Annotated in this window: 48 protein-coding genes and 1 tRNA gene (1 of these 49 only partly in view); 32 read left to right on the top strand and 17 right to left on the bottom strand. The window is 71.4% G+C overall.

Going from position 1 to position 55944, the window contains the following annotated elements; translation table 11 throughout:
* From AX018_RS15230 to AX018_RS15215, 4 genes are all read right to left on the bottom strand, one after another.
* Positions 1–61 (bottom strand) — tRNA-Gly (locus AX018_RS15230); it reaches 13 nt to the left of the window's first position.
* A 143-nt stretch (positions 62–204) separates the two neighbouring features.
* Positions 205–1857: a rhodanese-like domain-containing protein gene (locus AX018_RS15225; protein ID WP_111878689.1), complete on the bottom strand. Its 1653-nt coding sequence runs from the start codon at positions 1855–1857 to the stop codon at positions 205–207.
* 49 nt (positions 1858–1906) lie between these two features.
* Positions 1907–2521 carry a cysteine dioxygenase family protein gene (locus AX018_RS15220; RefSeq protein ID WP_111878687.1) on the bottom strand — a complete coding sequence of 205 codons (615 nt, stop codon included), beginning with the start codon at positions 2519–2521 and terminating at the stop codon, positions 1907–1909.
* Positions 2522–2619: 98 nt separating this feature from the next.
* Entirely contained in the window at positions 2620–3186 is a 567-nt protein-coding gene (locus AX018_RS15215) for a low molecular weight protein-tyrosine-phosphatase (protein WP_491895550.1), read from the bottom strand.
* Positions 3187–3391: 205 nt separating this feature from the next.
* On the opposite strand from AX018_RS15215, the gene AX018_RS15210 reads away from it, so the two are divergent.
* Complete coding sequence (locus AX018_RS15210; RefSeq protein ID WP_111878684.1) at positions 3392–4498, top strand: LLM class flavin-dependent oxidoreductase; 1107 nt, start codon at positions 3392–3394, stop codon at positions 4496–4498.
* 23 nt (positions 4499–4521) lie between these two features.
* Here the strand turns inward: AX018_RS15210 and AX018_RS15205 are convergent, their stop codons facing one another.
* The 3 genes from AX018_RS15205 to AX018_RS15195 are packed head-to-tail and all read right to left on the bottom strand — an operon-like array spanning position 4522 to position 6377.
* Complete coding sequence (locus tag AX018_RS15205) at positions 4522–5355, bottom strand: alpha/beta fold hydrolase (protein WP_111878682.1); 834 nt, start codon at positions 5353–5355, stop codon at positions 4522–4524.
* Positions 5352–5651, bottom strand: a complete 300-nt coding sequence (locus AX018_RS15200; protein WP_111878677.1) for an AzlD family protein — start codon at positions 5649–5651, stop codon at positions 5352–5354. The genes AX018_RS15205 and AX018_RS15200 overlap by 4 nt, the downstream gene beginning before the upstream one ends.
* Positions 5652–5654: 3 nt before the next feature.
* Entirely contained in the window at positions 5655–6377 is a 723-nt protein-coding gene (locus AX018_RS15195) for an AzlC family ABC transporter permease (protein WP_245951568.1), read from the bottom strand.
* A gap of 120 nt (positions 6378–6497) precedes the next feature.
* Here AX018_RS15195 and AX018_RS15190 point away from each other — a divergent pair, with 120 nt between their 5' ends.
* Positions 6498–6956 (top strand): Lrp/AsnC family transcriptional regulator, encoded by a 459-nt coding sequence (locus AX018_RS15190; protein ID WP_111878709.1) that lies wholly within the window; start codon positions 6498–6500, stop codon positions 6954–6956.
* Positions 6957–6993: 37 nt separating this feature from the next.
* Here the strand turns inward: AX018_RS15190 and AX018_RS15185 are convergent, their stop codons facing one another.
* On the bottom strand, positions 6994–7971 hold the full coding sequence (locus tag AX018_RS15185) for a LysR family transcriptional regulator (protein WP_111878671.1): 978 nt from the start codon (positions 7969–7971) through the stop codon (positions 6994–6996).
* A gap of 97 nt (positions 7972–8068) precedes the next feature.
* Here AX018_RS15185 and AX018_RS15180 point away from each other — a divergent pair, with 97 nt between their 5' ends.
* Positions 8069–9301, top strand: a complete 1233-nt coding sequence (locus AX018_RS15180) for an MFS transporter (RefSeq protein WP_111878669.1) — start codon at positions 8069–8071, stop codon at positions 9299–9301.
* Between the two features lie 21 nt (positions 9302–9322).
* On the opposite strand, the gene AX018_RS15175 is transcribed toward AX018_RS15180, so the two are convergent.
* Positions 9323–10387 (bottom strand): ABC transporter substrate-binding protein, encoded by a 1065-nt coding sequence (locus tag AX018_RS15175; RefSeq protein ID WP_111878666.1) that lies wholly within the window; start codon positions 10385–10387, stop codon positions 9323–9325.
* Positions 10388–10587: 200 nt separating this feature from the next.
* Here AX018_RS15175 and AX018_RS15170 point away from each other — a divergent pair, with 200 nt between their 5' ends.
* The 6 genes from AX018_RS15170 to AX018_RS15145 all read left to right on the top strand — a co-directional run bounded on the left by AX018_RS15170 (position 10588) and on the right by AX018_RS15145 (position 18046).
* Positions 10588–11421 carry a class II aldolase/adducin family protein gene (locus AX018_RS15170; protein WP_111878705.1) on the top strand — a complete coding sequence of 278 codons (834 nt, stop codon included), beginning with the start codon at positions 10588–10590 and terminating at the stop codon, positions 11419–11421.
* A complete protein-coding gene (locus tag AX018_RS15165) occupies positions 11418–12557 on the top strand; it encodes an acyl-CoA dehydrogenase family protein (RefSeq protein WP_111878664.1) in 1140 nt (379 codons plus the stop codon). Before AX018_RS15170 ends, AX018_RS15165 begins: the two co-directional genes overlap by 4 nt.
* A 32-nt stretch (positions 12558–12589) precedes the next feature.
* The gene (locus AX018_RS15160; protein ID WP_111878661.1) at positions 12590–13567 is read left to right on the top strand and encodes an ABC transporter substrate-binding protein; all 978 of its coding nucleotides are present in this window, start codon (positions 12590–12592) and stop codon (positions 13565–13567) included.
* Positions 13568–13903: 336 nt separating this feature from the next.
* Positions 13904–15994, top strand: a complete 2091-nt coding sequence (locus AX018_RS15155; protein WP_111878658.1) for a hybrid sensor histidine kinase/response regulator — start codon at positions 13904–13906, stop codon at positions 15992–15994.
* Between the two features lie 320 nt (positions 15995–16314).
* Positions 16315–17376: a methionine ABC transporter ATP-binding protein gene (locus tag AX018_RS15150; protein ID WP_111878656.1), complete on the top strand. Its 1062-nt coding sequence runs from the start codon at positions 16315–16317 to the stop codon at positions 17374–17376.
* 4 nt (positions 17377–17380) lie between these two features.
* Entirely contained in the window at positions 17381–18046 is a 666-nt protein-coding gene (locus AX018_RS15145; protein ID WP_111878654.1) for a methionine ABC transporter permease, read from the top strand.
* Between the two features lie 53 nt (positions 18047–18099).
* Here the strand turns inward: AX018_RS15145 and AX018_RS15140 are convergent, their stop codons facing one another.
* Positions 18100–18960: a helix-turn-helix transcriptional regulator gene (locus AX018_RS15140; RefSeq protein WP_111878651.1), complete on the bottom strand. Its 861-nt coding sequence runs from the start codon at positions 18958–18960 to the stop codon at positions 18100–18102.
* 180 nt (positions 18961–19140) lie between these two features.
* Here AX018_RS15140 and AX018_RS15135 point away from each other — a divergent pair, with 180 nt between their 5' ends.
* A complete protein-coding gene (locus tag AX018_RS15135; RefSeq protein ID WP_111878648.1) occupies positions 19141–20430 on the top strand; it encodes an SGNH/GDSL hydrolase family protein in 1290 nt (429 codons plus the stop codon).
* A 96-nt stretch (positions 20431–20526) separates the two neighbouring features.
* Here the strand turns inward: AX018_RS15135 and AX018_RS15130 are convergent, their stop codons facing one another.
* Positions 20527–21420, bottom strand: coding sequence for a tetratricopeptide repeat protein (locus tag AX018_RS15130; RefSeq protein WP_170146275.1), 894 nt, complete (start codon positions 21418–21420; stop codon positions 20527–20529).
* 86 nt (positions 21421–21506) lie between these two features.
* Positions 21507–23834: an MBL fold metallo-hydrolase gene (locus AX018_RS15125; protein ID WP_111878643.1), complete on the bottom strand. Its 2328-nt coding sequence runs from the start codon at positions 23832–23834 to the stop codon at positions 21507–21509.
* Positions 23835–24327: 493 nt separating this feature from the next.
* On the opposite strand from AX018_RS15125, the gene AX018_RS15120 reads away from it, so the two are divergent.
* The 13 genes from AX018_RS15120 to AX018_RS15060 all read left to right on the top strand — a co-directional run bounded on the left by AX018_RS15120 (position 24328) and on the right by AX018_RS15060 (position 38345).
* Positions 24328–25125: a MetQ/NlpA family ABC transporter substrate-binding protein gene (locus AX018_RS15120; protein ID WP_111878702.1), complete on the top strand. Its 798-nt coding sequence runs from the start codon at positions 24328–24330 to the stop codon at positions 25123–25125.
* Between the two features lie 252 nt (positions 25126–25377).
* Positions 25378–25860, top strand: a complete 483-nt coding sequence (locus tag AX018_RS15115; protein ID WP_111878640.1) for a rhodanese-like domain-containing protein — start codon at positions 25378–25380, stop codon at positions 25858–25860.
* Between the two features lie 23 nt (positions 25861–25883).
* Positions 25884–26852 (top strand): serine O-acetyltransferase EpsC, encoded by a 969-nt coding sequence (gene epsC, locus AX018_RS15110; protein ID WP_111878637.1) that lies wholly within the window; start codon positions 25884–25886, stop codon positions 26850–26852.
* Positions 26849–27118 carry a helix-turn-helix domain-containing protein gene (locus tag AX018_RS15105; protein WP_111878635.1) on the top strand — a complete coding sequence of 90 codons (270 nt, stop codon included), beginning with the start codon at positions 26849–26851 and terminating at the stop codon, positions 27116–27118. The genes epsC and AX018_RS15105 overlap by 4 nt, the downstream gene beginning before the upstream one ends.
* Before the next feature lie 74 nt (positions 27119–27192).
* On the top strand, positions 27193–28125 hold the full coding sequence (locus AX018_RS15100) for a family 2A encapsulin nanocompartment shell protein (RefSeq protein ID WP_111878632.1): 933 nt from the start codon (positions 27193–27195) through the stop codon (positions 28123–28125).
* A gap of 16 nt (positions 28126–28141) precedes the next feature.
* A complete protein-coding gene (locus AX018_RS15095) occupies positions 28142–30094 on the top strand; it encodes a family 2A encapsulin nanocompartment cargo protein cysteine desulfurase (protein WP_111878630.1) in 1953 nt (650 codons plus the stop codon).
* A gap of 159 nt (positions 30095–30253) precedes the next feature.
* Positions 30254–30808, top strand: a complete 555-nt coding sequence (locus AX018_RS15090) for an NADPH-dependent FMN reductase (RefSeq protein ID WP_111878628.1) — start codon at positions 30254–30256, stop codon at positions 30806–30808.
* Positions 30809–31021: 213 nt separating this feature from the next.
* Positions 31022–31369: a cation efflux protein, CzcI family gene (gene czcI, locus AX018_RS15085; RefSeq protein WP_111878624.1), complete on the top strand. Its 348-nt coding sequence runs from the start codon at positions 31022–31024 to the stop codon at positions 31367–31369.
* Positions 31370–31614: 245 nt separating this feature from the next.
* Positions 31615–32898 carry a TolC family protein gene (locus AX018_RS15080; protein WP_245951566.1) on the top strand — a complete coding sequence of 428 codons (1284 nt, stop codon included), beginning with the start codon at positions 31615–31617 and terminating at the stop codon, positions 32896–32898.
* A 33-nt stretch (positions 32899–32931) separates the two neighbouring features.
* The gene (locus AX018_RS15075) at positions 32932–33495 is read left to right on the top strand and encodes a hypothetical protein (protein ID WP_111878700.1); all 564 of its coding nucleotides are present in this window, start codon (positions 32932–32934) and stop codon (positions 33493–33495) included.
* A complete protein-coding gene (locus AX018_RS15070; protein ID WP_111878616.1) occupies positions 33492–34649 on the top strand; it encodes an efflux RND transporter periplasmic adaptor subunit in 1158 nt (385 codons plus the stop codon). The genes AX018_RS15075 and AX018_RS15070 overlap by 4 nt, the downstream gene beginning before the upstream one ends.
* Positions 34650–34667: 18 nt before the next feature.
* Positions 34668–37820: an efflux RND transporter permease subunit gene (locus tag AX018_RS15065; RefSeq protein ID WP_111878612.1), complete on the top strand. Its 3153-nt coding sequence runs from the start codon at positions 34668–34670 to the stop codon at positions 37818–37820.
* Between the two features lie 123 nt (positions 37821–37943).
* Positions 37944–38345, top strand: a complete 402-nt coding sequence (locus AX018_RS15060) for a hypothetical protein (RefSeq protein ID WP_170146274.1) — start codon at positions 37944–37946, stop codon at positions 38343–38345.
* 19 nt (positions 38346–38364) lie between these two features.
* On the opposite strand, the gene AX018_RS15055 is transcribed toward AX018_RS15060, so the two are convergent.
* Positions 38365–39006 (bottom strand): FMN-dependent NADH-azoreductase, encoded by a 642-nt coding sequence (locus AX018_RS15055; protein ID WP_111878605.1) that lies wholly within the window; start codon positions 39004–39006, stop codon positions 38365–38367.
* A gap of 160 nt (positions 39007–39166) precedes the next feature.
* Here AX018_RS15055 and AX018_RS15050 point away from each other — a divergent pair, with 160 nt between their 5' ends.
* The 7 genes from AX018_RS15050 to AX018_RS15020 all read left to right on the top strand — a co-directional run bounded on the left by AX018_RS15050 (position 39167) and on the right by AX018_RS15020 (position 45818).
* Positions 39167–40105, top strand: a complete 939-nt coding sequence (locus AX018_RS15050; protein ID WP_111878698.1) for a LysR family transcriptional regulator — start codon at positions 39167–39169, stop codon at positions 40103–40105.
* Between the two features lie 201 nt (positions 40106–40306).
* Positions 40307–40930, top strand: a complete 624-nt coding sequence (locus tag AX018_RS15045) for an RBBP9/YdeN family alpha/beta hydrolase (RefSeq protein WP_111878600.1) — start codon at positions 40307–40309, stop codon at positions 40928–40930.
* 209 nt (positions 40931–41139) lie between these two features.
* Positions 41140–42150 carry a sulfate ABC transporter substrate-binding protein gene (locus AX018_RS15040; protein WP_111878598.1) on the top strand — a complete coding sequence of 337 codons (1011 nt, stop codon included), beginning with the start codon at positions 41140–41142 and terminating at the stop codon, positions 42148–42150.
* Positions 42151–42153: 3 nt separating this feature from the next.
* Complete coding sequence (gene cysT / locus AX018_RS15035; RefSeq protein WP_111878594.1) at positions 42154–43029, top strand: sulfate ABC transporter permease subunit CysT; 876 nt, start codon at positions 42154–42156, stop codon at positions 43027–43029.
* A gap of 130 nt (positions 43030–43159) precedes the next feature.
* The gene (gene cysW, locus AX018_RS15030; RefSeq protein WP_111878592.1) at positions 43160–44077 is read left to right on the top strand and encodes a sulfate ABC transporter permease subunit CysW; all 918 of its coding nucleotides are present in this window, start codon (positions 43160–43162) and stop codon (positions 44075–44077) included.
* A gap of 19 nt (positions 44078–44096) precedes the next feature.
* On the top strand, positions 44097–45221 hold the full coding sequence (locus tag AX018_RS15025) for a sulfate/molybdate ABC transporter ATP-binding protein (protein ID WP_111878587.1): 1125 nt from the start codon (positions 44097–44099) through the stop codon (positions 45219–45221).
* A gap of 60 nt (positions 45222–45281) precedes the next feature.
* Positions 45282–45818, top strand: a complete 537-nt coding sequence (locus AX018_RS15020; protein ID WP_111878584.1) for a disulfide bond formation protein B — start codon at positions 45282–45284, stop codon at positions 45816–45818.
* Between the two features lie 70 nt (positions 45819–45888).
* On the opposite strand, the gene trhO is transcribed toward AX018_RS15020, so the two are convergent.
* Together trhO and AX018_RS15010 are read right to left on the bottom strand one after the other, a co-directional pair.
* On the bottom strand, positions 45889–47526 hold the full coding sequence (gene trhO, locus AX018_RS26010) for an oxygen-dependent tRNA uridine(34) hydroxylase TrhO (protein WP_111878582.1): 1638 nt from the start codon (positions 47524–47526) through the stop codon (positions 45889–45891).
* 29 nt (positions 47527–47555) lie between these two features.
* Positions 47556–48434, bottom strand: a complete 879-nt coding sequence (locus tag AX018_RS15010) for a LysR family transcriptional regulator (RefSeq protein ID WP_111878581.1) — start codon at positions 48432–48434, stop codon at positions 47556–47558.
* Positions 48435–48555: 121 nt separating this feature from the next.
* Between AX018_RS15010 and bla the strand changes: the two genes are divergently transcribed.
* A complete protein-coding gene (gene bla, locus AX018_RS15005; protein ID WP_281269558.1) occupies positions 48556–49458 on the top strand; it encodes a class A beta-lactamase in 903 nt (300 codons plus the stop codon).
* Here bla and argA read toward each other — a convergent pair.
* Positions 49445–50791, bottom strand: a complete 1347-nt coding sequence (gene argA / locus AX018_RS15000) for an amino-acid N-acetyltransferase (protein ID WP_111878575.1) — start codon at positions 50789–50791, stop codon at positions 49445–49447. The two genes, bla and argA, sit on opposite strands and share 14 nt — an antisense overlap.
* Before the next feature lie 284 nt (positions 50792–51075).
* Entirely contained in the window at positions 51076–51318 is a 243-nt protein-coding gene (locus AX018_RS14995; protein WP_111878572.1) for a hypothetical protein, read from the bottom strand.
* 344 nt (positions 51319–51662) lie between these two features.
* On the opposite strand from AX018_RS14995, the gene hrpA reads away from it, so the two are divergent.
* Entirely contained in the window at positions 51663–55775 is a 4113-nt protein-coding gene (gene hrpA, locus AX018_RS14990) for an ATP-dependent RNA helicase HrpA (protein ID WP_211322448.1), read from the top strand.
* Positions 55776–55944 lie beyond the last annotated feature (169 nt).

Here is a 55944-nt window from a genome sequence, read left to right as displayed (position 1 = left end):
GGGAATCGAACCCTCGTATGAAGCTTGGGAAGCTGCCGTTCTACCATTGAACTACACCCGCGCAAGCCACCGTTGCAGTGGCTTCAGCCGGCGGATTCTATCTCCACTTTGGGCCGTTCCGGCACCGGCCTGGCCAGGGGCGGATGGTGGCTTGCCGGCTGGGGGCCGCGCCCCTGTGCTTTCGGCGCGGCTCCGCCCGGGGGCTCAGAGGGCGGAGAAGCCGTGCGTGCCGTCGCGGGCGAGCTGCTCCACCAGGCCGAATTCCCAGTCCAGGTAGGCCTGCATGGCTTCGCGGGGGGCGTCGGTGCCTTCGTAGGGGCGGCGGTAGCGGTCGATGCGGGGCGAGGCGAGGCGGGCCTCGCCATGTTCCAGGGGCAGCCCGGCGGCGATCCAGGCTTCGGTGCCGCCCTCCAGCACGGAGACGGCGGCGCCGGTGGCGCGGGCCACGTCCTGCGCGGCGTAGCGGGCCAGGAAGCCGGTGCCGCAGGTGAGCACGTAGCGGCCGGCGCGGGGGAGGGCGGCCAGGGCCTCGGGCAGGTGGGAGCGCAGGGCGAACCACGCGCCCGGGATGTGGCGCTGCACATGGCGCGCGCTGGCCGTGAAGTCGATCACCACCACGTCCGCCGCATCCGCCGCGGCCTGCCCGTCGGCGCGGTCCACGCTGCCGGCGGACAGGCCCAGCCAGCCGGCCAGTTGCCGGGGCGATACCCAGTTGAGCGGGCCGGCGGGTTCCGGCGCCAATGCCGGCGGGGTACCGGCCTCGGTGCGGGCGGCGTCGGCGGCGTCCCACACCCAGGCCTCCCAGCCCATCTGCGCGAGCCAGGAGGCGGTCATGTTCGCGCGCGTGGTGTCCTCGCCGTCCAGCAGCACGATGCGCGCGCCGCGCACGGGCGCGGTGTGGTCGGTTTCCTGCACCAGTTGCCCGCCGGGCACGTTGCGCCAGCCCGGTACGTGGCCGGCCGCGTATTCCTCGGGGGGGCGCACGTCGATGCGGTAGGTGGTGCGGCGCGCGGATTCTTCCGCGAAGCGCCGCAGATCGGCGGCGGTGGCGCGGCGCACGCCCGCGCGGTCGGCCACGGCGCGGGCCCGGATGGCCGCGTCGGCGCGCGCGGGGCCGTCCACCGGCCCGAAGCGCCGGGCGGCGCCATGCTCCAGCGCCTGTCCGGCCAGCAGCCAGCCGATGGTGCCGTTGCGCAGCGCGGCCGCGGGGTTGGACAGGCCCGCGTTCACCAGCGACTGCGTGCCGATGATGCTGCGCGTGCGGCCCGCGCAGTTGACGATGATGCGCGTGGCCGGGTCGGGCGCCAGCGTGCGCGCGCGCAGCACCAGTTCGGCGCCGGGGACGCTGAGGCTGCCGGGGATGTTCATCGTCTGGTATTCGTCGAAGCGGCGCGCGTCCAGCACCACCACGTCCGCTTTCGCGTCGAGCAGGGCCTTCACTTCCGTGGCGGAGAGCGAGGGGGTGTGCCGCTGCGCTTCCAGCCATTCGCCGAAGGCCTTGCTGGGCACGTTCACGTCGATGAACAGCTCGCCGCCCGCGTCGCTCCAGCCCCGCAGGCCGCCTTCCAGCGCCGAGACGTCGGTGTAGCCCAGCTCCCGCAGCACCCGCGCTGCCTGCGCGGCGAGGCCCTCGCCGTCGTCATAGACCACGATGGGCGTGGAGCGCCGGGGCAAGCGGGCCCAGGCCTCGATCTCGATGCGCCCCAGCGGCAGGTTGGCCGCGAAGAGCGGATGGCCCTGCGCGAAGAGCGCTTCCTCGCGCACGTCGAGGAGGGCGATTTCCGCGCGCTGGCGCAGGGCCTGCAGCACGGCGTGGACGGGGGTGGTGGCGATGGCGGGGGAGAGCAGGGCGGGCATGGCGTGCGGAGAAGGCGGAGCGGATGTGCGTGCGGATGGGGTGCGTCGGTCACGCGGAGGGCGGGCCGGCCCCCCACAGGTTGGGCAGCGTGGCGTTGCCGTAGCCCGAGACGAAGGGCTTGCGCCCGCCCTCGGGCGGGTACACCGAGCGGCGCACGCTGCCGATGTCGGCGCCGTACACGTGGATGCTGACCGACACGGCATCGGCCTGGGCGTTGCTGACGCGGTGCACGTCGCCCAGCGTGGGCGAGACGGCCTCCACGTCGCCGGGCCGCAGGCGGTGGGCGGGGCCGTGCGGCTGCCAGCGGCCGGCCGCGTCCTGCGAATAGGCCTGCGAATCCTCGCTGCCGCGCAGCATGCCGATGAGGCCCCACACCGTGTGGTCGTGGATGGGCGTGGACTGGCCCGGGCCCCACACGAAGCTGACCACCGAGAAGCGGTCCAGCGCGTCGGCGTGCAGCAGGTATTGCTGGTAGCGCGTGGCGTCCGGGCGGGCATAGTCCGCCGGCAGCCAGCCGTCGCGGGCGACCAGTTCGCGCAGCAGGGCGCCGCCGCGCTCGATCACCTCGGGCTCGGCCGGGCGCTGGTCGATGAGCTGGGTGAAGCGCCGCACGAAATGCCGCAGGGGCGCGAGGTCGGTGGGTTCGGTGGCGGAGCGGGGCATGTGCCGATTGCAGCAGCGGGCCGCGCGGCCGGGTACTGATGGTTTCGCATATGGATCGGCGGTTTGGTCGCTTGCCTGCTCGCCGGCCGGCGCTCCGCTCAGGCGGTTGCGCCGGGCCCGCTGGCGGAGGGCGCGGGCTCCAGGGCCGCCAGCAGGCCCGCGCAGGCGTCTTCCACCACGTCCAGCACGTGCTCGAAGCCGTCCGCGCCGCCGTAGTAGGGATCGGGCACCTCGTGGGCCGTGGCGTGCCGGCAGAAGTCGGTCAGGCGGCGCAGCCGCTCCCGTTGGGCGGGCGGGCAGAGGCCCCGGGCCGCGGATTCGTTGCGGTCGTCCATCACCAGCACGAGGTCGAAATCCGCGAAGTCGCGGCGTTCCAGATGGCGCGCACGCTGGGCGGAGAGGTTGTAGCCCCGGCGCAGCGCGTGCGCCTGCGCGCGGCGGTCCGGCGGCTCGCCCACGTGGTAGTCGTGCGTGCCGGCGGAATCGACCTGGATGCGGTGCGCCAGGCCCGCGTCGGCCACCATTTTTTCCAGCACGCCGTGGGCCGTGGGGCTGCGGCAGATGTTGCCCATGCAGACCATGAGCACCCGCAGGGGCTCGCCGGCCGGCCGGGCGCCAAGGTGGGGGAGCGTGGGCGGAGGGGTGTCGGGGCGCGGCGGGGTCATGGGTGTCGGGGCGGGGCGCGGGGCCGGGGGAGACGATGGCTGGAATTGGACCATGGACGCGCACGAACGCACACACGAATGCACATGGGCGCGCACGGACCGCAGTTGCTCAGACGTTTTCCTTCGTTGGCCGGCCCGCGCGCCGGGGCGGATCATGCCGGCGTTCTTTTCCCATGCCCCGCCCCGGGGCCGCAAAGGAGTTCGCATGTCCGTCCAGTTCATCGGAATGATCCAGCCGCACGAGGTGTCCGAAACCATCGCCCGCCAGGGCCCGGCCGTGAATCCCGCCTATGTGCGGGCCTTCGCCCAGGCGCACGAGCACGCGGGCTTCGACCGCATCCTGGTGCCCGCCAGCGCCACCAGCCCGGACACGGTGCTGACCGTGGCCTACGCGGCGGCGGCCACCGACCGCATCGGGTTCCTGCTGGCGCACCGGCCGGGCTTCGTCGCGCCCACGCTGGCGGCGCGCCAGTTCGCCACGCTGGACCATTACAGCGGCGGCCGGCTCGCGGTGCACACCATCACGGGCGGCTCCGACGAGGACCAGCGCCGCGACGGCGATTTCCTGGGCCATGACGAGCGCTATGCGCGCACCGACGAATACCTGGGCCTGCTGCGCCGCGTGTGGACCGAGGATCAGCCCTTCGACCACGAGGGCGCGCACTACCGCGTGCAGGGCGCGTGGTCGGAAGTCAAGCCGCTGCAGGCCGGCGGGGTGCCGCTCTACTTCGGGGGCGCCTCGGAGCCCGCGCTGCGCGTGGCCGGCCGGCATGCGGACGTGTACGCGCTCTGGGGCGAATCGCTGGCGCAGGCGGGCGACCTGGTGCGCCGCGTGCGGGCCGAGGCCGCCGGCCATGGGCGCGGCATCGGGTTCAGCATCTCCTTCCGCCCGATCCTGGGCCGCACCGAGGACGAGGCCTGGGCCCGCGCCGAGGAGATCCTGGAGACCACGCGGCGCCTGAAGGTGGCGCAGGGCTACACCCGGGGCCCTGGCCCGCAGCAGAGCGAGGGCGCGCGCCGCCTGCTCTCCGACGCCGCGCATGGCGACCGCGTGGACGAGCGCCTGTGGACGGCCATCGCGCGCGAGAACGGCGGGCGCTCCAATTCCACCTCGCTCGTGGGCACGCCCGACCAGGTGGCCGACGCGCTGCTGAAGTACTACGACCTGGGCATCACCACCTTCCTGGTGCGCGGCTTCGACCCGCTGGTGGACGCGATCGAATACGGCCGCGAGCTGCTGCCGCGCGTGCGGGCGCGGGTGGCCGAGAGGGAGCGGGTGGCCGCGGGGCTGGCGGCGCTGAAGGTGGCCTGAGCCGGCACGCAGTAAGGGTGCGCTCAGCGCGCGGCCGGCCCCGCGGTGCCGGCCAGGAAGCGCGCGGCGAGGGCGAGGAGGCCGGGCTCGTCCTCCCGGTGCGGCACGTGGCCGGCGCCGGGCAGGATCGTGACCTCGGCCGCGCCGGCGGCCAGCTCGCCGATGCGCCGTGGATGCCGGGTGGAGCCGTATTCGTCCTGCCCGCCATGGATCGCCAGCACCGGGCAGGCCACTCCCGGCAGCACGCCGGCGAGCGACCAGGGCGCGAATGCCGGGTCCAGCCAGCGTTCGATCCAGGCATCCAGCACCCAGGGCGCCTTGTCCCCGTGGTATTTCATCAGCCGCTGCACCTGCGCGGGGTCGCGGAACTGCTCCCGGGCCCGGCGGATGCCCGCCAGGGTGCGGTCCTCCGGGAAGACCTGGGCCGCGATCGTGACGAGGGCTTCGCAGTCGCGGGCGAAGCGGGCGGCGCACTCGATCGCCATGCCGCCACCCACGCTGTGCCCCAGCGCCACGAACCGCCCGATGCCGAGTTGCCCGCGCAACGCCGGGAAAAACTCCCGGGCCTCTTCGGCGATGAAATCCAGCGGCGGCCGGCCCTCGCGGGCCTCGGACCGGCCGAACCCCAGCCGGTCGTAGGCGATGACGGGGCGGGCCGTGGCCTCGCACAGCCGGGCGGGCAGGCCGCGCCACAGGTCCACGCAGCCCAGCGAGTCGTGGAACAGCACGATGGGCGCCAGGGCGCGCGGGGCCTGCGCCGGGCTCCAGCGCCGCGCGAAGAGGCGGCCCCGCGGGTGGTCGATCCACAGATCGCGTGGCGGGGAAGGGCTTTCGTCGTCGGGGGGCGGGGTGTTCATGCGGGAAGCAGTTGTCGCAGCAGTCCGGCCGACACGATACCGATCAGCACCGTGGGCAGGAGGGACAACCGCGTGGCCGCAGCCAGGGTGAGGGCCAGCGCCAGCAGGTCGGCGGGCCGCTCGGACACGAAGGCGGGCGCGATGACGGAGACCAGGACGCAGCCGGGCAGGCTCTCCATCACGTACTGCAGGCGCGGGCCGAGCGTTCGCCCCCTGAGCAGCAGATAGCCGATCACCCGCGTGAAATACGTGCTGGCCGCCATGAGCACCAGCGTGACGACGGTGGTGGTGTCCATGGTTCAGTTCCGGGGCGCCAGCAGCGCGGCGCCGGCCAGCCCGCCGAGCGCGCCCGCGGCGACATACCAGGCGCCGGGCACGAGCCGGTGGACGAGGGCCGCGGCGGCAAGGCTGACGAGCCAGGGGCGGCTGCGCCGGGCCCCTTTCCACATGCCCCGCAGGAGCACCAGGAAGACGGCCGTGAACGCCATGTCGAAGCCATACCGCTCCACGTCGCCGATTGCGGGCCCGAAGACCGCGCCCACCGTGGTGAAGGCCACCCAGGTGGCGTACAGGCCGGACGACACGCCCAGGTAGTACGGCAGGCTGATGCGCCGGGCCGCGCGGCGCTGCGCGTCCGACAGGGCCATCGCCCAGCTTTCGTCGCACATGAAGAACAGCGCGGGCAGCGCGCGGCGCCGGGGCAGGTGCTCCAGGTAGGGGGCGAGCGCCGCGCCCATGAGGATGTGGCGGCAGTTCACCAGGAACGACATCGCCACGATGAGCAGCACGTGCGGAGGCGACGTCCACAGGCGGATGGCGGCGAACTCCGAGCCGCCCCCGAAGTTCAGCCCGGTCATGAGGGTTACTTCCAGCGCGCCCAGGCCCTTACGGGCCGCCTGCGCGCCCAGGACGAGGGCGAAGGGAATGAAGCCGAGCATCACCGGCAGCGAGGCCCGCAGGCCGCGAAGGGCCTCCTGGCGGCGGGTCGGGGCCGGCGGGGGATGGAAGGGGGGAGGCGGAATGCATGGCAGCCAGGAATTCTCTGCCTGCCTCCCTGGAATTGGGTGCTGTTCATTCCTTGTTTTTTTGGATTTTTGGCGCTGGATGCCAATTTGGCATCAAAGTGTGGAATGATCTTCCGCATGGAATTCGATGCACTCGACCGCCGCATCCTGCGCGCGCTCCAACGCAATGGCCGGCTGCAGAACGTCGATCTGGCGCGGGAGGTCGGCCTGTCCCCGTCCCCCTGCCTGCGGCGGGTGAAGCTGCTGGAGGATGCGGGCGTGATCCAGCGCTACGTGGCGGTGCTCGACCCGGGCCGCATCGGCCAGGGGTTGACGGTCTTCGCGCGGATCTGGCTCAAGGGCCAGGACGCGGCGACCGTGGACGGGTTCACCGCCGCGGTCCGTGATTTGCCGCAGGTGGTGGAGTGCCACCTGATGGCCGGGGACTGCGATTTCCTGCTGCGCATCGTGGCCGCGGACCTGGATGCGTACCGGCAGTTCCAGATCAGCCACCTCACCCGCATTCCCGGCGTGCAGAGCGTGAAGACGGAGATCCCCATGCAGCGCGTGAAGTCCACGTCCGAGCTGCCGGTGTGACGCGGACGGCGGCGGCCGCGATGCCGGGCCGCCCCGGTCACGTGCCCCGCACCTGCATGCCCGCGATCGAGGGGATCGCCTCCCGCATGGCCTCCAGGAAGGCCCGCAGCCGCGCCGGCTGGTGGCGCGCCGGCGGGTACACCAGGTGCACCGGCAGCGGCGCCGCGTGCCATGCGGGCACGAGGTGCGCGAGGCGCCCCGCGCGCAGGTCGTCCTGGGCGATCCAGGCGGAGAGCAGGGCCGCGCCCAGGCCGGCCAGGGCCGCGTTGCGCAGGGCGTAGAGGCTGTCGGTGCCCATGCGCGGGTGGATGGCGATGGTTTCGGCGCCCGCCGCCGCGCTCGCGCCGCTGCCGCCGCTGGCGCGCACCGGGTGCAGCACGATCTCGCGCTGGTAGTAGGTGCGCAGGGCCAGCCAGGGCAGGGCCTGCAGGTCGCGCGGGTGCCGGGGCCGGCCGCCGTGGCGCTCCAGCAGCGCGGGCGCGGCGACGGCGATGCGCGGCACCTCGGCCACGCGCACGGCGATGACCGAGGGGTCCCGCACGGGGCCGACCTGCACGGCGCAGTCGATGCCCTCGGCGATGAAGTCCGGCTGCCGGTCGTGCAGCAGCCATTCCACCGACACGCCGGGGTAGCGGCGCAGGTACTCCACCAGCGGGGCGATGAGCTGGTCCTGGCCGAAGGCGTGGGGCGCCTGCACGCGCAGCGTGCCCCGGGGCGTGTCGTGCGCGCCGCGCAGGTCCGATTCCATGGCCTGCCAGTTCGCCAGCAGCTCCTTGGCATGGGCGAAGCAGCGCCGGCCGTCCTCGGTGAGCTTCATGCCGTGGGTGGAGCGCTGCAGCAGGCGCAGGCCCAGGCTGCGCTCCAGGGCCTGCAGGCGGCGGCTCACGGTGGGCTGGCTGGTGGCCAGCTGCTGCGCGGCGGCCGAGAGGCTGCCGCTTTCCACGATGCGCACGAAGGTCTGCAGCAGCTCGATGCGGTCGGCGCCGGACGGCGGGGTGGGGTCCATCTTGGTCATGCGCAGAGCGTATGACAGATCTGCACGCCGGGCCACTACCGCGCGGCGCCCATGAACGACACACTGCGGGCCATGGTGTTTCCGCAAGAGGTGATCGATGTCTTCCATTCATGATGCGCATATCCGGTCCGGGGCGGCACGGGCCATGGCGCCCGCGCTGCCCGCCGCCGAGGTGCCCGCGCCGCTGGTGCTGCTGCTGGCGGCCACGGCCGGGGTGAGCGTGGCGTCGCTCTACTACAGCCAGCCCATGCTGGGCGTGCTGGGCTCCGACATCCGGGCGGCCGAGCGCACGGTGGGCTTCGTGCCCACGCTTACACAACTGGGCTATGCGCTGGGCATCCTGCTGCTGGCGCCGCTGGGCGACCGCTACGACCGGCGGCGCATCATCCTCGCCAAGGCCGTCGCGCTGGCGGCGGCGCTGCTGGCCAGCGGGCTGGCGCCCGGCATCGGCGCGCTGCTGGCGGCCAGCCTGGCCGTGGGGCTGGCCGCCACGCTGGCGCAGGACGTGGTGCCGGCCGCCGCCACGCTGGCGCCGGAGCACCGGCGCGGCAAGGTGGTGGGCACGGTGATGACGGGGCTGCTGCTGGGCATCCTGCTGTCGCGGGTGGTGAGCGGGCTGGGCGCGGAGCACTTCGGCTGGCGCGCGGTGTACCTCGCGGCGGCGGTGGCCGTGGCCCTGCTCGGGGTGGCGGTGTGGCGCGGGCTGCCCGGCTTCGCGCCGACGACGCGCCTGGGCTACGGCGCGCTGCTGGCGTCGATGGCCTCGCTCTGGCGCGCCCATCGGCCGCTGCGCCGCGCGGCGCTGGCGCAGGGCCTGCTCGCGGTGGCGTTCAGCGCGTTCTGGTCCACGCTGGCGGTGATGCTGCACAGCCGGTTCCACTGGGGCAGTGCGGCGGCGGGGGCGTTCGGCCTGGCCGGGGCGGCGGGCGCGCTGGCCGCGCCGCTGGCAGGGCGGCTGGCCGACCGCGCGGGGCCGCAGCGGGTGGCCTGCCTGGGCGCGGGGCTGGCGCTGGCCTCGTTCGCGGTGCTGGCCCTGGCGCAGTGGCTGCCGGCCTGGGCGCAGCTGGCGCTGCTGGTGGCGAGCGCCGTGGGGTTCGACTTCGGCATCCAGGCCGCGCTGGTGGCGCACCAGACGCTGGTCTACGGCCTGGAGCCCGCGGCGCGCAGCCGGCTGAATGCGCTGCTGGTCACGGGCGTTTTCGTGGGCATGGCGGCGGGCTCGGCGCTGGGCGCGGTGGCCCTGGCGCGCTGGGGCTGGACGGGCGTGGTGGCGCTGGCCACGCTGGCATCGGCCGGCGCGCTGGCGGTGCGCCTGGCGGACCGGCGCTGACCGCGCCGAGCGGGGGGGCCGTCAGGCAGGTACGCCGTTCGGCGCGAGCGCGGCGGCGAAGCTGCGGTCCCACAGGGGGGCCACCTGGGCCGGGCCGTCGAGCACGCCCAGTTGCAGGAAGGTGTCGGCCACGCGCTGGTGGCCGGCCACCACGCCGTCGTCCACGGGGCGCAGCGCGTAGTCGGTGCTGCGGTTGTTCCAGAGTTCGATGAGGTCGCCCACCGGCACCCGCGTCTCGGCCGATTGGGCGCGCGCGTAGTCCAGGTAGTGGGCATTGGCCCACTGGTAGGAGCGGCGCAGGCGCTGCAGCAGGTCGGCGATGGCCGCGTGGCGTTGCGGGTCGGCCACGGCGCGGGCGTTGGCGTAGATGGGGAAGTTGCCCGACAGGTAGTCCGCGCCGGTCTTGAGCACGCGCGCGCCGTAGCGCAGCCGGGCGATCTGGCCGTTGTAGCCGTAGATGGCCCAGGCGTCGAGGTCGCCCCGGTCGAAGGCCGAGAGGCCGTCGGCGGGCGTGAGGCCCACGGCCGTGATGTCGGAGAAGGAGAGGCCCGCCTCGGCGAGCTGGCGGCTCAGGAAATAGTGGGCCGTGGTGGCGCGCACGTAGCCCACGCGCTTGCCTTTCAGGTCCGCGATGGAGTGGATGGGCGCGTCCTTGCGGGCCAGGGTCACCTGGTTGTGCAGGTCCTCGCGGGTGACGGCGATGAAGCGCACCTGCGCCTTCTGGCGCGCGGCGAAGAGGGCCGGGATCTCGCTGCCCGAGCCCAGGTCGAGCGCGTCGCCGTTGAGGGCCTCGATGTGCAGCACGCCGTTGTTGAGTTCGCGCCATTCGATGCGGTAGGGCGTGCCGGCCTGGCCCGCCGCGCCGAGCAGCGGCCGCCACAGTCCCTTGTAGGTGCCCACGCGCAGGGTCACGCCGGACAGGTCCTGCGCGGACGCCGGCGCGGGCGCGGCGAGGGCCGTGCCCAGGAGCCCGGGCGCGGCGGCGCCCACCGCGAGGCCGCGCAGCAGCGCGCGCCGACCGGGGTCGTGGGTGATGGCGGAGGGGGCGGAGGGCGCGGGAAGGCGGGTGGAGCGGGGCGGTGTCATGGGTTCGTGGCAGCGGGTGGACGATCCCGCGAGATTGCGGCGCCGGGGCGGGCGCGCCAACGACGGATGCGTCGCATGGTTATGCGCAAAACGCCGCCCCGGCGCGCCGCGCGCCCGTTGCCCGGCCCTGCGCGCCAGCGCATGTGCTCAGACGCTTTTCTTCGTTGGGCGCGGGGCCGGGCGTGCCTATGGTGAGGGCCATGTCCACCGCCATCGCCACGCCACCCTTCGCTATCCCCGCTGCCACTTCGCCGGGGCGCCATGCCCAGCCCCGGCGCCGGGACTGGTTCGATCCGCCCGCCGCGCGCCCCACCGTGCAGGCCGAGCGCCGCTACCGCCAGGAGCGGCTCGCGGTGGCGTTCCGGCTGTTCGCGCGCCACGGGTTCGACCACGGCATGGCGGGGCACATCACGGCGCGCGATCCCGAGTGGCCGGACCACTTCTGGGTGAACCCGCTGGGGCTGCATTTCTCGCGCATCCGCGTCTCGGACCTGCTGCTGGTCAACGCGCAGGGCGAGATCGCCATCGGCGAGGGGCCGCTCAACCGCGCGGCCTTCGCGATCCACGCGGCGCTGCACGAGGCGCGGCCTGACGTCGTCGCCGCCGCGCACACGCATTCCACCTACGGCAAGGCCTGGTCGGCGCTGGGGCGCCTGCTGGACCCGCTGTCGCAGGATGCCTGCATCTTCCACGGGGACCATGCGCTGTATGCCGACTATGGCGGCGTGGTGCTGGAGACGGACGAGGGCCACCGCATCGCCCGTGCGCTGGGCCACCGCAAGGCCGTGATCCTGCAGAACCACGGCATCCTCACGGCCGGCCCCAGCGTGGAGGCCGCCGCGTGGTGGTACATCGCGCTGGAGAACGCCTGCCACGCGCAACTGCTGGCCGAGGCGGCGGGCACGCCCCGGCCCATTCCCGAGGCGGTGGCCCGCCACACGCACGGCCAGATCGGTGGGCCGGGCGGGGCGCATTTCGCGTTCCGCAGCCTGTTCGAGGTGCTGGTGCGCCAGGAGCCCGAGGTGCTCGAATGAACGCGCCGCCGACGCCCGGCGGGCTGGCGCGCGCGCTGGCGGCGGAGTTCGTGCGGCGCGCGCCGCTGCACGACCGCGACGGGAGCTTTCCCCACCGCAATTTCGAGGATCTGCGGCGCGCCGGCCTGCTGGCGCTGGCCGCCCCGCGCGCATTGGGCGGCGGGGCGGCCTCGGCGGCGCAACTGGCGGAGGTGGTCGGCGCCATCGGCCACGCCTGCCCGTCCACCGCCCTGGTGCTGGCCATGCAGTACATCCAGCACCGGGGCATGGGGCGCCCCGGATCGCCCTGGCCGGAGCCATTGGCGCGCCGGCTGGTGGGCGAGGCGCTGGAGCGCGTGTCGCTGGTGAACGCGCTGCGCGTGGAGCCCGAACTGGGCTCGCCCGCGCGCGGCGGCCTGCCGGACACGGTGGCGCAGGCCACGCCGCAGGGCTGGCTGCTGACGGGGCACAAGGTCTATTCCACGGGCGCGCCGGCATTGCGCTGGTACGTGGTCTGGGCCCGCACCGACGAGACGCCGCCGCGCGTGGGCAGCTTCCTGGTGGCGGCCGACGCGCCGGGCGTGCGCATCGACGCCACCTGGGACCACCTGGGCCTGCGCGCGAGCGGCAGCCACGACGTGCTGCTGCGCGAGACGCCCGCCGTCCGGGCGCTGGACCTGCGCGCCCCGCAGGACTGGCACGGCGCCGAGCCCGCGATGCTGGCGGAGATGGCGGTGCTGCTGGGCGCGCTCTATACCGGCGTGGCCCGCGCGGCGCGCGACTGGCTGGCGGACTTCCTGCGCGAGCGCGCGCCCGCCAGCCTGGGCGCGCCCCTGGCCACCCTGCCGCGCGCCCAGGAGGCGCTGGGGCGCATCGAGGGCCTGCTGTGGGCCAACGACCGCCTCATCGCCGGCATGGCCGAGGCGCTGGATGCGGGCCGCATCCCCGGCCCGGCGGACAGCGGCCTGCTCAAGGCCACCGCCACGCACCAGGCCATCGAGGCCGTGCAGGCCGCCGTGGCGCTGGCCGGCAACCACGGCCTCTCGCGCCGCAACCCGCTGGAGCGGCACCTGCGCGACGTGCTCTGCGGCCGCGTGCACACGCCGCAGGACGACAGCGTGCACCTTGCGGCCGGGCGCCGCGCGCTGGGCCTTTGACGATTCCCCCCATCCACCAGGAGAGCTTCCCGATGACCCTGCACCGCCGCCAGTTCCAGCGCCTCTGGCTGACCAGCGCCTGCGCCGCCGCCGCGGCCTCGTTCCTCTCGCCCGCGCTCTCGCATGCCCAGCCGGCGGCGCGCACCACGCTGCGCGCCGGCGACCAGAAGGGCGGATTGCGCGCCCTGCTGGAAGCGGCCGGCGAACTGCGCCAGCCCTTGCCCTACGACCTGCAGTGGAGCGAGTTCCCAGCCGCCGCGCCGCTGGCCGAGGCGCTCAACGCCGACGCCGTGGATTTCGGGCCCATCGGCGATGCGCCGCTGCTCTTCACGCTGGCCGCCGGCAGCGCGGTGAAGGCCTTCGCCGCCAACCGCTCCGACCCCTACGGCACGGCCGTGCTGGTGCGGCCCGATGCGCCGTACCGCTCGGCGGCAGACCTCAAGGGCCTGCGCATCGCCACCAACCGGGGCTCCATCGGGCACTACGTGGCCCTGAAGGCCCTGGAGTCGGCGGGCCTGCGGCCGCAGGACGCGCAGATCCGCTTCATCCCGCCGGCCGAGGCCAAGCTCGCGCTCACGCAGGGCGCGGTGGACGCCTGGGCCACCTGGGAGCCCTACACGGCCCTGGCGGAGACCAGCGGCCACGCGCGCGTACTGGTCAGCGGCCGGGGGCTGTCGAGCGGGCTGAGCTTCCTGGCCGCCACCGACAAGGCGCTGGCCACCAGGCGCGAGGCGCTGCGCGACTTCAAGGCGCGGGTGGAGCGGGCCCAGCAGTGGTCCTACCGCAACGCCGGGCCGTTCGGCGACACGCTGGCGCGCATCATCGGCATCCCGGCCGAGGCGGCGCGCCTGCAGTTCGAGCGGCGCGCCACGCGTTGGCTGCCCATCGACGGCGCGGTGCTGGCCGACCAGCAGCGCACGGCCGACTTCTACCTGGCCGCCGGCCTGCTGCGCCGGCGCCTGGACGTGCGGGAGACCTTCGACACGGGCTTTGCCGTTCCCGAGGCGTAGACGGCGAGGCCTGCGCCCGTGCGGGGCCTTCCGGGTGCCGGCAGGGGGCTCTTGAGGGGTTTTTGAAGCCGGATCGGCTCCATGTCGTCGTCCACGCTGATATGTTTGCTATGAAAATAGAAGCATTCGATGGCGCCATGCTCCTGGCCGGGCGCGTGGCGTGACGGCGCCAGTTCCATTCATTGGAACGGCAGCGTGGGGCATGGCCGGCGGGGCCCGTGCCGCCCGCCGGTGCGAATAGACTGGAGCGTGCCGGCGGGTCGCCCGCGCCGCGGCCATGCCGGACCTGCGGGCCCGGGCGGTCGGCCTGCCGGACACACCACCGTTTCTTCCTCCATGGCCGACCCTTTCCTCCCGCCTCCTGCTCCCTTTCCCTCCATCGCCGGCGAGATGAGCGAGCGCGTGCGCCGGCACGACTGGGCCGCCACGCCGCTGGGCCCCATCGACACCTGGCCCGAGGCCCTGCGCGTGGCCGCGCAGATGGTGCTGGCTTCGAAGTTCGCCAAGTGCCTGGTGTGGGGCCCGCGGATGGCCGTGATCCACAACGACGCGTTCCGCGTGATCCTCGGCGCCAAGCCCGACGCGCTGGGCCGGCCGTTCTCCGAGGTCTGGGCCGAGGCCTGGGACACCATCGGCCCGATCGCCGCACGCGCGCTGGCCGGCGAGTCGGTGTTCTTCGAGGATTTTCCGCTGCGGGTGAACCGCCACGGCTACGACGAGCAGGCCTATTTCACCTTCTGCTACAGCCCGGTCCGCGACGGCTCGGGCGCCGTGGCCGGCTTCATGGACACCGTGGTCGAGACCACCGGCAAGTTCGTGGCGCAGCGGCGGCTGCAGGAGCTGGCGGTATCGCTGGAGCAGCAGGTGGCCGACCGCACGGCCGACCGCAACCGGCTCTGGCTGCTGTCGGATGCCATGCTGGTGGTGGCGCGGCTCGACGGCACCATCGCCGCCGTCAATCCCGCCTGGCAGGCCACGCTCGGCTATTGCGAGGAAGAGACCCTCAGCCGCAGCGTGCTCTCGTTCCTGCACGCGGACGAGGCCGCGCGCGTGCCCCAGGAGGTGCAGCGGCTGGCCGAGTCCCGCCAGCGCCAGCAGGCCACGCTGCGCTTTCGCCACAAGGGCGGCGCCGACCGCTGGATCGACTGGACGGCCGTGCCGGGCGACGGCTTCGTGCAGGCCGTGGGCCGCGACGTGACCGACGAGCGCGCGCGCACCGAGGCGCTGCTGCAGTCGCAGGACCGCCTGCGGCACGGCCAGAAGATGGAGGCCATCGGCCAGCTCACCGGCGGCATCGCGCACGACTTCAACAACATGCTGCAGGGCGTGGTGCTGCCGCTGCAGCTCATCGGCCAGCGCCACGCGCGCGGGCAGATGGACGACATCCCGCGCTACGTGGAGGCGGGCCTGGCCTCGGCCCGGCGCGCCGCCGCGCTCACGCAGCGGCTGCTGGCGTTCTCGCGGCGCCAGCCGCTGGACGTGCGGCCCCTGGACGTGGCGGCCTCCATCCGCAGCCTGGAGCCGATGCTGCGCAACACCTGCGGCGAGAACATCCGCCTGGACCTCGACCTGCCCGCCGACCTCTGGCCCGTGCTCACCGACGCGCACCAGTTCGAGAGCGCGGTGCTCAATCTCGCCATCAACGCGCGCGACGCCATGCCGGAGGGCGGCGGGCTGCGCATCGCCGCCGACAACCAGCCCGAGGGCGCCGCCGGCCTGCCGGCGCAGGAGCGCGAGGCGCTGGGCCTGCCGGCCGGCGAGCTGGTGCGCGTGCGGGTCTGCGACACGGGGCACGGCATGTCCCGCGAGGTCATGGACCTGGCCTTCGACCCGTTCTTCACCACCAAGCCGCTGGGGCAGGGCACGGGCCTGGGGCTGTCGATGATCTACGGCTACCTGCGCCAGTCCGGCGGCGCGGTGGCCCTGGACAGCGTGGTGGGGCAGGGCACCTGCGTGTCGCTGTACTTCCCGCGCTCGCGGCAGCAGGCGCAGGCCGAGTCCCCGGCGGCGCTGGACGCCGCCGCCTCGGCCCGGCGCGCCGACTCGATCCTCGTCGTGGAGGACGACGCCACCGTGCGCGGGTTCGTCTGCGAGCTGCTGCGCGACCTGGGCTTCCAGGTGATGTCGGCCACCACGGGCGCGGAGGGCATGGCGCTGCTCTCCGGCGCGATCCACTTCGACCTGCTGGTCTCCGACGTGGGCCTGCCGGGCCCCAACGGCCGGCAGGTGGCCGACTACGCGCGCGAGCGCCTGCCGGGCATCCAGGTGCTGCTCATGACCGGCTACGCCGAGCGGGCCGCCATGGACCCGGACTTCTTCGGCAGCCACCGGATGGAGCTCATCGTGAAGCCCTTCGATGCCCAGGCCTTCGTGCGCAAGGTGCTGGACATGGTGGGTCCGCGCCCGGGGGGCGATGCGGGCAAGTAAAGGCGGTTTTGGGGCCTTTTGATGACCATGTCGGCGTGTCCGCTATCTTGTTTGCTATTGAAGATGTAGCAAAATGCGGCCCGCTCGGCGGCGGGGGCTCGGGGCTCATAACCCTGGCGTCTTTGCATTCAATGTATGGATCGTTGGCAGCGGCCGGGCCAGCCCGTACAGTCGCGCTCGCGCGGCCCTGCGCCTGGTGCGCCGCGGCCTCGCGCTCCGCGCCCCTGTCTTGCGCCGCTTTTTTCGACGTCTCCTTTTTTCTCTGAACCGTTCCCGTCTTCGCGTGGCGCTGCCGCCGGGCGCGCCGGGAGTGCATTGCCATGATCGATTTACGGGGTATCACCCAGATTTACCAGGGCCCGACCGGGCCCGTGGAAGCGCTGCAGGGCATCGACCTGCACATCCAGCCGGGCGAGGTGTTCGGCATCATCGGGCGCAGCGGCGCGGGCAAGAGCTCGCTGGTGCGCGTCATCAACCTGCTCAACCGCCCCACGGCGGGCCAGGTGATCGTCGCGGGCCGCGACCTCACCCGCATGAACGACGCGCAGCTGCGCGAGGCCCGCCGCGACATCGGCATGGTGTTCCAGCATTTCAACCTGCTTTCTTCGCGCACCGTGTTCGGCAACGCCGCGCTGCCGCTGGAGCTGGCGGGCATGGAGCCGGCCGCCATCCGCGAGCGCGTGAACCCGCTGCTCGAACTCGTGGGCCTGTCGCACCTCGCGGACCGCTATCCGGCGCAGATCAGCGGCGGCCAGAAGCAGCGCGTGGGCATCGCCCGGGCGCTGGCGAGCCGGCCCAAGGTGCTGCTCTCGGACGAGGCCACCTCCGCGCTCGACCCCGAGACCACGCGCTCCATCCTCGCGCTGCTGCGCCAGGTGAACCGCGAGCTGGGCCTCACCGTGGTGCTCATCACCCACCAGATGCAGGTCATCAAGCAGGTGGCCGACCGCGTGGCCGTGATCGACGCCGGCCGCATCGTGGAGAAGGGGCTGGTGCTGGACGTGTTCACCCGCCCCCGGCAGTCCATCACGAAAAGCCTCGTGGACGAGATCGTGCCGCAGGATCTGCCCGAGAGCGTGCTCGACCACGTGCGCCACCTCGCGGCCCAGCTGGCGGCGTCGGGGCAGGGCGGCGTGGGGCGGCTGCTGCGCCTCGCGTACGCGGGCGAGCGGGCCTACCAGCCCATCCTCTCGCGCCTGATCCGCGAGCACGGGCTGGACCTGTCCATCCTGCACGGGCAGATCGACGAGATCCAGAACCAGACCTTCGGCTCGCTCGCCGTCTATGCGAGCGGCGAGGGCGCGCGGCTGGACCAGGCCGTGGCGCAGCTGCGCACCGAGGGCGTGGTGGTGGAAGAAGTGAACGTGGACGTGGAGGGCTGAGGCGATGTTCGAGAACTTTTCGGAAATGATGCTGGAGTTGTTCGCCACCTCGCTGTGGGAGACGCTCGTCATGGTGGGCATCTCGGGCTTTGTGGGCGGGCTCATCGGCATCCCGCTGGGCGTGTTCCTGCGCCTCACCGACCGGGGCGGCGTACTGGAGAACGGCGCCCTCAACAAGACCATGGGCTGGGTGGTGAACGCCGTGCGCTCCACGCCCTTCATCATCCTGCTGGTGGCGATCATCCCGCTCACGCGCTTCATCACCGGCTCGTCCATCGGCACGGCGGCGGCCGTGGTGCCGCTCACCATCGCCGCCGCGCCCTTCGTCGCGCGGCTGGTGGAAACCTCGCTGCGCGAGGTGGACCACGGCCTCGTCGAGGCCGCCCAGGCCATGGGCGCCACCACCTGGCAGATCGTCTGGAAAGTGCTGCTGCCCGAGGCGCTGCCCGGCATCGTGGCGGGCCTGACCATCACCTTCGTGAGCCTCACGGGCTATTCCGCCATGGCCGGCGCGATCGGCGGCGGCGGCCTGGGCGACCTGGGCATCCGCTACGGCTACCAGCGCTTCCTGCCCGACATCATGCTGGCCGTGGTGGTGGTGCTGATCTTCTTCGTGCAGGCCGTGCAGAGCCTGGGCGACTGGGCGGTGCGCCGGCTGAGCCACCGCTGAAGCCACTGTGTCCGGGGCAGCCCTTCGCGCGCGCAGCCCGCAGGGGCCGCCGTTCAGTTCCTGCCCGCGCGGAACTCGCCGGGCGTGAGGCCCAGGCGGCGCCTGAAGGCGCTGCTCAGGTGGGCCTGCGTGGCGAACCCGCATTCGGCCGCGATCTCCGCGATGGGGCGGTCGGGGTCGAGCAACAGATGCCGCGCCCGCTCGATGCGCCGGTCGATCACGTACTGGTGCGGCGACTTCTGGAAGGACCGCCGGAACAGCCGCGCGAAGTGGTTGGTGCTGTAGCCGATCGTGCGCGCCATCTCGGCCACGGAGACGGTCTGCCCGATGTGCTCGTCGATGTAGGCGCGCAGGCGCTCCCACTGTACGCGCGGCTCGGCGCCGTGCCAGCCGCAGCGCGGGCCTTCCGCATAGCGGCCGCGCAGGTAGGTGGCGAGCGTGAGCGCAAGGGCCTGCACGTAGGCCGCGCCCAGCGGCATGGCCGCCAGTGCCTGGGCTTCCAGGCGCTGGAGCAGGTCCGTGATGTGCGGGTCCTGCACGCCGGTGCGCGCCGGCACGCCCGGCATGCCCGGCATGCCCTCGTGGCGCGGAGTGAGCGCGCCATGCAGATGGAGCCACGTGCAGTGCATCGCGTCGCCGCTCCAGCGCACGTCGCTCACCACCGTGCCCGCGGGCAGCAGGTCCACCATGCCGCTCGTGCGGCGCCAGCCGTGCCGCAGGCCGTCGCAGCGCATCTCGACCTCGCAGGCGCCGCCGGTCCAGAGCGTGAGCGTGTCCACCGCCACCGGTCCGAGTTGCGTGGCGCCCGAAGGCGCAAGCCGGAAGCGGCCCATCGGCGGGCCGGGCCAGGCGGGGGGCGTGAGCTGCGCCGTGTTCGCGCAGGGCGCGGCGGCGCAGGAGGCGGGGGCATCCATGCGCGCAAGGTAGTCGGCCAGGCTTGCCGAAAGCTGACAGCGGCGCCGCTCCCGGATCAGGGTGATCCCTGGGTTGATTTTTGAACGTGCGCGTACGTTCTTGAAAGACCGGGCCGTGGCCGCGCGCTACCGTGCCTGCCACCCGGATGCCGGTGACACCATTCCAAGGAGACAGAGCCCATGGCGATACCCCAGCCCCCTTCTTCCTCTTCTTTCCCAATGCGCCGCCGCACCCTCCTGGGGGCGCTTTGCGCGGGCGCGGTCCTGCAGGGCTGCGGCGGTGGTGGCGGCGGCGGCTCCGCCACCCTGCAGGCCGCCTGGACCGCGCCGGTGTCGGACTACAACGCCGTCTCGCCCATCGGCGCCCTGGCGCCCGCCTTCGCCGAGAACCGGACGATCCGCCAGGTGATGCGCATCGCCGCTGGAGGGGACGGGGTGCGCGTTCGCGTCTCCAACCTGTTCGGGCCCGCGGCGCTGCCGGTCGGCCAATTGCGCATCGCGCGCAGCGCCGGCGGCACGCGCACCCAGCCGGGGACCGATGTGGCGCTGACCTTCGGCGGCCAGGCGTCCGTCACCGTTCCTGCCGGCCAGGAGATCTGGAGCGACGTGGCGGCGATGCCCCTGGAGGGCCTGTCCGACGTGGCCGTCTCGCTGTACGTGGGCCCGCGCACGGCCCTGGGTACCTACCACCAGCTCGGCATGCGCAACACGTACATGGCCGCGGGCAACGTGACCCAGGCCACGGACGTGGCGCCGGCCGACCCGCCGACCACCTCGTACTACTGGATCAGCGGCATCGACGTCCGGAACACCTCGACCCGGGGCACGATCGTCACGTTCGGCGATTCGATCACCGACGGCTTCGCCTCCACCGTCGATGGATCGCGGCGCTATCCCGACGCGCTCGCGCGCCGCGTGGCGGCCGATCCGTCGCTGCCGGGATTCAGCGTGGCGAATGCCGGCATCTCGGGCAACCGCATCCTGCACGACGGCGCCGGCCCGCGCGGCGCGGGCCGGTTCGACCGCGACGTGCTGCAGGTGTCCGGGGCCACGCACGTGATCGTGCTGATCGGCATCAACGACATCGGCTTTTCCAACCTCGTGCCCTCCGAGGCGGTCAGCGCCGACGAGGTCATCGCCGGGCTCGCGGGCCTCGTGCAGCGCGCGCGGGCCGCCCGGCTCAAGGTGTATCTCGGCACGCTGCTGCCGTTCGACCACGCGCTGGGGCCCGACGGGCAGCCCTCGCCCTACTACGACCCGGCAGGCGATGCCAAGCGCGCCCGCGTGAATGCCTGGGTCCGCTCGGGTGCATCGCAGGCCGACGGCGTCATCGATTTCGATGCTGCCCTGCGCGACCCGAACGCGCCCTCCAGGCTGCGCGCGGCCTATGACAGCGGCGACCACCTGCACCCCAACGACACCGGCTACCAGGCCATGGCGGATGCCATCGACCTGTCGCTGTTCCGCTAAGCACGTGTTCACGATCTCAGGCGTGCCGTCCAATGCGCCAGGCCACAGGCGCAGCCAGATGGATGGCCCCGGGAAAGCGGCCGTCTGGTCGTGGCTTCAGTGAGCGTGTGGGTGTGCGCTGCGATGCTTTGGGGCATTCGCGGCGCTTTCCTCCGGATCATCGTGTTCGTGGTCATCATGAGGCGCCACTCCCTCCCGGGATTTCAGCAACCATTTCTTCGCGAGCGCCGGGTCCGCGGGAACCCCCGCGCCACGCTGGTAGGCCTGGCCGAGTGCCTTCTGCGCTTGCGGGTTGCCCGCATTCGCCGAGCGCTTCAACCATGCGATAGCCGTCGCCGGGTCTTTGTTGACGCCCAGTCCTGCGGCATAGCTGACGTAGAGTTCGTATTGAGATTTGGGAGCGCAGCGATCACGGGTCATGGCCGTCTTCCGGTACCAGCGAACCGCCGCGGCATGGTCCTGCCGGACCCCGCCCAGACCACCTCGATAGAAGTCGCCCAGCATGCACTGTGCGAGGACCACATGGTTCATGGCCGCAGCATCGAACCACTTGAATGCAAGCGCCAAATCCTTGGGAGCCCCCGCGCCGTTGAGATAGGCAAACCCGAGTTCCGCCTGCGCTGGTCCATGGCCCAGCTCTGCCGCTTTCAGAAGGTGCATGCGGCTGCGCGCCATGTCGATCTGGTTGCCGGATCCTCCATTGAAGAATTTGCTGAGTTCGTAGTGGCTATCGGCCACCCCCTTGTCCGCCGCCGACGTGTACAGCTCGAAAGCCTTCTGCCTGTCGATGGGCACTCCCGTTCCGTCTCTGTAGCGATTGGCCAGGTCATGCGTTGCACGCGCATTGCCCGGATCGGATGCGGATGGCATGGCCGCGACACCAGGTGCATTCGCACCGGAGAAAGACGGCATGACCGCGCACTGCAACGAGGCCACGACAGCGAGGCTTCGCAGCAGGACTCTTGGCGGGAATGGGCGGAGTGCGCTCATGGACATCGGGCTTTCAATCGATCGGGGATGGCTGGATGGGGGGGGCATGCGGCCGCGCGCAATCGGCCGCATGCACCACCGGGTCGCTACTGGAAGGTTTGCGAGATGTTCGACGGCACGACGATCTCGCTCGCGGGCGTCAGCGACAACGTCACCGTGCGGCCCTTCTTGATCGATTGCAGGATCGTCTGGGCTTCAGCCAGGGAGTTCACGCGCTGCGTGCGCAGGTACTCCGGCGGATGGTAGGTGCCCTTGGCCGCGTGCACCGACTCGACCGGGCCGCCCTTATATGCGATCGTCGCGTTCATGCCGGGGCTGAACTGCGAGTAGCCTTCGGGGATGTATCCCTTGTAGCCGGAATCCTGCACATCGAGCGCGACCTGCACGTAGAAGCCCCCGGGATCGTTGGTGTACTGATCCGTCGCCGTGACGATGCCGTTGGCCAGGAGCGGTATGCGGGGGTTCTTGTTCTGGGGGCCCACGAACCCCTGGATGATTCGGCCTTCGTCCAGCACGGTGGCGCGTACCGCGGCAAGCCCGCTCTCGCGCCCGGGCTTGAAGGGACCGGACGTCTCGATGCTCTTGTAGCTGGTGTTGGCCGCATCGCTGGCGCGATAGGAGGCCACCGAACGGCGCTTCTCAAGCTGGTTGGAGAACTCGCTCGTGATCTTCGCGCCGTTGACGCTCGGGGAGTCGAAGACCCGCGAGGACATGGCGTCGAGCATCGTCAGTTGGCTGCCGGCATTGGCGGGATCGCGGTTGTATGCCTTCAGTGCCTGATACACCTCGACGATCGGGAACTGGTTCGTGTGCTGGGGCGAGACGAAATCCACGTTCACCGTGTTCTGCAGATAGCTGAACCCATGCTGGAAGGACAGGCGGAGCCAGCCGTTGCTGGCCGTGGGCGTGTTCAAGCCATTGAAGCCGTAGCCGCCGTGATAGCCGAAGGTGTAGAACTTCCCGTCCGTGGGGTTCTTCACCTGGAACAGCATGTTGGTCGTTCCGGGGGTATGGCCGGGCGACCAGATGACCATGATCTTCACGTTCCCGTAGTCGTACCACTTGTCGTACTCGTAGGAGTTCGTGGTTCGCGCGCGAATCACCGTCTCGGATGCGGGAAGGGCCCCCGCAATGTTCCAGGTGTTGCCCTGCATGTCCGACGTCACCGCGACCGCATCCTCCTTCGATGCCCACAGCGCAATCTTCTTGCCGGCGTTGTCCATCATCTTCAGCTGTTCGACGACGGTGCCGTAGTGATCGCTGTGGCCATGGGTCAGCCAGATGTCGGTCACTGAACGCGGGTCCACACCCATCAGCTCCATGTTCTTCCAATACTGGTAGCCGCTGTTGGGCCAGCCCGCGTCCACCTTGATCACCTTGTCGTCGGACGGATCGTCGGGAGTGCCCATGTCTGCCTTCAGCAGGTACGAGGCCACTTCGTTGTCGCCGACGTAGTACAGGGTGTCCTTGATCATCTCGAAGGGCTCCGTGCTGCGGGAGTAGGGCGCCGAGGTGGGGCTGGTCGCGTTGATGCTCATGAACGGCTGCCCGGAGACGGGGTCGTTGCCTTTGTCCGCGAGCATCGGGCTTTGGGACGGGACTTCCCAGACGGGCTTGCCGTCGGACTTGGACTGCGGCGTGAAATACCAGATCGCGACGACCTTGGCGGAATCGGCGCTCAGGTAGTTGTTGTCGAACAGAACGTAGGCAGCCTGGCGCGATGTCGTGCTGTAGTCGTAGTTCACCGTCACGGGGATGGCGGTGAAGTCCGCCGCAGCGCTCTTGGCGTAGTCGTCCGTATTCACGTTGAACACGACGGCGTCGGGCGCAACGGAGTAGGTCTCCTCGTACCGGCGGATGGGGCGCTCGAACGCGCGTCCCGCCTGGTCGGCCGTCACCGTGGTGCCGTCCCCGATGGTGATCGAGCCTGCGCTCTTGTTGTAGACCCAGCCGGCAGCCACCATCGGCCCTGGGGCGTTGCCATGCCGGCTCACCGACGCACCATACTTCTGCAAGTTGAACTGCGCTGCCGACGAATTCCCCTTCGCGAGGATCACGTTGAAGGTTTGCGCAGTGTTCTCGGGCACGGTGGCCTTGTCCGTCCCGTTGGGAATCCAGTCCACCAGGTTGCCGGGCACCAGCGCTGCCTTGATCGAATCCACGCTGCTGGAGCTCACGGCTGCGGTGGTCACTGTCCGGACGCCGCTTTGCGACAGGATGGCCACACTGACCGTCTGATTGCCCGACGCATCGGAGCCCACGGTGGGCTCCGCGTACACCAGCCCCGCCGACCGGACGGCTGCGGCACCCGATGGCGGGGCGTCGATTCCTCTACCGCTGCCGCCGCAGCCCAGCATGGCGACCGATGAGATGAGCAGACTCAGCGAACGCCAGTCTGTGAGTGCAGAGTTCATGGTTTGTCTCCTGTTGATTTCTTGTCATTGCGAGCGAGAGCGGAAAAGTGCGGCCCTGGCAATGGCCGCTGCATCGGGAACTGTTCTGAATGGGCGTTCGCCAAGCCCGGTCAGGCGTCTGAAAAGGTGCCTCAAGCGGCACCGTTTCAATCTCGGGGGTGAGTTTGTTAACGTTAACAGTCCGATGAAGGCGAATTGTTAACGTTAACAATCTGTGTGGGATCGGTAGTAACCCGCGATGAAATCCGTCAGTGCGCAGCACTGAGCGATCACGCTGCGTTCGGCTCCGGCATCGATGGCGGCTTGCAAGGCGTACGTACCAGCCATGCTTCCGGTCACGCAGCTTTCACGGACGGGATGCCACCCCTCTCGGGGTTGTGCGCCATGGACTGGTTTATGTTCCCGTGTTTTAAGGGAATGAAAACTTATTGTTATGGGTTGTATGGCGTGAAATCTAAGATGCACGCTTTTCCCATTCGACAAGGTGATTTCCGTGAACAAGCGCTCCCTGCTGCAATCGACCCTGGCCCTCGCGCTCGCCGCCGGCCTGTGCGCTCCCGTGCTGGCCCAGGACAAGCCGCTCAAGATCGGCGTGACGGCCGGCCCGCATGCGCAGATCTTCGAGCAGGTCAAGAAAGTGGCCGAGAAGGACGGCCTCAAGATCCAGATCGTCGAATTCAGCGACTACGTGCAGCCCAATGCCGCGCTGGCCGCCGGCGACCTCGATGCCAACAGCTACCAGCACAAGCCCTACCTCGACGCGCAGGTCAAGGACCGGGGCTACAAGCTCGTCTCCGCGGGCTACACGGTCAACTTCCCCATCGGGCTCTATTCCAAGAAGGCCAAGAAGCTGGACGACCTGAAGGAGGGCGCGCGCTTCGGCATCCCCAACGACCCCACCAACGGCGGCCGCGTGCTGCTGGTGCTGCAGGACAAGGGCCTCATCAAGCTCAAGGAGGGCGCGGGCCTGAAGGCCACGCCGCTGGACGTGACCTCCAACCCGAAGAAGCTCAAGTTCGTGGAACTCGATGCCGCCCAGTTGGCCCGCTCGCTCGACGACCTGGACGCCGCCGCCATCAACACCAATTTTGCGCTCTCCGCCGGCCTCAACCCCAAGACCGACGCGATCGCCCAGGAAAGCGCCAAGAGCCCCTACGTGAACCTCATCGCCGTGCGCGAGGCCGACAAGGACAAGCCCTGGGTGGCCCGGCTGCTGAAGGCTTACCACTCCGACGAGATCCGCCAGTACATCGAGACCCAGTTCAAGGGGGCCGTGCTCGCGGGCTGGTAAGCCCGCCAGGGCGGATTCCCTCGAAGCCGGGCGGGGCGCAGGGCCCCGCGATCCGTGCCAGGCCGCGCGCGACCCGATGGGTTGCGCGCGGCTTTTTCGCATGCGCGGGGCAGGGTGTTCGATGGATGTTTTTGTTTTGAGAATTCGATTTTTTATTCTTTTGGGCTTTTTGGGTGCGGACCTACAGTGCCACGGAAGGCGAGCCCTCTGCCGGGGCCGCCATGCCCAGCCTGCTTGAGGAGAACCCCGCTGATGCCGCCCACCGCCACCCCCGACCTCGTTTTGCCACCCGAACTGGAAGCCGCCCGCGAGCGCGCGCAGTCTGAGGGGCTGTCCCATGCGGGCGGCGTGGCGCCGCCGGCCGCGTGGCGGCTGCACCAGCAGGGATCGGCCGTGCTGGTGGACGTGCGCTCGGCGGAAGAGCGCAAGTTCGTCGGCCATGTGCCCGGCTCGCTGCACGTGCCCTGGGCCACGGGCACGGCGCTCACGCGCAACCCCCGCTTCGTGCGCGAGCTGGAGGCCCGGCTGGCGCCCCACGGCGGCAGGAATGCCGTGGCGCTGCTGCTGTGCCGCAGCGGCAAGCGCTCGGCCCTGGCCGCGCAGGCCGCCGCCCAGGCGGGCTTCAGCGCGGTGTTCAACGTGCTGGAGGGCTTCGAGGGCGAGCTGGACGCGCTGCAGCAGCGCGGCGGCTCGGATGGCTGGCGCTTCCACGGCCTGCCGTGGGTGCAGGACTGAGCCGCGCGCAGGAGCCCTCACGCATGCCCGTTTTCGACATCGCCGGCATCGGCCGGCAATTGCACGCCGTGCGCCGCGAGTGGCGCGAGGCCCAGAACCGCGCCCAGGAGCCCGCCGGCCGCGAATTCCCCTCCCGCGACGCGGTGGCCCGCATCGTGGAGCAGTTCAAGGGCGCGCTGTTCCCGCTGCGCCTCGGGCCGCACGACCTGAGGCCCGAGAGCGAGGACCTGTTCGTGGCCCACCAGCTGGACGCCGCGCTGCAGGCGCTGCACGGCCAGATCGCCCTGGAATGGGGCCAGAGCGCGCGCCAGCTTGCCGCCGTGGACGACGGGGCCACCCCCGGGCAGGCCGCCCTGGACGCGGCCCGTGCCTTCGCCGGATCGCTGCCCGCCATCCGCCGGCTGCTGGATTCGGACGTGCTCGCGGCCTACCACGGCGACCCCGCCGCGCGCAGCGTGGACGAGGTGCTGCTGTGCTATCCCGGCGTGCTGGCCATGATCCACCACCGGCTCGCGCACGTGCTCTACCGGCTCGGCCTGCCCCTGCTGGCCCGCATGGTGGCTGAGCTGGCCCATGCGCAGACCGGCATCGACATCCATCCCGGCGCGCGCATCGGCGCGGGCTTCTTCATCGACCACGGCACCGGCGTGGTGATCGGCGAGACGGCGGTGATCGGCGAGCGCGTGCGCCTCTACCAGGCCGTGACGCTGGGTGCCAAGCGCTTCCCCACCGACGCCGAGGGCCGGCCGCAGAAGGGGCTGGCGCGCCACCCCATCGTGGAGGACGACGTGGTCATCTACGCGGGCGCAACCATTCTCGGCCGGGTGACCCTGGGCCAGGGCGCGGTGATCGGCGGCAACGTGTGGGTCACCACCGATGTGCCGCCGGGTGCGCACATCACCCAGGCCATGGCGCGCGAGAGCGCCGCCACGCTCGCGCCGGTGGCCGGCGCCCTGACCGCGCGCGACGCGGTGCGGGAGTCGCGCGCATGACGGATCTGGTCAAGAGCTTCGGCATCGCCGTGCGGCAGTCGCGTGAGGCCCTGGGCTGGTCGCAGGAGCGGCTGGCCGAATATTCCAACCTCAACCGCTCGTACGTGGGGGAGATCGAGCGCGGCGCGTCCATCGCGTCGCTCGTGACCGTCGCCAAGCTGGCCGTGTCGCTCGACATCCCGGCCTCCACGCTGGTGATGCGCGGCGAGCAGGTGGCGCAGGCGCAACTGGTGCAGGGTATCAGCTTGGCGTCTATAGCATGTTGAAGCCGGCGGTGGAGGCCGGGACACTCGGCGGGTTTTTTTCTCATCACTGATCCGAACCACAGGGAGTTTTCTACATGTCGGCAACATTGGGTGGCACCACCGCACTCGGCGACAACGCAGCACGGCAACTGGCCAACGCCACCAAGACCGCGCCCCAGCTGTCCACCATCAGCCCGCGCTGGCTCACGCACCTGCTGCAATGGGTGCCGGTCGAGGCGGGCATCTACCGCCTCAACAGCGTCAAGAACCCTGAATCCATCAAGGTGACGTGCACGGCCAAGGAAGAAGAGAACCAGCTTCCCCGCACCTTCGTGGACTACGAGGAGCATCCGCGCGAGTTCTTCCTGAACGCGGTCTCCACCGTGCTCGATGTGCACACGCGCATCTCCGACCTCTACAGCAGCCCGCACGACCAGATCAAGGAGCAGCTGCGCCTGACCATCGAGACCATCAAGGAGAACCAGGAGAGCGAGCTCATCAACAACCCCGACTACGGCCTGCTGGCCCAGGTGGCGGAAGAGCAGCGCATCTTCCCGCTCACCGGCGCACCCACGCCGGATGACCTCGACGAGCTGCTCACCAAGGTCTGGAAAGAGCCCGCGTTCTTCCTCACCCACCCGCTGGCCATCGCCGCGTTCGGCCGTGAGGCCACGCGCCGCGGCACGCCCCCGCCCACGGTGAGCCTGTTCGGCTCGCAGTTCATCACGTGGCGCGGCATCCCGCTGATCCCGTCCGACAAGGTGCCCGTGGCCGACGGCAAGAGCAAGATCCTGCTGCTGCGCGTGGGTGAGCGCCGCCAGGGCGTGGTGGGCCTGTTCCAGCCCGGCCTGCCGGGCGAGCAGAGCCCGGGGCTGTCGGTGCGCTTCATGGGCATCAACAACCACGCGATCGCGTCCTACCTGATCTCGCTGTACTGCTCGCTGGCGGTGCTCACGCCCGACGCGCTGGCCGTGCTGGACGACGTGGAAGTGAACAAGTACCACGACTACCCCGATACCTACAAGTAAGCAGCGGGTCGGAACGATGGCGATTTCCTCCTCGATTTCCTCTCCGTTGCCCGGAGCGGCCGATGCGGCCCAGCCGCCGCTGGACGTGGCGCAACTGGCCCGCATGGCCAATGCGCTGTTCAGCGCCGCGCCCGGGCAAGCGGCGCTGGCCCCGGTGCCGGGCGTGCAGGCGCCGGTGAACGTGGCGCCGGCCGGCTCGCCGCTGGCCAGCCCCGCGGGCCTCTCGCCCGGCGTGCCGGGCACGCCCGTGCCGCTGGGCCAGATCCCCGGCAGCAACCTGCTGCCCGCATCGCCCACGCCCCTGGCCTCGCTCGCCCACCGTGCGCCCGCGCTGCTGCCGCATGCGCAGGCGGGCAACGGCGTGCCGGACCACGTGCTGGGCGCGCTGCCGGCCTACGAACCCCGCATCGGCGGGGCCGTGACCGGCGTGCCCGGGGCCGTGGCGCCCGCCGCGCCCGCGGGGGCGGCCGCATCGCCGTTCTACTTCACCGACCCCTCCCGGCCCGGGCTGGCGGCGGTGGGGGAGAGCGGCGGCCTGGACGCCCTGGCCCGCCTGCCGTTCGCGGTGCCCGAGGTGCCGCGCGTGGCGCCGGCCCGGGATGCGGCGGGCGTGCCTTCCGCCGTGCCTTTGGCGGACCCCCGCTTCTACTTCGTGGATGCGGTGACGCTGCCCGACGGCTTCGTGACGCCGGCCCATCCGGCCCGCCAGGGCCCGGACGCGGTGCCGCGCGTGGCGGCGCCGGCGGGCGGCGGCTTCGACGTGCATGCCGTGCGGCGCGACTTCCCCATCCTGGCCGAGCGCGTGAACGGGTGGCCCCTGGCCTGGCTGGACAACGCCGCCACCACGCACAAGCCGCGTTCGGTGATCGAGCGCATCAGCCACTTCTACGAGCACGAGAACTCCAACATCCACCGCGCGGCCCATGAACTGGCCGCCCGCGCCACGGACGCCTACGAAGGCGCCCGCGAGCGCGTGCGCCGCTTCATCAACGCGCCGGACGTGAACGAGGTGATCTTCGTGCGCGGCACCACCGAGGCCATCAACCTCGTGGCCAAGAGCTGGGGCCGCCAGCACGTGGGCGAGGGCGACGAGATCATCGTGAGCCACCTGGAGCACCACGCCAACATCGTTCCCTGGCAGCAGCTCGCCGCCGCCAAGGGCGCGAAGCTGCGCGTCATCCCGGTGGACGACACCGGCCAGGTGCGGCTGGACGAATACCAGAAGCTCCTGAACGACCGCACGAAGATCGTCTCCGTCACCCAGGTGTCCAACGCGCTGGGCACCGTGGTGCCGGTCAAGCAGATCGTCGAGATGGCGCACCGCGCGGGCGCGAAGGCGCTGGTGGACGGCGCCCAGTCCGTCTCGCACATGCGGGTGGACGTGCAGGACATCGGCGCGGACTTCTTCGTCTTCTCCGGCCACAAGGTGTTCGGGCCCACGGGCATCGGCGCGCTGTGGGGCAAGCGGGAGGTGCTGGAAGACATGCCGCCCTGGCAGGGCGGCGGCAACATGATCGCCGACGTCACCTTCGAGAAGACGGTGTACCAGCCGCTGCCCAACACCTTCGAGGCCGGCACCGGCAACATCGCCGACGCGGTGGGCCTGGGCGCGGCCATCGACTACGTGGGCCGCGTGGGCATCGAGGCCATCGCGCGCTACGAGCACGAACTGCTTTGCTACGGCATGCGGGCGTTGGGCGAGGTGCGTGGCGTGCGCCTGATCGGCACCGCGGCCGACAAGGCCAGCGTGATGTCGTTCGTGCTGGCCGGCTACACCACGGCCGAGGTGGGCGACGCCCTGAACGCGGAAGGCATTGCCGTGCGCACGGGCCACCACTGCGCGCAGCCCATCCTGCGCCGCTTCGGCGTGGAGGCCACGGTGCGGCCCTCGCTCGCCTTCTACAACACGTTCGAGGAGATCGACCGCCTCGTCGCGGTGGTGGAGCGGCTGGCCGCGCGCCAGCGGTAGCGCGCATCGAGCCGCAGCCCCGGGAGCCCCATGGCCCCGGGGCTTTTTTCGTTCCCGGCGGGGCCCCGCGAATGCGCGCTTGCCTGACAGCCGCGCGTGCCGCCGCGCCGGATGATGGCGGGCTGTTCCGCTTTCCGTCCATCCCTCCAAGGAGTTTCCATGAGCCAATACACCATCGCCGTCCTCGTGGGCAGCCTGCGCAAGGATTCCTTCAACCGCCGCCTCGCCGATGCCCTGGCGAAGCTGGCGCCGCCCGATTTCACGCTGGCGCAGGTGCGCATCGACGACCTGCCGCCCTACGACCAGGACGACGACGGCCACCCGCACGAGGCCGTGCGGCGGCTGAAGTCCGAGATCGCCCGGGCGCAGGGCCTGCTGTTCGTCACGCCCGAGTACAACCGCTCGATCCCCGGCGTGCTCAAGAACGCGATCGACCACGGCTCGCGCCCCTATGGCCAGAGCGTGTGGGGCGGCAAGCCCGGCGGCGTGATCGGCGTCTCGGTCGGCGCCATCGGTACGGCCCTCGCGCAGCAGCACCTGCGCAACGTGCTGGCCTACCTCGACGTGCCCACGCTGGGCCAGCCCGAGGCCTTCATCCAGGCCAAGGACGGCCTCTTCAACGAGGACGGCAGCATCGGCGAGGGCAGCCGGCAGTTCCTGCAGACCTGGGTGGACAAGTACGCGGCCTGGGTGCGCCGGCACGCGCAGGCCTGATCCGGCTTCGCCATCGAAAAGCTCACGGCGTTGCTTCGCTTTGCCGTGCTACAGCCGTGTCTGCAGCTTTGCGCCTTGTTCTCTTTTCGATGGCAAACCCGTATGAGGCCCGCATCCCGTGGCGCTCCGCGCGGGGCAGGAGAGGGCGCCAGCGCGCCGGTATGGCCCCATGAAGCCACGGGATTTCAGGGGTTCCCGCTACAATTTTTGGTTATGCGCCGCTGGTTGCTCATCTTTCTGCTGACCGTGCTGCCGCTCCAGTTCACCTGGGCGGAGGCCGCCGGCTATTGCGCCCATGAGCCCACGGCCGCCAGCCAGCATTTCGGCCACCACGTGCACCAGCACGATGGCTCGGCCGGCGCATCGCACGATGCGTCCTTTTCCGGCGACGCCGACCAGGACTGCGGCGCCTGCCATGCGGGTTGCGCCATCGCCCTGATCGCCCGGTCGCTGCCGGGTGCGCAGGTGATCCGCGCCGAACACGTGCCCCAGGCGCAGGGCATGCCCCTCGCGCCGCCTCCCGCGCTGCCCGAACGGCCCAACTGGCCGCGCCTCGCCTGATCGGCGAGGCTTTCCCGGCCCCGAACCTTCCCCACTGAGCCCCGGCATGGCGTGCCCCGCGCACGCATGGCCGGTGGCCGTGCATGGGCATGCCGCACGCAGGCGTGCCGCCGCGCGGCGGGGACAGGGCCGCACCGCCTCTCCGATCCATAGCTTCGCTCATGACTTGGATGGAGAGAAATCGGATGCATCGAACAATCGTTCGCTGGGGCTTCTTTGGCGCCCTGGCTGGGTTATCGGCCGGCATGGCGCCGGCACAGACGGCGGCGCCCCCGCAGGCCCTGGAGGCCACCGCCGCGCGGGAGCCGGTGGGCACGCCGCTGGCGCGGCTCTTCGAGGCGGCCTGGGCCGCGCAGCCCGAGGCGCTGGCCGCGGGCGAGCGCTCCCGCGCCGCGGCGGCCCGCCGGCAGGCGGCGCGGCAATGGACGGCGGACTCGCCGGCCGTCTCGCTGTCCGCCAAGACCGACCGCTTCAATGGCCGGGAGGGGGCGCGCGAGTACGAGGCCGGCGTGGCCCTGCCGCTGTGGCTGCCGGGCGAGCGCGCGCGCACCGCGCGGCTCGCCGAGGCCGAGGAGGACGCCGAGCGCGGCCGCCTGGAAGCCGCGCGCCTGCGCACGGCCGGCCTGGTGCGCGATGCGTGGTGGCAGTGGCTGCGCGCCGGCGCCGGGCTGGAACTGGCCCAGGGCCGACTGCAGAACGCCCGGGCCCTCGCGGGCGACGTGGCGCGGCGCGTGCAGGCCGGCGATCTGGCCCTGGTGGACCGCCACCAGGCCGAGGGCGCCGTGGCGACCGCCTCGGCGGGCGTGGCCGAGGCCGAAGGGGCGGTGAGCGCCGCCCGCCTGGGGCTGGACGCGCTCGCGCCCGGTGCCCTGGCGGCGCTGGAGTCGCACGGCCTGCGCATGGACGATCCCGGCGTGGTGGAGCTTGTGCCCCCCAGTGCCGGGGCGGCGCCCGAGGGCGATGCGCACCCCGCGCTGCGGGAGCTGCGGCAGAAGGCCGACGTGGCACGGCGCGCGGCGGACCTCATCGCGGTGCAGCAGCGCACGAACCCGGAACTCTCCGTCCTTACCACCCGCGACCGGGGCGCCCGGGGCGAGGCCTACCAGCAAAGCCTGACCGTGGCCGTGCGCATCCCCTTTGGCGGCGGCAGCCGGCACGAGGCCCGGCTGGCCACCGCGCTGGCCGATGCGACCGAGGCCGAGGCCCAGCTGGAGCGCGAGCAGGCGCGGGTGCGCGCGGACATCGGCTCGGCGCGCGCGCGCCACGCCGCCGCGCAGGCGCAGTGGGAGGCCGCGCGCCAGCGCGAGACGCTGGCGGCCGCCACGCGGGGCTTCGTGCAGAAATCCTTCGCGCTGGGCGAAACCGATCTGCCCACCCGCCTGCGCATCGAGCAGGAATCCACCGAGGCGGGTCGGGAGGCGCTGCGCGCGCGCCTGGACCGCGACGCCGCCGTGTCCGCGCTGCGGCAGGCCCTCGGGCTCGTTCCGCCGGGCACCGGCATTCCATCCCTTTCCTCCGGCACGCATTGAGTGCCCGCGAACCCTTTTTCCATGGCGAACACGATGACGAAACCTTTTCCTTTTTTCCGGGCCTGGAGCCTGGCTGCCGCGCTGGCGCTACTGCCCGTCTGGGCCACCGCGCACGAAGGCCACGATGACGAGGCGCCCGGCGCCGCAGCCGGTGCCGAGGCATCTCCCCGCTTCGCGGCCGTGTCCGATGCGTTCGAGCTGGTGGGCGTGCTCGACGGCCAGCGGCTGTCGCTGTACCTGGACCATGCGGCCGACAACCGCCCTGCGAAGGACGCCAGGCTCGACCTGGAGATCAACGGCCGCCCCGTGGCGGTGACCCCGAAGGGCGAAGGCCAGTTCGAGGCGACCCTGGCCGGGGCCCTGCCGGAAGGCGAGGTGGCCGTGGCCGCCATGGTGGCGGCGGGGGCGGACACCGATCTGCTCGCAGGCACGCTCGACGTGCATGCGCATGCCGAAGGCGGGGCCGCGTCTTCGGGACCCCGGTGGCGGGCCCTGGCGCCCTGGATCGCCGGCGTGGTGCTGGCCCTGGGGCTGGCGGTGGCCTGGCGCCGACGCGCCAGCGCGGGCCGCACGGGCGTGATCGGAGGTGCCGCATGAACGCGCGCATTCCCAACAAGACGCCGAATCGTCTCTCTTCCCTCCGGAGCCGTGGCGCGGCGGGCCTGCTGGGCGTGGCGCTGGCCTGGACCCTGGCGCTGCCGGCCCTGGCGGGGCCAGGGCATGATCATGGCGACGAGCCCGCCGCCGTGACCGGCAACGGCCCGCGCCGCCTGCCGGACGGCAGCGTGTTCCTGCCCAAGCCCGCTCAGCGGCAACTGCAGGTGCGCACGCAGCCCGTGGCGCAGGAGGCGCTGGCGCGGACCCACGAGCTGGCGGGCCGCGTGGTGATGGACCCGAACGCGGGCGGCAAGGTGCAGGCCATGGTGGCGGGGCGGCTGGAGCCGGGCCCGCGCGGCCTGCCGCGGGTGGGGCAAGCCGTGCGCCGGGGCGAGGTGCTGGCCCACGTGCAGCCGGCCAACGGCGCCATCGAGCGGTCCGGCCAGATGGCGCAAGTGGCCGAGCTGCGCGCCGCCAAGACTCTGGCCGACAAGCGGCTGGCGCGCCTGCGCGAGCTGAGCGAGACCGTGCCGCGCAAGGACATCGAGGCAGCTGAGAGCGAGTCCGCGAGCCTGGCCGCGCGCATCGCCGCGCTGGGCATGGGCCTCTCGGGGCGCGATCCGCTCGTGGCGCCGGTGGATGGCGTCATCGCCTCCGCCAATGCGGTGGCCGGGCAGGTGGTGGATGCGCGCGAGCTGGTGTTCGAGGTGGTGAACCCGCAGCGCCTGCGCATCGAGGCGCTGGCCTATGACGCCGCCGTGGCGCGCGACGTGGCCGGCGCCTTCATGGCCGTGGAGGGCGAGCGCGTGCCGCTCGCCTTCGTGGGCGCGGGCCGCAGCCTGCGCGAGCAGGCCCTGCCCATGCTGTTCAGCGCGTCCGGCGAGCGGATCGCGCGCCTGGCCGTAGGGCAGCCGGTGACGGTGTTCGTGCAGGGCGCGGCGACGGTGCCGGGCCTGCGCGTGCCCAGCGCCTCGGTGCTGAGGAACGCGGCCAACCAGTCCATCGTCTGGGTGAAGACGGCGCCGGAGACCTTCGCGCCGCGCACGGTGACGCTGGAGCCGCTGGACGGCGCGTCGGTGGCGGTGACCTCGGGTCTCGCCGCGGGCGACCGGGTGGTCACGCAGGCCGCCACGCTGCTCAACCAGATCCGCTGACGCCGAGGAGCCTTTCCCATGTTCAAGTGGCTTCTGGAAAGCAGCCTGGCCAACCGGCTGCTGGTGGTGATCGCCAGCCTGGTGGTCATGGCCTATGGCGCGTTCACGCTGTCGCGCACGCCGGTGGACGTGTTCCCCGACCTCAACAAACCCACCGTCACCCTCATGACCGAGGCGGGCGGCATGGCGGCCGAGGAGGTGGAGCAGCTCATCACCTTCCCGCTGGAGACGACGATGAACGGCCTGCCGGGCGTGGAGAGCGTGCGCTCCGTGTCCAGCGCGGGCCTGTCGTTCATCTACGTCACGTTCGACTGGAGCACCGAGATCTTCCGCGCGCGGCAGATGGTGTCCGAGCGCCTCGGCGCGATGGAGGAGGGCCTGCCGCCCGGCGTGACGCCGCGCATGGGCCCGGTCAGCTCGGTGATGGGGGAGATCATGCAGATCGCGATTCCCGTCGGCGCGCCGGCGGGCGGCAAGGCCGACGCACCCGGCGCGCCCGCGCTCTCGGCCATGCAGGTGCGCGAGTATGCGGACTGGGTGCTGCGCCCCCGGCTCATGGCGATCGCGGGCGTGGCCCAGGTGATCCCCATCGGGGGCGAGGTGCGCCAGTTCCAGGTGCAGCCCGACACGGCCCGCATGGCCGAGCTGGGCATCACCCTGGCGGACCTCGACGCGGCGCTGAAGGGCTTTTCGTCGAACACCTCGGGTGGCTTCCTGGAGCTGAACGGCCGTGAATACCTGATCCGCCACCTGGGCCGCACCTCGCGCCTGGAAGACCTGCAGAACCTCGCGCTCACCGCGCGGGGCGGGCAGCCGGTGCTGCTGCGGCAGGTGGCCCGGGTGAGCTTCGCGCCCGCGATCAAGCGCGGCGATGCCGGTTTCGAGGGGGTGCCCGCCGTGATCCTGGGCGTGCAGAAGCAGCCCACGGCCGACACCATCCAGCTCACGCGCGCCATCGAGTCGGCGCTGGAGGGCATGCGGGCATCGCTGCCCGCCGGCATGAACGCGCCGCAGGTCACCTTCCGGCAGGCGAGCTTCATCGAGGCCTCGATCGACACGCTGCAGGGCAAGCTGATCGGCGCGTCGGTGTTCGTGGCGGTGATCCTGTTCTTCTTCCTCGGCACCGTGCGGCCCACGCTGATCGCGCTCACCGCGATCCCGGTCTCGATCTTCATCACCGCGCTGGTGTTCAAGTTCTTCGGCATGTCGATCAACACCATGACGCTGGGCGGGCTGGCCATCGCCATCGGCGGGCTGGTGGACGACGCCGTGGTGGACGTGGAGAACATCATGCGGCGCCTCAAGGACGACCGCGCCCGGCACCCGAACCACCGCCTGCACCCGCTGGAGGTGGTGGCCCGCGCGTCGATGGAGGTGCGCTCGGCCATCCTCTACGCCACCGTGATCATCGTGCTGGTGTTCCTGCCGCTCTTCGCGCTGCCGGGCATGGAGGGGCGCCTGTTCGTGCCGCTGGGCGTGGCCTTCATCGTCTCCACCCTGGCGTCGCTGCTGGTGTCGGTCACCATCACCCCGGTGCTGGCCTACTACCTGCTGCCGCGCATGAAGACGCTGGACCATGGCGACACGCGCGTGCTCGCCTGGCTCAAGGCCCGCTACCGCTCCAGCCTGGAGGCGGTGCTCGCGCGGCCCCGGGCGGCGATGGCGGTGGCGGGCATCGCGGTGCTGGTCGCGGCCGTGGCCGTGCCGCTCTTCCCGCGCACCTTCCTGCCACCGTTCAACGAGGGCACGCTGCTCGTGGGCCTGCGGCTCAACCCCGGCGTGACGCTGGCGGAATCCTCCGCCATCGCGCGGCAGGCCGAGGTGCTGGTGCGGCAGGTGCCCGAGGTGACCCACGTGGGCCGGCGCAGCGGCCGCGCGGAGCTGGACGAGCACGCGGAGGGCGTGCACGTGAGCGAGCTGGACGTGGGCCTGAAGCCCGCGGCCCAGCTCACGCGCAGCATGGACGAGATCACGGGCGACATCCGCGCGCGCCTCGCGCCGCTGCCCGCGGCGATCGGCATCGGCCAGCCCATCTCGCACCGCATCGACCACATGCTCTCGGGCGTGCGCTCGCAGATCGCCATCAAGATCTTCGGGGAGGACCTGGACGTGCTGCGCGGGCAGGCCGACGCGCTGCGCGCGCGGCTGGCAGGCATCCCCGGCCTGGCCGACCTGGAGATCGAGAAGCAGGTGCTGGCGCCGCAGATCAAGGTGCGCGTGGACCCGGTGGCCGCCGCGCACTATGGCGTGCCCACGCCGCAGGTGCTGGCGGCGCTGCAGAACCTGGTGGAGGGCGAGAAGATCACGCAGATCGTGGAGGGCAACCGCCGCTTCGCGCTGGTGGTGCGCCTGCCCGAGACGGCGCGCTCGGTGGAGGGCCTGGGCCGCGTGCTCATCGAGACCCCCACGGGCCGCGTGCCGCTCGCGCGGCTGGCGCAGATCGAGGAGGGCGACGGCCCCAACCAGGTGAGCCGCGACGACGGCCGCCGGCGCATCGTGCTCTCGGCCAACGCGCAGGGCCGGCCCCTGTCGGACGTGGTGGCCGACATCCGCCGCGTGGTGGCCGAGACGCGCCTGCCCGAGGGCACCTTCATCACCCTGGGCGGGCAGTTCCAGGCGCAGGAGGAGGCCTCCCGGCTGGTGGGTCTGCTGTCCATCGTGTCGCTGGTGCTGATGTTCGTGGTGCTCTACAGCCGCTACAAGTCGGTGGTGCTGTCGGCGCTCATCATGGCCAACATTCCGCTGGCCCTGGTGGGGGCGGTGCTGGGGCTGTGGTTGTCGGGCCAGCCGCTGTCGGTGGCGGCGCTCATCGGCTTCATCACCCTGGCCGGCATCTCGGTACGCAACGGCATCCTCAAGGTGAGCCACTACATCAACCTCATGCGCACGGAAGGCGAGGGCTTCGACCCCCGCATGATCGTGCGCGGCTCGCTGGAGCGCCTGAGCCCGGTGCTCATGACGGCGCTGGTGACCGCCTTCGCGCTCGCGCCGCTGCTCTTCGAGCCCGAGCGACCCGGCACGGAGATCCTGCATCCCGTGGCGGTGGTGATCTTCTCGGGGCTCATCAGCTCGACGCTGCTCGACACCTACCTCACGCCCGCGATGTTCTGGCTCTTCGGCCGCAAGCCTGCCGAGCGGCTGGTGGACGACCGGGAGGCCGGCGCGTTCTGACCACCCTGCGTATCCCGTTCCCCGCCGTTCCCCGCGCCCCCGGGCGCGGGGCCTGTGCCGCCCCGCGGCGGCTTCGATTCCGATGGCTTTTCTTCTTTTTCTTCAACCTGGAGGTAACGACCGATGACCCGATCCCTTGCACGCACCCTCATGGCGGCCGCCGCGCTGTCCACCCTGCTGGCCTCCGCCCCCGCGCGGGCCGCCGGCGAACATGCCCACGGCCATGCGCACCAGCCCCTGCACGGCGGCACCGTGGTCGAGGTGAAGGACATGGATTACGAACTGGTGGCCAAGGCCGACGTGCTGCAGCTCTACCTGCGCGACCATGGCAAGCCCGTGGACGTGGCCCAGGCCAGCGCCCGGCTGACGCTGCTGGCGGGCTCCGACAAGCAGGAGGTGGCCCTGGCCCCCGCGGGCGACCGGCTGGAGGCGCGCGGCAGCTTCAAGGTGGCGCCGGGCACCAAGGCACTGGCCCAGGTGAGCCGGGGCGGCAAGGTCGCCACCGTGCGGTTCGACCTGCGCTAGCGCGGTCGGCGGCGCGGGGTCAGGCCGTCTCGGCCAGTGCCTCGCGCGGGGCCGTGGCGTGGGCCTGGATGTCGGCCTCCGCGCCGGCCAGGGCCTTGGCCTTGGCATCGGGGCCCATCGACACGCCCTCGGCGCGCACGAAGCGCACGTCGGTGATGCCAAAGAAGCCGAACACCGTCTGCAGGTAGCTCTCCTGGTGCTCCATGGCCCGGCCGCCCTCGCTGGTGGAATACACGCCGCCGCGCGAAGAGGCCACGATCACCGTCTTGCCCTTGGCCAGCCCCTCGGGGCCGTTCGCGCCGTAGCGGAAGGTGCGGCCCGGCTGCGCCAGCCGGTCGATCCAGGCCTTGAGCTGGGTGGGGATGCCGAAGTTGTAGAAGGGTGCGCCCACCACGATCACGTCCGCCGCCAGGAACTGGCTCACCAGCCGTTCCGAGACGGCGTTCTCGCGCTTCTGGCTGTCGCTCAGCCCGTCGGTCTGGCCCGTGCGCGGGGCCATGGCCTCCATCGTGAAGTGGCCGGGCGCCTCGGCCACGAGGTCGAGGTACTGCACTTGCGTGCCGGGATGCGCGGCCACCCATGCGGCCACGGTGCGGGCGGTGAGCTGGCGGGAGACGGACTGTTCGCCGGTGATGGCGGAATCGATGTGCAGCAGTTGCATGGCAAGGCTCCTGAGGGGAATGGGGTCAACGAAGTGCGACGGGCGGCCTGTCAAGCCGACGGTGCGCGCTTGGATAGATTGTGTGGGTGATCCCAATGTTTGATAAGGTGGCCGGATTGCGATAGATTGTTTCGAAAACGGAACAATGGAGCGCGCCACCATGCAGGATCTCAACGACATGCTCTTCTTCGCCGAGGTGGTGGAGCGCGGCGGCTTCGCGGCTGCGGGCCGGGCCCTGGGGGTGCCGAAATCGCGGCTCTCGCGCCGGGTCTCGGAGCTGGAGGCGCAGCTGGGCGTGCGCCTGCTGCAGCGCACCACGCGCCGGCTGTCCCTAACCGAGGTGGGCGAGGCCTATCTGCGGCACTGCCAGGCGGTGCGCGAGGCCGCGCAGGCGGCGGCGGACACGGTCGCGCAGGTGCAGACGGAGCCCCGGGGAACGGTGCGCGTGGTGTGCCCGGTCACGCTGGCGCAGACCGTGGTGGGCGAGCTGCTCCCGGTCTTCCTGCAGCGCTACCCGCAGGTGCGCGTGGACATGCAGGTCAGCAACCGCGTGGTGAACCTGGTGGAAGAGGGCGTGGACGTGGCCCTGCGCGTGCGCTTCAGCATGGACGAGAGCAGCAGCATGGTGGTCAAGCGCCTGGACGACGTGGAGCAAGTCCTGGTCGCCAGCCCCGCGCAGCTCGCGCGCCAGGGCGTGCCCGGCGCCCTTGCGGATCTGGCGCGGCTCGACAGCATGGCCATGTCCACCGCCGACGGCCGCGCCTCGCTGCGGCTCGTGGGGCCGGACGGGCGCGATGAGGTGTTGCTGCACACGCCGCGCTACGTGGCCGACGACCTGCTCACGCTGCGGTACGCGGCCCTGGCGGGCGTGGGCATGTGCTGGCTGCCCGACTACATGTGCCACGACGACCTGCGCAGCGGCCGGCTCGTGCGCCTGCTGCCCGACTGGGCGCCGCCGCGCGGCGTGGTGCATGCGGTGTTTCCGTCGCGGCGCGGGCTGGCGCCCGCCGTGCGGCGCTTCCTGGACTTCCTGGGGGAGATGGTTCCCGGCCGCAACACGGTGGAAGGGCGCCAATCCCTGGCGCGGGATGGTGCCTGAGCGCGGTGCTCAGGCAGGGCCTCATCAGATGTTTTAGCGATAAATTCAGAAAAATATAGTCGTTTGGGTTTTAAGGGCGGCCTCGCAGAATGGGTGCGCATCGACCGCTGAGGATTCGCCCATGGCCCACGATTTGTTCTCCGCGCCGCGCTGTCGGCACTGCCCGCCGACATGTTTCCCCGCCTCCCACGGCGGACGCCCATGAGCGGGGCGGGTGTGTCCGCGCTGCCCGCGGGCTCCGGGGCCACGGGCGGGGCGGTGTCGGTGGTCATCGTGCCGGGCTGGCGCGATTCGGGCCCGGCGCATTGGCAGAGCCTCTGGGCCGGCCGCGTGCCCGGCGCGCGGCGCGTGGTACAGGACGACTGGATCACGCCGATCCGCAAGGCCTGGGTGCCCACCCTGGAGCGCACCGTGCTGGAAGCGCCGCACCCGGTCATCGTCGTGGCCCACAGCCTGGGGTGCATCGCCGCCGTCCACATGGGGCCCGAGGCCATGGCCCGCGTGAAGGGCGCGCTGCTGGTGGCACCCGCCGACCCCGAGCGGCGCGCGGTGCTCAGCGACTTCGCGCCCGTGCCCTATGCGCCGCTGCCCTGCCGCAGCATCCTCGTGGCCAGCAGCAACGACCCGTACTGCCCCATCCGCCTCGCGGGCGCCTACGCGCGGGCCTGGGGCAGCGAGTTCGTGCGGCTGCAGCAGGCCGGGCACGTCAACGTGGAGTCGGGGCACGGCGAATGGCCGCTCGGCTGGGCGCTGCTGCATTCGCTCATCGAGGGGGCCGAGTGGGGCCTCGGGCCGGGTGCCGAGCCCGCGCGTTCGGCCGCCTGAGTGCTTATCTTTCTATAGCGAAAAAGCTAACAAAGACGGCGGCATGGAGCCTTTCTGGCTCTCATGTGCACGCCAGGGCGTCCCTGGGCCGCGCGGAAGCTCTCTTTATTCGCCAGCTTGATTAATAAACAAGAATCTATTCTTTTGAGTTTGAAGCACCGGCATCCACAATCGGTTGCATTTACAGCCTAACCGTGGGTGACGCATACATGACTTCCCGGACGAGACTCAAAACCTTCCTGGCCGCCCTGGCCCTGGCGGCCACGGGCGTGGCCTCGGCGCAGACCGCCACGCTGCTCAACGTGTCCTACGACGTGGCCCGGGAGTTCTACAAGGACTACAACCAGGCCTTCGTCGCCCACTACAAGAAAACCACCGGCAAGGACGTCAAGATCGACCAGGCGCACGGCGGCTCCAGCGCCCAGGCCCGCGCGGTGAACGACGGGCTGGCGGCCGACGTGGTCACCTTCAACACCACCACCGACATCGACTTCCTGGCCGGCAACGGCGTGGTCGCCAAGGACTGGACCAAGAAGTTCCCGAACGACGCCTCGCCCACCACCTCCACGATGCTGTTCCTGGTGCGCAACGGCAACCCCAAGAACATCAAGGACTGGGACGACCTGATCAAGCCCGGCGTGCAGGTGGTGGTGGTGAACCCCAAGACCGGCGGCAACGGCCGCTACGCCTACCTGGCCGCCTGGGGCTACGTGCGTGAGAAGGGCGGCACCGAGGCGCAGGCCGCCGAGTTCGTGGGCAAGCTCTACAAGAACGTGCCCGTGCTGGGCAAGGGTGGCCGCGACGCCACCAGCATCTTCCTGCAGCGCAACACCGGCGACGTGCTCATCACCTTCGAATCCGAGGTGCTTTCCATCGACCGCGAGTTCGGCAAGGGCAAGGTCGATGCGGTCTATCCCTCGGTGAGCATCGTGGCCGAGAACCCCGTGGCCGTGGTGGAGCGCACGGTGGTCAAGAAGGGCACGTCGGAACTGGCCAGGGCCTACCTCAACTACCTCTACTCCGAAGAGGCCCAGGAGATCGCCGCGCAGCATGCCCTGCGCCCCCGCTCCGAGGCCGTGCTGAAGAAGCATGCCGACCTGTTCAAGCCGCTCAAGCAGTTCACGGTGGCCAAGTACTTCGGCTCGCTGGGCGAGGCGCAGAAGGTGCACTTCAACGACGGCGGCCAGTTCGACAAGCTCTACACGCCGGGCGGCCGCTGATCCATGGGCGCTGCCATCCCTTCCCCGGGCGCCGTGGCGCCCCCGCCGGGCCGTGGCCGGCGCGGCGGTGCACGGCGCGTGCTGCCCGGATTCGGGCTCACGCTGGGCTACACGCTCTTCTACCTGAGCATCATCGTCCTCATCCCGCTCTCGGCGCTGCTCTTCAAGACCTTCACGCTCACCTGGGACCAGTTCTGGGCGGCCGTCACCGGGCCGCGCGTGCTGGCCTCGTACCGGCTCACGTTCGGCGCGTCGTTCCTGGCCGCGCTCGTGAACCTCGTGTTCGGGCTGCTGATCGCATGGGTGCTGGTGCGCTATTCGTTCCCCGGCAAGAAGATCGTGGACGCGCTGGTCGATCTGCCCTTCGCGCTGCCCACAGCGGTGGCGGGCATCTCGCTCACCGCGCTGCTGGCCGGCAACGGCTGGGTGGGGCAGTACCTGGAGCCGCTGGGCATCCAGCTCGCCTTCAAGCCGGCGGGCGTGGTCATCGCGCTCATCTTCATCGGGCTGCCGTTCGTGGTGCGCACGGTGCAGCCGGTGCTGGAGGATGCCGAGAAGGAACTGGAAGAGGCCGCCACCAGCCTGGGCGCGACCCGCTGGCAGATCTTCACCAAGGTGATCCTGCCTTCCATCACGCCGGCGCTGCTCACGGGCTTCGCCATGGCCTTCGCGCGGGCGGTGGGTGAATACGGCTCCGTGATCTTCATCGCGGGCAACATGCCCATGATCTCCGAGATCACGCCGCTCATCATCATCGGCAAGCTGGAGCAGTACGACTACGCCGGCGCCACGGCCGTGGCCGTGGTGATGCTGGTCATCTCCTTCGTGCTGCTGCTCGTCATCAACGCGCTGCAAGCCTGGCAACGGCGAAGCACATGAAACACCCCCTGAGTCGCTTCGCGCCTTCCCCCGGAGGGGGACGCAGCCGGTGGCCGGGCGAAGCCCGTTCCACGGCTGCCCTGGCCTGGGCCGCGCCCGTGGCCTATGCCGTGCGCCCTGGAAAGTGGATATGACCCATTCAACACGTACCGTCCGCCGTGCACAGGCGGGCACCACCGAAGCCGCCTGGGTCAAGTGGACGCTGATCACGATCGCGCTCGCGTTCCTGCTGCTGTTCCTCGTGCTGCCGCTGGCGGCGGTGTTCACCGAGGCGCTGCGCAAGGGCCTGGGCGCCTACCTGGAGGCGCTGCGCGAGCCCGATGCGTGGTCGGCCATCCGCCTCACGCTCATTACCGCGGCCATCGCCGTGCCGCTCAACCTCGTGTTCGGTGTGGCGGCGGCCTGGGCCATCGCCAAGTACGAGTTCCGGGGCAAGGCCTTCCTCACCACGCTGGTGGACCTGCCGTTCTCGGTGTCGCCGGTGGTGGCGGGGCTGGTCTATGTGCTGCTGTTCGGCGCGCACGGCTGGCTGGGCCCCTGGCTGGCCGAGCACGACATCAAGATCATCTTCGCCGTGCCGGGCATCGTGCTGGCCACCGTGTTCGTCACCTTCCCGTTCATCGCGCGCGAGCTGATCCCGCTCATGCAGGCGCAGGGCAGCGACGAGGAGCAGGCCGCCATCGTGCTCGGCGCGAGTGGCTGGCAGACCTTCTGGCACGTGACCCTGCCCAACATCAAGTGGGGGCTGCTGTACGGCGTGATCCTCTGCAACGCGCGGGCCATGGGCGAGTTCGGCGCGGTGTCGGTGGTGTCGGGCCACATCCGGGGCCAGACCAACACCATCCCGCTGCACGTGGAGATCCTCTACAACGAGTACCAGTCCGTCGCGGCCTTCGCCGCCGCCTCGCTGCTGGCGCTGCTGGCGCTGGTCACGCTGGTGATCAAGACCTTCGCGGAATGGCGCGGCGAGCAGGAGCGCAAGGCCGCCGCCAACCTGCCGCCCGAGCGCCCGGCGCCGCCGGCCGCCGTGACCGCCGCCCCCCGCTGAACCAGGACCCAGGCAAGACATGAGCATCGAAATCCGCAACATCAGCAAGCAGTTCGGCGATTTCCACGCGCTGCGCGACGTGAGCCTGGACATCCAGTCCGGCGAACTCATCGCGCTGCTCGGGCCCTCGGGCTGCGGCAAGACCACGCTGCTGCGCATCATCGCGGGGCTGGAGACGCCCGACACGGGCAGCATCCATTTCTCGGGCGAGGACACCACCGACGTGCATGTGCGCGACCGGGGCGTGGGCTTCGTGTTCCAGCACTACGCGCTGTTCCGCCACATGACCGTGTTCGAGAACGTGGCCTTCGGCCTGCGCGTGAAGCCGCGCGGCGAGCGCCCGGCCGAGAGCGCGATCCGGCAGAAGGTGACCGACCTGCTCAAGCTCGTGCAGCTCGACTGGCTGGCCGACCGCTATCCCTCCCAGCTCTCGGGCGGCCAGCGCCAGCGCATCGCCCTGGCGCGCGCGCTGGCGGTGGAGCCCAAGGTGCTGCTGCTCGACGAGCCCTTCGGCGCGCTCGACGCCAAGGTGCGCAAGGAGCTGCGCCGCTGGCTGCGCCGCCTGCACGACGAGCTGCACGTGACCTCGATCTTCGTCACGCACGACCAGGAGGAGGCGCTGGAGGTGGCCGACCGCGTGGTGGTCATCAACCAGGGGCGCATCGAGCAGAGCGGCTCGCCCCAGGAGGTCTGGGACCAGCCCGCGAGCCCCTTCGTGTATGGCTTCCTGGGCGATGTGAACCTGTTCCGGGGCCGCGCGCACGAGGGGCTGGTGCATGTGGAGGGCATGGCCATCGATTCGCCGGAGCACGCCGAGGCCCAGAACGCCAGCGCCTTCGCCTACGTGCGCCCGCACGACCTGGACGTGCAGCGCTACTCGCCGGGCCAGGGCGTCGATGCCGGTGGCCGGCCGCGCGGCATCGTGGCGCAGCTCTCGCGCGCCATCGTGGTCGGGCCCATCGCGCGCCTGGAACTTATCCCCGATGCTGACCACAAACCAGCGGACAATGCGGAGCCCGACCCCGTGATCGAGGCGCAGATCCCTGCGCAGCAGTTCCGGGAGATGGGTTTCAGGGAGGGTGAAACGCTGGTGGTCACGCCGCGCCGCGCCCGGGTTTTTCTGGATCACGCCGCGGGCATCTGACGCACGCGCCCTTGCCGGGTGCCGCCGTCGGGGTGCCCGGGCTTTCAAGGACACGATTCCATGGTTTCGAACTGGTTGGATGCCGCGCCGCGCCGCGTGCTGGCTCTCATTTCCGCCGCCTGCGTGGCGATGCTGGCCTTCGGCATGTATCTGCAGCACGTCGTGGGCCTGGAGCCGTGCCCCATGTGCATCGTGCAGCGCTATGCGCTCATCGGCGTGGCGGTCTTCGCCGGCCTGGGCAGCGTGCGTGGCCGCAAGGGCTGGTGGATGTCGTGGGGCGTGCTGGCGCTGCTGTCCTCGGGGTTCGGCGCCTTCGTGGCCGCGCGCCAGAGTTGGCTGCAGTGGTATCCGCCCGAGATCGCGACCTGCGGGCGCGACTTCTACGGAATGATCGAGCACTTCCCCATCGGCCGGGCCATTCCGATGATCTTCCGGGGCTCGGGCGACTGCGCGGCCATCGACTGGACCTTCCTCGGCGGCTCGATCGCGAACTGGTCGTTCATCTGCTTCACGCTGATGGCCATCGCGCTGCTGGCGCTGCTGGTGCGCGGCGCGCGCAAGGGCCGTGGCGGCGCGGGCGGTTTCGCCGCCGCCTGACGGACCATCCGCCAGGAACACGGGGCGCCTTCGGGCGCCCTTTGTTTTGGGGGCCGCCGGGGCGGGCGGATCAGGGCTGCGGGGCCGGGGGCGGAAACCGCACCACCGTTGCCGTGCCTTCGGCCCAGGGCGGGGTCTTCTCCATCACGCGGGCCCAGAGCGGGCTGCTTTCCCAGCGCGCCAGCCAGGCCTGCAGCCGGTGCCAGGGCAGCGCGGCCCACGCGGCGCGGTCGATGGCCGCGTACTGCCGCACGAAGGGCATGAGCGCCGCGTCGGCCAGCGAGGGCCGCTCGCCGCAGAGGAAGGGGCCGGCCTCCAGGCGCCGGTCCAGGCCCTGCAGCCATTCCGAGGCCCGGGCCTGGGCCGCTTGCGGCGGTGCATCCGGGTGGCGCTCGGGGTACTTGCAGCGGTCCAGCGCCTGCTTGAACGGGCCGTCGCATTCCGCGATCAGCGCCGCGACGCCGGCCGGGTCGCCGGCACCCCGCCAGCCTTCGGGGTCGTGGCGCTCCAGCGCCCAGCGCATGATGTCCAGGCTCTGCTCCAGCACCGTGCCGTCCGGCAGCACCAGCACCGGCACGGTGCCCTTGGGGGAGGCGTCCAACAGGGCGCGGGGCTTGTCGCGCAGCACCACCTCGCGCCATTCGCAGAGCTGCCCGCTGGCGGCGATGGCCAGGCGGGCGCGCATCGCATAGGGGCAGCGGCGAAAGGAGTAGAGCACGGGCAGCGGGGCGCCCCCGTGGCCGGCCGGGCCGGGTTCAGGGCCTGCATTGCGCGGCCCGGGCTGGCGCGCGCCCAGGTGCTCGTGGCCGCGCTCGCGGGCCAGCGCCATCTGGCGCTCGCGCTCGGCCAGCGCGCGCTCCTGCTGCGCCGTGCGCGTGCCGTGGCAATGGGGGCAGCGTACGCCGGCCACGTAGTGGGGCGACGCCAGGTCGTCGGGGCCCAGCGGCATGCGGCAGGAGCGGCACAGGTGGCGGTGCGCGCCCGGCGCGAGGCCGTGGCCCACCGAGACGCGCTCGTCGAACACGAAGCAATCGCCTTCCCAGCGGCTTTCCTGCGCAGGCACGTCTTCCAGGTACTGCAGGATGCCGCCATCGAGGTGATAGACCTCGCCGAAGCCCTGCATGCGCAGCAGGGCGGTCGATTTCTCGCAGCGAATGCCGCCCGTGCAGAACATCGCCACGCGCGGCTTGCCGGCCAGCAGGCCGCCGGGCGCGGATTGTTCCTCCACCCACTGCGGGAATTCGGTGAAGCTGCGCGTGCCCGGCCGCACCGCGCGCGCGAAGCTGCCGATGGCGGTCTCGTAGCCGTTGCGTACGTCGATCACCACCACGCCGGGATCGTCGATGAGCGCGTTCCACTGCTCCGGCTTCACGTGGGTGCCGGCGTCGCGCGCCGCGTCCAGCCCCGGCACGCCCAGCGTGACGATCTCGCGCTTGGCGCGCACCCGCATCCGGTAGAAGGGCATGCGATCGCCCAGGGCCTCCTTGTGCCGCAGGGCGTGCAGCCGGGGATCGGCGCGCAGCCAGGCCAGCACCGCCCGCACGCCTTCGGCTGGGCCGGCGATGGTGCCGTTGATGCCCTCGGGCGCCAGCAGCAGCAGGCCGCGCACGCCGTGGCGGTCGCACTCGGCCTGCAGCGGCGCGCGCAGCGCCTCGCAGTCGGGCAGGGCAGCGAAGTGGTAGAGGGCGGCGGTGAGGATCTCGGGCATGGGGCGGGGATGATACCGGCCGTGCCGGCTCACGCGGGCGCAGCGTCGGGGGCCGCGCATGCGGCGATCAGCCAGTCGCGGAAGGCCTGCATGGCGGCCGTGGGCGCGCGGGACCGCAGCCGCGTGAGCCAGTACGCGCCGAGCGCGATCTCGGTGCCGAAGGGCCGCACGAGCCGGCCCTGGCGCAGCTCGCGCCCGAAGAGTCGCGCGGGCAGCAGGGCCACGCCGGCCCCCTGCGCGTCCGCTTCGGCCAGCGCCAGCGACGAGTCGAATACCGTTCCGCGCACCACGGGGCAGGGCACGCCGGCGGCGTGGAACCATGCCGCCCACTCGTCGGCGCGGTAGGAGCGCAGCAGCGGCTCGCGCGCGAGGTCGCCCGGGGTTTTCAGCCGCTCGGCGAGCGCGGGCGAGCACATGGCCGAGAGCGGTGCGTCCAGCAGGCGGTCGGCCTCGGTGCCGTGCCAGGAGCCGTCCCCGAAGCGGATGGCGCAGTCCAGCCCCTCGCCCGCCATGTCCACGCGGTTGTTGTGCGTGAGCAGCCGCAGGTCCACGAACGGGCTGCGCTGCTGGAAGTCGCGCAGCCGGGGCAGCAGCCAGCCCACGGCGAAGGTGCCCACGGCCCCCACGGTGAGCACCTCGCGCGGCCGTGCATCGCTGAACTGCGCGAGCGCCCGCTCGATGCGGTCGAAGGCATCGGCCAGCGCCGGCAGCAGGGCCAGGCCCTCGTCGGTGAGCGCGAGGCCCCGGGGCAGGCGCCGGAACAGCGGCTTGCCCAGGCGCTCCTCCAGGTTGCGGATGTGCTGGCTCACGGCGGTCTGCGTCACGTGCAGCTCCTCGGCCGCGCGCGTGAGGTTCAGGTGCCGGGCCGACACCTCGAAGGCCCGCAGGGCGTTCAGCGGCAGGTGCATGGCGGAAGGTTCCGAGGCATGAGTTTTTCTGGGGGGAGGCGGAGATTATTGTCGATGGTCAAAGGCCGGTGGTCTGCGTATCGTCGCGGCCATCGTTGACTCAAATGGAGCTTGAAAAATGGTGCAGAGACGAATCTTCCTGGCCGCCGCCGCCGTGGGGGCGGGCGCGGGCTGGTGGCCCACGGGCCATGCCGAGGACCAGAAAACCATGGGACCTGCATCGGAATCGCTGGAGCAGGCGCTGGGGCGCATCGAATCCGCCGTGGGCGGCCGCCTGGGCGTGGCGGTCCTCGATACGCAGACGGGCCGGCAGGCGGCGCACCGGGGCGACGAGCGCTTTCCCCTGTGCAGCACGTTCAAGCTGCTGCTGGCCGCGCAGGTGCTGCACCGCGTGGACCAGGGGCAGGAGCGGCTGGACCGCCGCGTGACCTACCGCCGGGCCGATCTGGTGGAGTATTCCCCCGCCACGGCCTCGCATGCGGATGCCGGCGGCATGACCGTCGGGCAGCTTTGCGAGGCCGCCGTGACCCTCAGCGACAACACCGCCGCCAACCTGCTGCTGGCCTCGCAGGGCGGGCCGCTGGCGCTCACCGCCTGGCTGCGGACCCTGGGCGACGGGCACACCCGGCTCGACCGCGGGGAGCCCGAACTCAACGACGTGCCGCCCGGCGAGGTGCGCGACACCACCACGCCGTGGGCGATGGTCCGCACGGTGCAGGCCATCGCGCTGGGGCCGGCCCTGACGGAGGCTGGCCGCGAGCAGGTGCGGGCCTGGCTGGTGGGCAACCGCACGGGCGACAAGCGGCTGCGCGCCGGCATGCCCGCGGGCTGGCGCATCGGCGAGAAGACCGGCACCGGCCCGCGCGGCACCAGCAACGATGCGGGATTGTTCTGGCCCCCGGGGCGCGGGCCGGTGATGGTGAGCTGCTATCTCACGGGCAGCCCCGCATCGGCCGAGCGGCGCGACGCGGCGATCGCCGAGGTGGGCGCGCTGGCCGCGCGGTGGGTTCTCAAAGCTTCTTGACCAGCACCTGGCTGCGCCGGTCCCAGTTGTATTTCTTCTTGCGCGCCTCGGGCAGCCAGTCGGGGTCCACGGGCTGGAAGCCGCGCTTGATGAACCAGTGCATCGTGCGCGTGGTGAGCACGAACAGGCTGCCGATGCCCATGGCGCGGGCGCGCTGCTCGATGCGCTTGAGCAGCTTTTCGCCGTCGCCCGTGCCCTGGCTTTGCGGGGAGACGGTGACGGCGGCCATCTCGGCCGTCCGGGCCTCGGGGTAGGGGTAGAGCGCGGCGCAGCCGAAGATCACGCCGTCGTGCTCGATGATGGTGTAGTTGGCGATGTCGCGCTCGATCTCGGTGCGGTCGCGCTTGACGAGCGTGCCGTCGTTCTCGAACGGCTCGATGAGCTGCAGGATGCCGCCCACGTCGTCCGGCGTGGCCTCGCGCAGCTCCTCCAGCTTTTCATCGACGACCATCGTGCCGATGCCGTCGTGCACGTAGATCTCCAGCAGCAGCGAGCCGTCGATCGCGAAGGGGATGATGTGGCTGCGCTCCACGCCGTTCTGGCAGGCCTTCACGCAGTGCTGCAGGTAGAACGCCGTGTCGGTGGGGCTCTGGCCCGGCGGCATGCGGGCGAGCAGCTGGCGGGCCTGGGCGAGCGGCAGCTCGGTGTCGATGGGGTTGTCCTCGCCCTCGGGCTCCTCGGGGTTGGTGCGGATGCCGGGCACCTCGCAGAGGAACACCAGCTTGTCGGCCTTGAGCGCGATGGCCACCGAGGTGGCCACTTCCTCCATGGTGAGGTTGAAGGCCTCGCCCGTGGGGGAGAAGCCCAGCGGCGAGAGCAGCACCAGCGCGTCCATGTCCAGCGAACGGCGGATGCCCGCCACGTCCACCTTGCGCACCAGACCGGAGTGCTTGAAGTCCACGCCGTCCACGATGCCCACGGGCCGCGCCGTGAGGAAGTTGCCCGAGATCACGCGCACCGTGGAGCCCGCCATGGGGGTGTTGGGCAGGCCCTGGCTGAAGGCCGCCTCGATCTCGTAGCGCAGCTGCCCCGCGGCCTCCTGGGCGCAGTCGAGCGCCACCGAGTCGGTGACGCGGATGCCGTGCGAATACTTCGCGGCATGCCCCTTGGCCGCGAGCTGCTCGTTCACCTGCGGGCGAAAGCCGTGCACCAGCACGATCTTCACGCCCATGGCCTGGATCATCGCCAGGTCCTGCGCGATGGCCTGCAGCTTGCCGGCCGCGATGGCCTCGCCCGTGAGCCCGATCACGAAGGTCTGGTGGCGGAACTTGTGGATGTAGGGGGCGACCGAGCGGAACCACGGCACGAAGGTGAAGTTGAAGACGGCGGACATGGCGGGCGTTCGGTCGTGGGGCGGCGAAGGGATGGGGTAGGGGTGAGTGGGGAAAAAGCGCCGTATTTTTCCATGAAGCGCGCAGGGCGCGAAGCACGCCGCCACGTGGGCGGCGCGCCCGGTTTCACGGCGGCCCGTGCCGGCCGCCGAAGGGGCGGCGCGAAGAGCCCGCCCGCCCGGCGGGCCGGGCGGGCATGGGGTGGCGGTGGGGTGTCATGGGTGGGTTCCTTTCTGCATTCTTCATGGCCCCGCGTGCCGGGGCCGGTGGGGGCGGGCGGTGGCGGTCAGTCCTGCCAGCCGTCGCGCAGGGCGCGCTGCAGCGCCATGCGGTCCGTGCGGCGCTGGGCGCCCTGGCTGCGGATGTGCCGGCCTCCGCCGCCGCCCAGGCTGCGCGCCGCCAGGGCGCGCGCGACGGGGTTGCGGGGCGGCGCGCTGGCCTCGATGAGCAGCGCCATCGGCTGCTTCATGCGGCGCAGGGCCTTGACCCGGCCTTCGGCGAAGGCGCGGGAGCGTTTCTGTGCACTCATGCGTGCGGTTCCTCAAAAGCAAAAGCCCCGGCTGACGGGCCGGGGCTTGTGCGGGCCTGCCGCTTCGGTAGGAAGGGCAGCGCGGGCCTCGGGCCGGACCGTGTGTGGAAACGAGACACACGGTTCAGCCGGGGCGGAGAACCGTGTTCAGAGGGTGGGGTGGAACGGATGGGTCATCGGAAGGGCTCCTGGTGGGGGCCGCGGCAAGGTTGTTCGTTGGCGCGGCGGGTGAAGCGAAGCCGCGGATTCTGGCCGGCCCGCGCCGGGCGGGCAAGACGCGCGCCCGCTTGCCGGGGCCCCGCGTTGCACGGGGCCAACGGTTCGTTCGGATAATGCGGGCCTCTATGACCGGTTCCGCGCCTCCTCCTTCTTCCTCTCTCCCCGCCCCGTCTTCCCCGCCCGCCAGGGCCGCCGCGCCGGCGGCGCCGCCGCGCATCGAGTTCCCGCCGGGGCTGCCGGTCTCGGCCCGGCGCGAGGAGATCATGGCCGCGCTGCAGGCGCACCAGGTCATCATCGTGTGCGGCGAGACCGGCTCGGGCAAGACCACGCAGCTGCCCAAGATCGCGCTGGCGCTCGGCCGCGGCAGGTGCAACGCCAGGCCGGGGCAGAAAGGCCAGCTCATCGGCCACACGCAGCCGCGCCGGATCGCCGCGAGCAGCGTCGCCAAGCGCATCGCCGAGGAGCTGAAGACCCCGCTGGGCGAGGTGGTGGGCTACAAGGTGCGCTTCCAGGACCGGCTCTCGCAGGGCGCCTCGGTCAAGCTGATGACGGACGGCATCCTGCTGGCCGAGACGCAGACCGACCCGCTGCTGAAGGCCTACGACACGATCATCATCGACGAGGCCCACGAGCGCAGCCTGAACATCGACTTCCTGCTGGGCTACCTGCGCCAGATCCTGCCGCGCCGGCCCGACCTGAAGGTGGTGGTCACCTCGGCCACCATCGATGCGGAACGGTTCGCCAGGCATTTTGAAAGTGCGAAGGGGCCGGCGCCCGTCATCTACGTGTCGGGCCGCACCTTTCCCGTGGAGCAGCGCTGGCGGCCGTTCGAGGAGTCGCGCGACCACGGCCTGAACGAGGCCATCGCCGACGGCGTGGACGAACTCTGGGCCGGCAACGCGGGCGGCGACATCCTCGTCTTCCTGCCGGGCGAGCGCGAGATCCGCGAGGCGGCCGACCACCTGCGCAAGCACCTGGCCCAGCAGCCGGTGATGCGCGGCGCCGAGGTGCTGCCGCTCTTCGCCCGGCTCTCGCAGGCCGAGCAGGACCGCATCTTCGAGGGCCACACCGGCCGGCGCATCGTGCTGGCCACCAACGTGGCCGAGACCTCGCTCACCGTGCCCGGCATCCGCTACGTGATCGACGCGGGCACCGCGCGCGTGAAGCGCTACAGCTTCCGCAGCAAGGTGGAGCAGCTCCTGATCGAGCCCGTGAGCCAGGCGGCGGCCAACCAGCGCGCGGGCCGCTGCGGCCGCGTGGCCAACGGCATCTGCATCCGGCTCTACGACGAGGCCGACTTCAACGGCCGGCCGCGCTTCACCGACCCGGAAATCCTGCGCTCGTCGCTCGCGGGCGTGATCCTGCGCATGAAATCGCTGCACCTGGGCGACGTGGCGCAGTTCCCGTTCATCGAGGCGCCCTCGGGCCGCGCCATCGCCGACGGCTACCAGCTCCTGGCCGAGCTGGGCGCGGTGGACGAGGCCAACGAACTCACGCCCATGGGCGCGGAGCTGTCGCGGCTGCCGCTCGATCCGCGCGTGGGCCGCATGATCCTGGAAGCGCGCGAGCGGCAGGCGCTGGACGAGGTGCTGGTGATCGCCTCGGCCCTGTCGGTGCAGGACGTGCGCGACCGGCCGATGGAAGCCCAGCAGCAGGCCGACCAGGCGCACGCCAAGTTCGACGACGAGAAAAGCGAATTCAGCGGCTACCTCAAGCTCTGGAAATGGGTGAACGAGGCGCGCGGCGGCGCGCCCAGCCTGCCCTCGGCGCGGGTCCAGCGCGAGGCGGCCCGCAAGGGCGCGCCATCGCAGGCCGTGCTGCCGGTGGCGCAGCGGCAGCAGGCCCGGGCCGCCGCGGCAGAGGCAGCCACCGCCACGGCCGCCGTGGCGCCCACCCACAAGCTCAGCAACCGCCAGTACGAGGCGCTGCTGCGCCAGAACTTCATCAGCGTGCGGCGACTGCGCGAATGGCGCGACATCCACACGCAGTTGCTTACCGTGGTCACCGAGCACCGCTGGCGCCTCAACCCCCAGCCCGCGAGCTACGAGCAGATCCACCTCTCGATGCTCTCCGGCCTGCTGGGCAACATCGGCGTGAAAAGCGACGAGGAGGACTGGTACCTGGGCGCGCGCGGCATCCGGTTCTACAAGCACCCGGGCGCGCACCTCTCGAAGAAGCCCGGCCGCTGGATCGTGGCGGCCGAACTGGTGGAGACCACGCGCCTCTTCGGCCGGGGCATCGCCGCCATCGAGCCGCAGTGGATCGAGGAGCTGGGCGGGCATCTGCTCAAGAAGCAGATGCTCGACCCGCATTGGGAGAAAAAGGCCGCGCAGGTCTCGGCGCTGGAGCGCGCCACGCTCTACGGGCTGGTCATCTACAACAACCGGCGCGTGAACTTCGGCAAGGTGGACCCGCGCACGGCCCGCGAGATCTTCATCCGCGAGGCGCTGGTGGGCGGCCAGTGGCCGCAGGACTGGGAGCGGCGCCTGCCGTTCCTGGCGGCCAACCAGAAGCTCATCGCCAAGGTGGAGGAGCTGGAGCACAAGTCGCGGCGCCAGGACGTGCTGGTGGACGACGAACTGATCTACGCCTTCTACGACCAGCAGGTGCCCGCGGAGATCTGCACCGGCGCGGACTTCGAGGCCTGGTACCGCGAAGCCGGCCAGGCGCAGCCGGGCCTGCTCAAGCTCACGCGCGACGAACTCATGCGCCACGAGGCCGCGGGCATCACCACCAGCGCGTTCCCGCGCATGGTGCGCTTAGGGGGCGTGGACTGCTCGGCCACCTACCTGCACGAGCCCGGCGACCCGCGCGATGGCGTCACCGTCACCGTGCCGCTTTTCGTGCTCAACCAGGTGAGCGAGGAGCGCTGCGAGTGGCTGGTGCCCGGCATGCTCAAGGACAAGATCCAGGCCCTGCTCAAGAGCCTGCCGCAGCGCCCGCGCAGCCGCTTCGTGCCGCTGCCGGAGAACGCCGCGCGGCTGGCGGAGCTGCTGGGCACGCCCGAGCGCTTCGGGCAGGGCGGCCTGATCGACGTGCTGCTGCGGCAGGTGCGCGAGGAAACCTCGCTGGACGTGAAGCGCGCCGACTTCAAGCTCGACATGCTGAGCCCGCACCTGTTCATGAACTTCCGCGTCGTCCACGAGGACGGCCGGCAGCTGGGCCAAGGGCGCAATCTCGGCGCGCTCAAGGCCGAATGGGGCGCCAAGGCGCGCGGCGCCTTCCAGGCGCTCGCGGGCCTGAAGCTGGTGCCCTCGGGCACGCAGTCCGAGCCGAATCCCTCGCATGTCGCCGAAAATACTGCAAAGTCTGCTATCAAAAGTGGAGTGAAAGGCGAGGCATCCGCTTCCGCACGCGCGGCCGCCAGCCCGCCGCCCGCCTCGCCGGCAGGGCAGCGCTACACCGCGTGGACATTCGGTGAACTGCCCGAGCTGATGGAAATCCGCAAGGGCGGCCAGACGCTGATCGGCTTTCCCGCGCTCATCGACGGCAGCGATGCCGTCACCATCGAGGTGTTCGACGAACCCGAGGTGGCGGCGGCGCGGCACCGCGCGGGCCTGCGCCGGCTGTTCGCGCTGCAGATCCGGGACGCGCTCAAGTACCTGGAGAAGAACATCCCGGACCTGCAGAAGATGGCGGTGGCCTACATGCCGCTGGGCACGCAGGAGGAGTTGCGCGGCCAGATCATCGACGTGGCGCTGGACCGCGCCTTCCTGGGCGATCCGCTGCCCACCCACGAGGCCGACTTCCAGCGCCGGGTGCAGGAGGGGCGCGGCCGGCTCACGCTGATCGCCAACGAGGTGGCGCGGCTGGCCGGAACGGTGCTGGCCGAATACGCGGCGGCGGCGCGCAAGATCAAGGACACCCGGAACGCCCCCGAGGCCACCCAGGACGCGCAGCAGCAACTGCAGCGGCTCATGCCCAAGGCCTTCCTGGCCGCCGCGCCCTGGACGCAGCTCGCGCATTTCCCGCGCTACCTGAAGGCCGTTACGCTGCGCCTGGACAAGTTCCGCGCCGATCCGGCGCGCGATGCCGCCCGCCTGGCCGAACTGCGGCCCCAGGAGCAGCGCTACTGGCGGCTGGTGGCCGAGCGCAAGGGGCAGGTGGATGCGCGCATGCAGGAGCTGCGCTGGCTGCTGGAGGAGTTGCGCGTGAGCTTCTTCGCGCAGGAACTGCGCACGCCCCAGCCGGTGAGCGTGAAGCGGCTCGACAAGCTCTGGGCGCAGATCAATAGCTGAAATGAGACGACAACCCCCTGAGCCGCTTCGCGGCTTCCCCCTTCTCTCACGCTGCGCGTGGGAAGAGGGACGCAGCCAGCGCGGCGGGGCGGCCCTTGCGCGGCTGCCCGCGCCTGGGCCGCGCCAGTTTCATGCGATGTGGGTGGCGCGCAGCGCCGTGGAAAACTGA

The organism is Paracidovorax anthurii (assembly GCF_003269065.1).
GTDB lineage: Bacteria > Pseudomonadota > Gammaproteobacteria > Burkholderiales > Burkholderiaceae_C > Paracidovorax > Paracidovorax anthurii.
The sequence above is the reverse complement of the archived record's forward strand: the minus strand, read 5'-3'. Positions and strand labels throughout refer to the sequence as shown.

What these genes read in the sequence shown, in the direction of transcription:
- AX018_RS15135 (WP_111878648.1), top strand. Translation starts at nt 19,141, where the DNA reads ATGGCGATACCCCAGCCCCCTTCTTCCTCTTCTTTCCCAATGCGCCGC.
- AX018_RS15115 (WP_111878640.1), top strand. Translation starts at nt 25,378, where the DNA reads ATGCCGCCCACCGCCACCCCCGACCTCGTTTTGCCACCCGAACTGGAA.
- AX018_RS15090 (WP_111878628.1), top strand. Translation starts at nt 30,254, where the DNA reads ATGAGCCAATACACCATCGCCGTCCTCGTGGGCAGCCTGCGCAAGGAT.
- AX018_RS15105 (WP_111878635.1), top strand. Translation starts at nt 26,849, where the DNA reads ATGACGGATCTGGTCAAGAGCTTCGGCATCGCCGTGCGGCAGTCGCGT.
- AX018_RS15060 (WP_170146274.1), top strand. Translation starts at nt 37,944, where the DNA reads ATGACCCGATCCCTTGCACGCACCCTCATGGCGGCCGCCGCGCTGTCC.
- AX018_RS15185 (WP_111878671.1), bottom strand. Translation starts at nt 7,971, where the DNA reads ATGACCAAGATGGACCCCACCCCGCCGTCCGGCGCCGACCGCATCGAG.
- AX018_RS15170 (WP_111878705.1), top strand. Translation starts at nt 10,588, where the DNA reads ATGTCCACCGCCATCGCCACGCCACCCTTCGCTATCCCCGCTGCCACT.
- AX018_RS15215 (WP_491895550.1), bottom strand. Translation starts at nt 3,186, where the DNA reads ATGACCCCGCCGCGCCCCGACACCCCTCCGCCCACGCTCCCCCACCTT.
- AX018_RS15225 (WP_111878689.1), bottom strand. Translation starts at nt 1,857, where the DNA reads ATGCCCGCCCTGCTCTCCCCCGCCATCGCCACCACCCCCGTCCACGCC.
- czcI (WP_111878624.1), top strand. Translation starts at nt 31,022, where the DNA reads ATGCGCCGCTGGTTGCTCATCTTTCTGCTGACCGTGCTGCCGCTCCAG.
- AX018_RS15065 (WP_111878612.1), top strand. Translation starts at nt 34,668, where the DNA reads ATGTTCAAGTGGCTTCTGGAAAGCAGCCTGGCCAACCGGCTGCTGGTG.
- AX018_RS15205 (WP_111878682.1), bottom strand. Translation starts at nt 5,355, where the DNA reads ATGAACACCCCGCCCCCCGACGACGAAAGCCCTTCCCCGCCACGCGAT.
- AX018_RS15050 (WP_111878698.1), top strand. Translation starts at nt 39,167, where the DNA reads ATGCAGGATCTCAACGACATGCTCTTCTTCGCCGAGGTGGTGGAGCGC.
- argA (WP_111878575.1), bottom strand. Translation starts at nt 50,791, where the DNA reads ATGTCCGCCGTCTTCAACTTCACCTTCGTGCCGTGGTTCCGCTCGGTC.
- AX018_RS15125 (WP_111878643.1), bottom strand. Translation starts at nt 23,834, where the DNA reads ATGAACTCTGCACTCACAGACTGGCGTTCGCTGAGTCTGCTCATCTCA.
- AX018_RS15095 (WP_111878630.1), top strand. Translation starts at nt 28,142, where the DNA reads ATGGCGATTTCCTCCTCGATTTCCTCTCCGTTGCCCGGAGCGGCCGAT.
- cysW (WP_111878592.1), top strand. Translation starts at nt 43,160, where the DNA reads ATGACCCATTCAACACGTACCGTCCGCCGTGCACAGGCGGGCACCACC.
- AX018_RS15220 (WP_111878687.1), bottom strand. Translation starts at nt 2,521, where the DNA reads ATGCCCCGCTCCGCCACCGAACCCACCGACCTCGCGCCCCTGCGGCAT.
- AX018_RS15210 (WP_111878684.1), top strand. Translation starts at nt 3,392, where the DNA reads ATGTCCGTCCAGTTCATCGGAATGATCCAGCCGCACGAGGTGTCCGAA.
- AX018_RS15045 (WP_111878600.1), top strand. Translation starts at nt 40,307, where the DNA reads ATGAGCGGGGCGGGTGTGTCCGCGCTGCCCGCGGGCTCCGGGGCCACG.
- AX018_RS15010 (WP_111878581.1), bottom strand. Translation starts at nt 48,434, where the DNA reads ATGCACCTGCCGCTGAACGCCCTGCGGGCCTTCGAGGTGTCGGCCCGG.
- AX018_RS15190 (WP_111878709.1), top strand. Translation starts at nt 6,498, where the DNA reads ATGGAATTCGATGCACTCGACCGCCGCATCCTGCGCGCGCTCCAACGC.
- AX018_RS15200 (WP_111878677.1), bottom strand. Translation starts at nt 5,651, where the DNA reads ATGGACACCACCACCGTCGTCACGCTGGTGCTCATGGCGGCCAGCACG.
- AX018_RS15140 (WP_111878651.1), bottom strand. Translation starts at nt 18,960, where the DNA reads ATGGATGCCCCCGCCTCCTGCGCCGCCGCGCCCTGCGCGAACACGGCG.
- cysT (WP_111878594.1), top strand. Translation starts at nt 42,154, where the DNA reads ATGGGCGCTGCCATCCCTTCCCCGGGCGCCGTGGCGCCCCCGCCGGGC.
- AX018_RS15020 (WP_111878584.1), top strand. Translation starts at nt 45,282, where the DNA reads ATGGTTTCGAACTGGTTGGATGCCGCGCCGCGCCGCGTGCTGGCTCTC.
- AX018_RS15080 (WP_245951566.1), top strand. Translation starts at nt 31,615, where the DNA reads ATGGCGCCGGCACAGACGGCGGCGCCCCCGCAGGCCCTGGAGGCCACC.
- AX018_RS15100 (WP_111878632.1), top strand. Translation starts at nt 27,193, where the DNA reads ATGTCGGCAACATTGGGTGGCACCACCGCACTCGGCGACAACGCAGCA.
- AX018_RS15130 (WP_170146275.1), bottom strand. Translation starts at nt 21,420, where the DNA reads ATGAGCGCACTCCGCCCATTCCCGCCAAGAGTCCTGCTGCGAAGCCTC.
- AX018_RS15155 (WP_111878658.1), top strand. Translation starts at nt 13,904, where the DNA reads ATGGCCGACCCTTTCCTCCCGCCTCCTGCTCCCTTTCCCTCCATCGCC.
- AX018_RS15055 (WP_111878605.1), bottom strand. Translation starts at nt 39,006, where the DNA reads ATGCAACTGCTGCACATCGATTCCGCCATCACCGGCGAACAGTCCGTC.
- AX018_RS15180 (WP_111878669.1), top strand. Translation starts at nt 8,069, where the DNA reads ATGTCTTCCATTCATGATGCGCATATCCGGTCCGGGGCGGCACGGGCC.
- AX018_RS15025 (WP_111878587.1), top strand. Translation starts at nt 44,097, where the DNA reads ATGAGCATCGAAATCCGCAACATCAGCAAGCAGTTCGGCGATTTCCAC.
- hrpA (WP_211322448.1), top strand. Translation starts at nt 51,663, where the DNA reads ATGACCGGTTCCGCGCCTCCTCCTTCTTCCTCTCTCCCCGCCCCGTCT.
- AX018_RS14995 (WP_111878572.1), bottom strand. Translation starts at nt 51,318, where the DNA reads ATGAGTGCACAGAAACGCTCCCGCGCCTTCGCCGAAGGCCGGGTCAAG.
- AX018_RS15145 (WP_111878654.1), top strand. Translation starts at nt 17,381, where the DNA reads ATGTTCGAGAACTTTTCGGAAATGATGCTGGAGTTGTTCGCCACCTCG.
- AX018_RS15075 (WP_111878700.1), top strand. Translation starts at nt 32,932, where the DNA reads ATGACGAAACCTTTTCCTTTTTTCCGGGCCTGGAGCCTGGCTGCCGCG.
- AX018_RS15175 (WP_111878666.1), bottom strand. Translation starts at nt 10,387, where the DNA reads ATGACACCGCCCCGCTCCACCCGCCTTCCCGCGCCCTCCGCCCCCTCC.
- trhO (WP_111878582.1), bottom strand. Translation starts at nt 47,526, where the DNA reads ATGCCCGAGATCCTCACCGCCGCCCTCTACCACTTCGCTGCCCTGCCC.
- epsC (WP_111878637.1), top strand. Translation starts at nt 25,884, where the DNA reads ATGCCCGTTTTCGACATCGCCGGCATCGGCCGGCAATTGCACGCCGTG.
- AX018_RS15040 (WP_111878598.1), top strand. Translation starts at nt 41,140, where the DNA reads ATGACTTCCCGGACGAGACTCAAAACCTTCCTGGCCGCCCTGGCCCTG.
- AX018_RS15165 (WP_111878664.1), top strand. Translation starts at nt 11,418, where the DNA reads ATGAACGCGCCGCCGACGCCCGGCGGGCTGGCGCGCGCGCTGGCGGCG.
- AX018_RS15070 (WP_111878616.1), top strand. Translation starts at nt 33,492, where the DNA reads ATGAACGCGCGCATTCCCAACAAGACGCCGAATCGTCTCTCTTCCCTC.
- AX018_RS15150 (WP_111878656.1), top strand. Translation starts at nt 16,315, where the DNA reads ATGATCGATTTACGGGGTATCACCCAGATTTACCAGGGCCCGACCGGG.
- AX018_RS15160 (WP_111878661.1), top strand. Translation starts at nt 12,590, where the DNA reads ATGACCCTGCACCGCCGCCAGTTCCAGCGCCTCTGGCTGACCAGCGCC.